The organism is uncultured Aquitalea sp., assembly GCF_945957525.1.
Lineage (GTDB): Bacteria > Pseudomonadota > Gammaproteobacteria > Burkholderiales > Chromobacteriaceae > Aquitalea.
In genome coordinates, this window is sequence record NZ_CAMFLA010000004.1 from 1 (window position 1) to 54,810 (window position 54,810).

Sequence of the window (54,810 nt, forward strand, 5' to 3'; positions counted from 1 at the left end):
GCCAAGGTGGGCGGGGCCAAGGGCAATACCACTCTGACAACCTTTGATGGCCGCTACATGATCAAGCGGGCCGTGTCTGACACGCTGACCTTTGATGAAGGCCTGCAGGCTGCAAAGGCCCTGATTGATGAATGCGTGCATGAGTGGACCGAAGGTGCCCGCAGCGAGATCCGCGCCCTGATCAATGATGCCTTCAATGTGGACAAGGAAGGCAAGATCAGCACCGGCCGCATCCTGTCCCTGCGCCGCCTGGATATTCAGGACGAGAAGTGGCAGCGCGCCATGGCGGCCCTATCTGACTCGGTTCGGGTGCAGTGCTCCAAGAGCTACATCCGCGTGTACGAGCGTATCGGCGACACCGACCAGTATCGGCCGATCTCTCTTGATATTGCGGGGGTGTGAGATGGCCGACCGTAACGACATTCTCGTGCAATGCACCCGGTGCCGAAACAAGCACCAACAATCAGAGCGCATTGCACTGCCATCTGAGCTTGGTCACTCCAGGGTTTGCCCGCGTTGTGGCTGCAAAAGCTACTACGACATGACGCCGCAAGTAGCCTGGTGCTGGGCATCTGGGCTGATTGAGATGGGCACCGAGGAGCAGGTGCCCGAGGGGGGGATCATCATCGCGCGCGGCCCCAAGGCCTTCCTGAAGGGCGAGTTGTTAGCTGCCGCCCGGCATGGCTGGGAGCGCGACCAGTTGCTGGTGCCAGGTGTACCCGAGGCGGCAAATCAGCGTGAGGCCGCTGAAGCGCTGGACAAGTTTCTGGCATGGCGTGGCAAGAGCAATGGCCGGCGCGGGAGCAATGGCGTGATTTATAGCCAGCCAGGCAAGCCGATGGATTGCTGACATGGGTCAGCCAATCGTTGGCAACTGGAAACTTCTAATCCGCAACCTCAGAACCAGAAACATTCCAAAGCATTCGATTTTTTACCTGCTCAAGGAGCAAAGCATGACCAAGCAAGAACTGATCGACAGCATCACTGAAGCCATGAAAATCCGCTACGACCGCGCAGTAAGCAAGGCAGACGTCTCTGCATTCCTAGACTCTTTGAGCGATGTAGCCACCGTGAGCCTAAAGGCCGGAGAGGACGTAATGCTACCAGGTCTCGGCAAATTGGTAGTGAAGGAAAAGGCAGCGCGTGCTGGCCGTAACCCGCAGACCGGCGAAACGATCCAGATCGCAGCTAAACGGGTGGCTGCATTCAGCCCTACCAAGGCGCTGAAAGACGCGCTGGAGTAACCAGTGCGAAACCGCCGAGAGGCGGTCTGCCAGGCGTGGTTGCCTGGTACTGATGAGCAGCCGAGGAAAACATGAAACTGACCAAAGAACAAAAGCAGGAACTGATCGACAAGCTGACTAGCCCGTGGGGCCGGGTAAGCCTCCTATGTGATGGCCATAAAGTGGATCTGGTCGTGAAGCGTTACAAGGGAATGAGATATCGCGTGACCACATATGTGGATGGTCGCTGGGAGGGTAAGTGGGTGTCGGGTAAGGAGGCATATCCCGAACAGAAATTCCTGAACAAGCAAGTACGCCCAGCGTGCCCAAAGAAAGATAAGGCGGCAATGGAGAAGGCAGTAGGCAAGCGCTACTTCAAAAAAATGTGTGCTGAAGAACCCTACTGGACCAAGACCATCACGCTCTATGACGTGACCTGGGCAAGTGGCCGCTCCGCTATCAACCACCTGTGCAAGGTCTGCGGCTCCATCCAGATCGCACCCGAAGAAGCCACCGCTTAGAACCCGGTGTCGAGCCTGCCTTACAGGCTCCGCAACGTGTTTTAACCCATGCAGTCGTGAGCGGCCGGCCCCGATCAACGTACCGGGGTGCGCCGTCCTCTGAAACCGGCTCGGCCGCTCAGCGAGTGCATGGACCAACGGAGACCAAGGAAATGACTGATCGCCGCAAGGCCATGATCGCCAAGATCAAGATTGCCCAGCAGCAGCTACAGATGGCTGATGACAGCTACCGCGCCATGCTGGCACGCCTGACCGATGGCAAAACCAGCAGCACCAAACTGACTCTGCAGCAACTGGATGACGTGCTGGCCGAAATGAAGCGCTTGGGCTTTGTGCAAAAGCCCGCGCAAAAACATGGCCGCCGGCCGCGCACGAAGGACACCCGCGAGACCATCATGGCCAAGATTGAGGCGCAGCTGACTACCGCTGACCGCCCTTGGGCGTACGCACATGCAATGGCCAAGCGTATGTACAAGATCGAAAAGCTGGAGTGGCTGGAGTACGAACAGTTGCACGGCCTGATGGTAGCCCTGGTCTATGACGCAAAACGGAATGGGAGGCCTGCATGAAACGTACTGAATACGAGATTGTGCGGGCAGCACACCTGCTGCCGGATAACGCTAAAGAGTTGGTCAACCTGCTCACTCTTCCGGTGACTCTGAAGTTGGTTGAGGCGTATGGGGGAACTCACTTTCCTATCCCCAAGACCGCAAGAGCAGAGGGGCAGTACTTTTCCGCGCTGGCGGAGGCGGTTGGAGTTGATGCTGCCGGCACGCTGGTACGCAGATTCGGAAATACTCGACTTTATGTACCGAAGTGCGCCAAGGCCTTGCGTGCCCTGCGTGATGCGAACATTCGCGCTGACTACGACAAGAGTTGTACCGAGTTGGGGCATAATGCCACTGTCAATAATGTTTTAGTGCCGAAGTATGGCCTGTGCGACAGGCGTATCGAGAAAATTTTGGAAAGGCCGGATGATCTGCTTCCGGTCGCAGATGAGCTGCAGGGCAGCCTCTTCTAAGAGGGTATTGCAATGAAAATAGGTAAGCTGATTGTAGTGAGCGTTGTCTTGGGTGTAGTCGCTATCGGTGGTTTCATTGGCTACAAAGAGTATGCATTCAAGAAGGAGCAGGCTGAAAGTGAACGCCTTGCCAAAATACACCAGGAATCCGAAAAAATGCGGAGAGTGATAGAGCTGCAGGGGGTACTCGCTTATCTCAATCAGCTTCACTCAGACTTTGCTAAAGCTGTGGTTTCGATGAAATTAGCAGGTAGTGTCTTGGAAATTCAAAACCTGACCAAATCGAATACATCGGAGCTGCCCAAGGTAACAGCCACTCTACGGGATGTACAAAAATTGGTCGAAATGACCCCTGAGAAGGGATGCGTGACACCGGCAAAGCAGCGCTTGCAAAGCGGCATTCCCTCAGTAATAGAAGCTTTTGATCTGATTGCGTTGTCTCAAGAAAGTGAGGCAGATGAAAAAATGAAGGCCGCAAAGCTAAAATTTGCTGAGTACAACGAGCTGCATGATGCATGCCTAAAAGCAACGACAGATGAACTGAGAAACATTAGATGACAGCCCCGCCCCGAGCGGGGCTTATCATTTATACCGAACCCTTTCCCAGTCTGGCCTCCCACCTCAAATCCCTACGATTTCCCCTGACGCAACACACCAGGAGACATCGTGTCCCGCCCCATCAATCTGATTGTGATCCACTGCTCGGCTACTCCGAATGGCCGTCAGCTCGGATCAGCCAACACGTCGGCCGCGCAAGTCATTGACGGCTGGCATGCCCAGCGCGGCTTTCATCGCCAGCCTGCCGCCATCGCCGCTTATAACCCCCAGCTCAAAGCCATCGGTTACCACTTTGTCCTAGACGTCGACGGCACCAAGAACACCGGTCGTGCGCTGGATGAAGTCGGAGCACATGTCGCCGGCTTCAATGCCAACTCCATCGGTATCTGCATGGCCGGCACCGATGCGTACTCCACGGCTCAGTGGGGTGCACTGACCTCTCTGGTCAAAGCACTGAAAGAGAAATATCCGGCAGCGCGCATCGTTGGCCATCGCGATCTGTCCCCGGATCTGAACGGTGACGGGACCATCGAACCCAGCGAGTGGGCCAAAACCTGCCCCGGTTTCACCGTCGCGGACTGGCTGGCTGCAGGTATGAAGCCGCAGCCCAAAAACATCCTGGCCAGCTAATGCACCGGCCACTCATTTACCTGTTGCTGCATGCCCAAGCAGCCCACCATCTTCCACCATTTCCCTGGCGGATGATTGAACACCAGGCATCACCGGTAGGCCATCGCGGACCTAGCGGTGTAGCCAAGGCCTGGCGCGCAGCAGCCAAGAGAAGGAACCGCCGTCGTGCAACTCGCTGACATCCTCACAAACCCGGTTACCCAGCGCCTGTCGCAGAGCAAGTTCTGCATCGCCGTCGCTCTGGTGGCCACCACCTTTGCCTTGGTCTGGGAGGTGGTTCATGGCCGCGCAACCGAATGGCTGTATGGCCTCTACCTTGCCGCATGGGTGACTCATGCCCAAGCCAGCAAGCGGGCTGCGATCTCTCGCGATGCGCTTACCACTCCGAAAGGCGGTGAACAGTGAGCCTGACTGATTTTGTTGTCCCCAGCTGGGCCAAGGCGCTGCTGCTATGCGCCGCCATTGGTGGCGTGCTCTACAAGGTGGACCAGCACGGATTTGCCGCCGGCGAAGCGGCCGCCTATGCCTCAGAAGCCAAGTCGCGAGCATCACTGGTCAAGGGCTATGAAGACCGCATCCAGGGGCTGCTCGCTGAAAAAATTGCCGAACGCGATGCCGCGTTACGCGATCAACAGGCGGTGCTGGATCAGGCTAACCGGGTTGGCACTGCATTGCTGGAAGAGCGCGCAAAGCTGACCGCAATGCAAAAGACCCTGCGAAAGGAGATTCCCCATGTCGCACAAACTGATGGTGCTCGCTGGACTGGTCTTGGTCCTGCAAGCCTGCGGCTCTACGCCGCCTACCTCGGCTACTCAGGTTATTCGGGTCTGCCCGCACCCCACCCCGGAGATGCTGCAAAAGCAGACCAAGCCGCCGGCACCGACAGCGGGATACCTCCAGCAGACCTCTTAGCCCACGCCGCCGACTATGGCGAATGGTGCCGGAAGCTTGAGAGCCAAGTAGATGCCTTCATCACCTTGTATGGAGGCAGTCATGAGTGATCTGGGGATTGTGCAGAACGACCAGGGCGATCTGCTGGACGTACTGGAGACCAAGGGAGCAGAGCTGACCCGTCTGCTAGCTCAGATCGAAGGTCTGGGCGGCGACAAGGCTTGTGCTGCCGAGGCGGCAAAACGCTTGGCCGAATGCCTGTTCTGGGCTGACCGTGCGACGCAGGTGTTCGATGGATCCATTTGATCGTGCACAAGCACTGGAGCTAGAAATGCGAGAGGCCCTGATTGCCGAACAGCGCGCTCTGGCTCCGTGGGGTAAGCCAGCTACGCACTGCGTAGATTGTGGCAACGAAATCCCGCTGGAGCGCCAGCAAGCAGCACCGGGTCTGCGCTGCACACATTGTCAGAGCGCCATCGAGCGCCGAGGGGGGAGCCGGTGACGGTCACTGTTGATTTTTGGCATCTGGTCGGTTTGCTGCTGGGCTTTCTGAGTGTGCTTTTCACCTTCGGCAAGCTATTGCTGGGCCAGATTGAGCAGCGTCTCGACCAGCGCTTCAAAGCCATTGATGAGGCAAACAATGCTACCAGCACCCACTGGGACACGCGCTTTGCCGAGTTGATGGAACAGAACCGACGCGAGGCAGATGGCTGGCAACGCATCGAAAAAGACTTCCTGCGTTTCCAGGCTGACCTGCCACTGCAATACGTGCGCCGGGAAGACTACGTCCGCAACCAGACCGTGATCGAGGCCAAGCTGGATAGCCTCGCCCTCAAAATCGAAAACGTCCAATTGAAAGGACTGCAGCAATGAATATCGATGCCGCAAAAATCCGCCGCGAAAGCCTGCGCTGGTACCTGGTACTGGCGGTGTACAACGCCCGTCCTACTGAAGTTGTCGAGGATGTGATCCAGCAAACCATGCGCGCCATCTACCCTGACGTATCGCCGCTGGAGGTGCGCAAGGAGTTGGACTATCTGGAAGACCGCGCCATGGTAAAGCTACGCAAAGAGCCTGCCGGTCGCTGGTGGGCGGATATCACCCGCTATGGCGTGGACCTGGCCGAGTACACCATCGACTGCCAACCCGGTATCGCACGCCCTGAAAAATACTGGAACTGATATGGCCGCACGCACCAGCGTTTCCATGCTGCCGGCCGAGGTGCGCGCCTGGCTGGACCAGTCCCTGGTTGACGGCAATTTCAGTGGCTACCAGGCACTGGAGGAGCTGCTGCGCGACAAGGGCTACAGCATCAGCAAGTCGGCTATTCACCGCTATGGCCAGAAGATCGAACGCCGCTTTGCTGCGATCCGCGCCAGTACCGAAGCGGCCAAGCTGCTGACACAGGGCGCATCGGATGACACTGACACCCGCTCTGAAGCCTTGCTTGCCATGGTGCAGACCGGGCTGTTTGAATCCATCGTCAATCTGCAGGAAGCCAGTGACGAGGATATCTCCAATGAAGACCGGATCGCCATTCTGTCCAAGGTGGCCAAGAACATCGCCACCTTGAGCCGAGCCAGTGTCAACCAGAAGAAATTCCGTCTGGAAGAGGAAGCACGCATCGAGCAGAATGCCCGCGCTGCGCTGCTGGCAGAACAGGAGCAGAAGCTGGAGGAACTGCGTGGCTCGGATGGCATGAGCGAACAGATGGAAAGCAGCATCCGTCGCATCCTGCTGGGTAAAGAGTGATGACAGAACCCGTACAGCAAGCCCCGTTAAAAGCCCTGGGCAGCCCGCGCAAAATTAACCTGGCCGAGGAGCTGGAGCTGGCCGGGGTGGTGGTGCCGCAGGAAGTAGCCGAAGCCATTCCAGCCGAGCAGCCAGTTTTTCTGCCCTACCAGCAGCGCTGGTTTGAGGACGAGTCTCAGATCATGATCGCTGAGAAGTCGCGCCGTACCGGTCTGACCTGGGCAGAAGCCGGCCGCAACGTGGTGAAGGCCGCCCGGCCGCGCCGTCGCCAGGGCTGCAATACCTTCTATGTCGGCTCCAAGAAAGAGATGGCGCTGGAGTACATCGCCGCCTGCGCGCTGTTCGCCAAGGCCTTCAACGAGCTGGCCAAGGCTGACGTGTACGAGCAGACATTCTGGGATGAGGGCAAGCAGGAGGAAATCCTCTCCTACATGATCCGCTTCCCCAAGTCGGGTTTCAAAATCCAGGCACTGTCCAGTCGGCCATCCAATCTGCGTGGTCTGCAGGGTGATGTGGTGATTGATGAGGCGGCCTTCCATGAATCCCTCGAGGAGCTGCTCAAGGCCGCCCTGGCATTGACCATGTGGGGCAACAAGGTCCGGCTGATCAGCACCCATAACGGGGTCGAGAATCTGTTCAATGAGCTGATCCTGGAAGCCCGTGCCGGCAAGCGAGACTACAGCATCCACCGCATCACGCTGGACGATGCGATTGCCGATGGCCTGTACAAGCGCATCTGCTACGTCACCAACCAGGAGTGGTCGGCTGAGGCTGAGGCGAAGTGGCGGGCTGATCTGTACAAGAATGCCCCGAACCCCGAGTCGGCGGACGAGGAGTACGGCTGCGTCCCCAAGAATAGTGGCGGTAACTGGCTCTCCAGTCTGCTGATTGAAAAGCGCATGTCTGCCGATACTCCGGTACTGCGCTATGAGTGCCCGGCTGGCTTTGAACTGGAACCGGACCATGTCCGTGCCAGCCACTGCCAGGACTGGATTGATTCGGTGCTGCAGCCGGAGCTGGATAAGCTGCCCAAGGGGGGGCGTAGCTTTGATGGTGAGGACTTTGCCCGCAGTGGTGACTTGTCGGTCCATGTCCCCTTGATTGAGATGCAGAACCTGGTCAAGCGCGTGCCATTCATCCTGGAAATGCGCAATGTGCCCTTCCGCCAGCAAGAGCAAATCACCTTCCACTTGCTGGATAACCTGCCGGGCTTTGCCGGTGGCGCATTTGATGCCCGAGGCAATGGCCAATATCTGGCCGAAGTAGCCATGCAGCGCTACGGGGCGGACCGCATCCACCAGGTGATGCTGTCGGAGAGCTGGTACCGCGAACACATGCCCCCGGTAAAAGCCGCCCTCGAGGACGGCGACCTGGACGGGCTACCAAAAGACAAGGATGTGCTGGCCGACATGCGCGCCGTGCAGATCATCAAGGGGGTGCCGCGTATCCCGGATACCCGCACTACCGGTGAAGACAAGGGCAAGCGCCACGGCGACGTGGCTGTTGGGGTGGCCTTGGCCGTGTATGCGGCCCGCGTGATTGATGCCGCTCCGCTGGCCACCCGAGGGTATCGCGGTCTGCCGCGCAGCGGCTTCAGCGGCTCCAGTCGCTTCGGGCGAGGTACTTGGTAATGAATAGGGAGTGCAAAACATGGCGCAAATTGTAGGGCCGGATGGTCAACCGATTAACACGGGTCTGCTTAAAACCACAATCGCCACTCCGTCGCTGACTGGTGTACGACAGATCGTGGCCAGCCATACCCAGGGGCTGGATCCGGTCATGCTGGGTCACATCCTGCGCAGGGCCGTCGACGGCGATGCTGGTGCATATCTCCGTCTTGCAGAAGATATGGAAGAAAAGTACCTCCACTACGGCTCGGAGCTGACTACGCGCAAGCGCGCCCTGGTCGGGCTTGAGCTGTTTGTGGAGCCAGCCGGCGATGATCCGGCCAGTACGGCAGCCGCAGAGCTGGTGCGCGAAGCACTGCCGGTCGTAAAGGAATCCTTGTTCGACGTGCTGGATGCTATCGGCAAGGGCTACTCGGTTCACGAGATTGACTGGGATCTTAGCGAGAAACAGTGGATGCCGAAGGGTCTGTCCTACCTGCAACCCTACTGGCTCCAGACGCGCCGGGACGCACCTGACACATTGTTCCTGCGCGCGGACTTTGACCCCTATGGCACACCACTTACTCCGTTCAAGTTTGTCGTGCATAAGGCCAAAGCCAAGTCAGGCGTCCTGATTCGTGGTGGCTTGGCGCGGATGGCCACGTGGGCCTTCCTGTTCAGCAACTATGCGGTCAAGGACTGGGTTGTATTTGCCGAGGCTTACGGCCAGCCGCTGCGGGTGGGTAAGTACGACGCCAACGCGACCCCACAGGATATTGATGTGCTGCTGGCAGCACTTCGTAGTCTGGGTACCGACGCTGCAGCTGTGATTCCGAAGAACATGGAGATCGACTTTGTCGACGCCGGCAACAAGACGGCCTCGGTTGATATCTATGCACGGCTCGCGGAGTACTTCGACAAGCAGACCAGCAAGGTGGTGCTGGGGCAGACGCTGTCGACCAATACGGGCGGTGCGGATGGCGGTGGTGCCTATGCCTTGGGCAAGGTCCACAACGAGGTGCGCGAGGACATCCTCGACTCGGATGTCGAGCAGCTTGAAAGCACATTGCAACGGGACTTCGTCCGGCCCATCGTGGATCTGAATCAAGGGCCGCAGACTATCTATCCCAAGATCCGGGTCAGGGTGAACAAGCCAGAAGATCTGACAGCACTTGCCGGCGTGGTGGACACCTTGGTCCGGGCTGGCCTGCCTCTGGGGCAAGAGTCCATGTATGCGCGCTTTGGGCTGACGCAACCCAAGGCCGATGAGCCGTTGCTGGTACCGATTGACACCCCGGCCACGCAACAGGCCATGAATCGCTACCGCGCCATGAATACAAACGGTAGCGTCCAGACGGATCCCATGGCCCCGCTCCTTGCACAACTGACTCAGCAAGCCAGCGACCCGATGCAGAACATCCTGCAAACGATACGACAGGCACTGCATGATGCTCCGGATCTGGAGAGCTTCCAGCAGTGGCTGGTGAACGGGTTTGGCGACTTGCCGACCACCCAGCTGCAGCGGGTAATGAATACCGCGTTTAGCCTGGCGGAGCTGTCAGGCCGCTATGAGGTCAGCAATGGCCGATAACGCCCCGCCACTGAGCGCCGTCTTCAAGGCGCCTTGGCAGACACAGCTGGATTTTTTCAGGCAGAAGCTCAACCTGCCGACCGAGGCCTGGACCGACATCATGAAGGCACAGCACGACCGCGCCTTTGTGGTTGCCGGTGCCATGGCTGGCGACTTGCTGGAGGATCTGCGCCAGGTGGTGGACAAGGCGGTCGCTGGCGGCAGTACGTTGGCCGATTTCAGGCGGGACTTTGACAGCATCGTCAGTCAGCACGGCTGGGACTATACCGGTGGCCGGAACTGGAGAACCAATGTCATCTACCAGACCAACCTGACCACCAGCTATGCCGCCGGCCGTTACCAGCAGTTGACTGATCCGGACATGCTGTCAGTTCGGCCATACTGGCGCTACCGCCATTCAGACTCAGTCCTGCGGCCGAGACCACAGCATCTTGCCTGGAACGGTCTTATCCTGCGTGCCGACGACCCGTGGTGGCAGACCCATTACCCACCGAACGGGTGGGGATGCCAATGCACCATACAGGCAGTATCCGAGCGAGAGTTACGCGAGAAATACGGCAAGAGCGGGCCAGATCAGGCTCCAGTGATTGAGACGAGGAAGATCGTGCTGGAGGATGGCAGCTCCAGTTATGTCCCGGTCGGCATCGACTACGGCTGGGACTATGCGCCGGGTCAAGCCAACCTTGGCCGTCTGTTGCTGGACAAGGCCGCAACGACATCAGCCCCTATCGGCGCGGCAGCCATCGACAGCGCTGTTCAGCACATCCTGGCACTGGACAACGTCGTCCAGGAGCGCTGGCAGCCCTTGGTTAAGCGCATCTATCCGGATCCGTCTGCTTACCAGCCGACCAAGATCCGGATCAATATCGGCGCGCTGTCGCCGGAGCTGGTCCGCACAATTGGCTGGGTTCGAGGCGAAGAGCTAGCCACGGCAGTCATCAGCGTGAATGACCATGAAATCAAGCACGGACTGAGGGATATTGGCGGTAAGGCAGACAAGCGCATCAGCCTGCAAGATGCACTGCAGGCCGTGACAGGAATGTGGAAACCGGACCGGGTGTACCAGCAGATCAATCAAGGGGCACCTGAGCCTGTTTATCTGGCGGTGTGGCCCTCAGTGGATGGCAATCGCTATGTGAAGGCCGCCATCAACATCAACTACCGTACCAAAGACAAGGATGCAGCCGGCAAGCGTTTTACATTGCAGACCAATACGCTGCTGACGCTAGGCTATGTAGATTTGCGGGATCTGGATAATCCGCAGCTCTACCAGCGGATTCTATGAAAGGAGAAGTAACCGTGCCGGCAGGACGCCACCCCCTGCGTGTGCACGCCCCGAAGGCCTACGGGGGTTGCAATACGTACAGCGATTTCACGTATTCCGGCACGGCTAATTCATTATGAGTGATAACTCGTTTCAGATCCAAGTCACCAACGATGCGATCGGCGATGCGTTGACCAGGCTGTTGGAGGAAAGCCGCAATCTGCGGCCGGCGCTGCTGGACTTTGCTGAATGGGCGAAGGCGGAGACAGATCAGCATTTTATTGACCAGGTAGACTGGCGTGGCCAGCCTTGGGCACCCAATGCCAAGGCGACCTTAACGCAGTATCTCCGTACGCACGGTGGTACCAGGAACTACAAGAAAGACGGCTCGCTGAGTAAGGCCGGCGAAAAACGATTGGGAGCCAAACGGATCCTGCAGGTGTCCGGCAACCTGCGCCGCGCCGCCTTCAGCTTTGATGCCACGGCTACTGGGCTTCGATTTGGGCCATGGGGCAATGGCTTGGATGCCTACGCCGCCATCCAGCAGCTCGGCGGCCAAACCGGTCGAGGACTTAAGGTCACCATTCCGGCCCGCCAGTATCTGCCAGTGGATAGCGAAGGTAACCTTGACCCTGTCGCCGAAGCCAGGCTGCTCGAGCTGCTGGTGGAGCACTTTTCAGCTGGGTAAAAAAAAGCCGCCTGGTTGAGTAGGCGGCATGAAGCGGAATTTGGAGGATCGCTATGGTCCCCTAGGGAAGCCAAGGGGGAACGAAGTTCCACTTTCATCATTGACGGCGCTATGCCTAGCTTCAAGGAAAATCACCAAAATACGTATTTGTACTGAGTCGGGTTATTGAAGCAATAAAAAGGCCGCCCCAGTCAGGAGCGGCCAAACATCGAACTTGCTAACACAACCTTGGATGCAGCCCAAAGATGATGTCACTTACCCATATCAGAAACAAGTTAGCCTTTCGACCTAGTCGCAGCCCCCAAGCAGGCTCGTAAACGCCCACAGTGACGCTATCATCAGCGGATAGGACAAGGACTGCAACGATACTTTTTAATCGCGCCAGCCCCCGTTAACTCACGTTAATTAGGTACTTCAAATACCATAGTGGCTTAGGGACTGTTTGAAACCATGCAAAATCCTGTCTAGACGTTGCGCCGGGGTGCAATGGAGCGGTGGTTCAGCGCTGACTGATGCCTTGAAGTTGGTCGCTGATGTTTTGTGCAGTGGCGGCCTGTTCTTCTGAGGCGTGGGCAATCTCGAAAGTGAAATCACGCATGTGATTTACCTCTTCCACAATGGCGGCGATGGCGTTTTGCGCCCGCTGGAAATCCTCTTCGGTGTCGCGCACCTTGTCGCGCCCGTCGCCCATCGAGGTAATGTTCACCTGAACTTCTTGCTGGATGTCGCGAATCATGCCGCCGATTTCCGCCGTGGCTTTGGCCGTGCGTTCGGCCAACTTGCGCACCTCGTCGGCGACGACGGCGAAGCCCCGGCCCATTTCACCGGCGCGTGCGGCTTCGATGGCGGCGTTCAGCGCCAGCAGGTTGGTCTGGTCGGCAATGTCCTTGATCACGTTGACGATCTGGCCGATGGTTTCCGAGCGTTTGCCCAGCGAGGTGAGATTGTCTGCGGTTTCTGTCACCAGAGAGCTGACGTCCTTCATGCCGGTTGCGTTGGTCTGAACGATGTCTCGCCCCTCAAAGGCGCGTTTCAGCATCAGCTCCGCGGACTCCGACGCCGAGGCAGTTCGCACCGCCACCATTTCGATGGTGGCGCTCATGGCCTGCATATTGACCGATATCTCGTCGATGCGCGCTTCCAGAAACTCTCGTCTTTTATCGTTGGCTTCTCTTAGCGATTGGGCTTCCAGTTCGGCGCTGACATCCTGAAAACTGGCCATGAAGCACAGCAATTTGCCGGGATCGCGCTCGCTCCAGACGGGGAAGACTTTGGTTTTGAAAGTGACCTGGCCCACAGGAATATAAGCTTCATGGTTTTCCATGCGGCGCGAGGCCAGATCCGAGAGGATGCGGCGAATGCGTTCCGGGTCGCGGTGGAACTGATGGATGGAGTGCTGGAAAGCCTTGTTGACGTCCACGCCCCCGCGAAACTTCTGATTCATCATGTCCCTGTGCCGGTTCAATGTTTCCCGGGCCGTGCGGTTCATGTAGAAAATGGTGTTCTCCGGCGTGGTATCCGCCAGCATGATCAGATTGTCGACGTTATCCAGTACGGATTTGAACTGATGCAACTGCTCTTCATCCTGAGCGGTACTGTCTTTGCTTTTCTTGAAACCGAACATGACGATACATCTCCTAAGTATATGTTTGTCAGGCAGAGACAGCGCCGATGCCTTTCTTGGAGCCACAAACGGAATCTCATGGGAGCCCTGAACCAAGACGCGCCAACGCAGGCCGTAGGCGGGGCACGACATGGCAACGCAAGATTTGAAAGAAGTGGGTCTTGATTTCTACTTGTTCTTGTTTGTTATAGATTGATGGCATCGTGCCGATTTTGGCAATCGAATCTTTTGCCGCAGGCACATCTTGAACGTCATTCGTAAAAAAAAAGTTGCAGGGATGCTTTCTGGGCGGGCTTAGCGCCGGAGGTTGCGAGATAGACTTCAGTCTAAGCTTGCCGCTTCTGCCTTTTCTCTTCAAACATCAGATGATCTGCATGGCTCCATGCAGCCTGGAGTGACCTTTTAGGCGAACGAATGGCCATACCTTGTGATGCGTTGATGCCCTCTGCAGCCAAATTGTTGCGCAACCTGACCGCTAAAGCTTTAGCTTCCTTGCTATCACACTCAACAAAAATAATGCCGAATTCATCACCACCTAATCTGGCAAGAATATCGCATGATCTTATTGAGGCCTGCATCACACGTGCCGCACGACTGATGAGCTGGTCACCCGCATCATGTCCAAGGCTGTCATTCACCACTTTCAGTTGATCCAGGTCGATAACCACGGCAGCCACAGGTGACCCATACCGACGTGCTCGTTCTTCTTCTTTTATCAAAAGCAAATCCCATGCACGGCGGTTGAACAATCCGGTCATGCCATCTGTGTGAGCTTCAATCTCCAGCTTTTCAATACGCCGTTGTTCTGAGTTGATCATCAACTCATTTGCCAGAATGGTGCTAAGCAAACTGGCCAAGAGTTCAATCATGTCTTGGTATTGCAATATTTCAGCGGGTTGCGGATCTGGGTCGATGGCACACAAAGTGCCAAAGAGTGATCCATCCCGCTGCATTAACGGTGTCCCGATATATGCCCTAATCGGAACCTGTTGGCCGATAGGAGCTTCTGCGTAAGATGGCACCAAACTCGAGTCAGGTGCAATTCTTGGGCCATAACCTTTAACCATCCTTGAGCAAAAAGAATCTGTCCACTTAAAAACGGTGCCCTGGGAAACATCATATTTATCAGTTTGCACTGACAATACAATCCAATCATTCCCCTCAACTCTTGTAACCATCCAAAGGCCAAACCCAAGAGTTTCATGTAAATAGTTTAAAATTGCATTGCTTGCACTTTCAAATGTGTGCTGGCTAGTCAATTCCATCGCTTGGTTTCTCCTTTCAATGACCCAGTATGAATATGGCGAGATCAGATTAAAAATAGATGGTTTACGCTAGGACTGCTTAGTCGTTCTGCAAAACACTAAGTAACTCTACCGAACACATTCCCCCGTTTTTGGATTTGTGTAGCTGCCCACAATGCAGCCCATGAACCCGATCCGCCTCGCCCTCTCCAGGGCATTCAACCATGCCACCTTGCCTGCCGGTATGCAGCGGGCCAGTTGCGCCATGTCGCTGCCTTTGGGCGTGGATGGCGAAGTGCCCGAGTGGTGTCCCGTCATTCCTGCCGGCACCTTCTCCGGCCGGGATGGCCGTGGCCCTTGGCACGCTGACATCAATGCGATTCTGACCGAGTTCGCCGCTAACCAGGCACAGGGCATCGAGCCTGTCGTGGACTACGACCACCTCAGCATGGTGTGTCTGGAAACCGGCCAGCGCGCCCCGGCCGCAGCCTGGGTCAAGCAGCTGCAAGACCGGGATGGTGAGACTTGGGCCCGGATGGAGTGGAATGCCGCCGCCAGCGCAGCCATTCAGGCCAAGGAGTGGCGTTATCTGTCACCCGTTTTCGATTTTGACGCCAGCGGCCGCGTGGTCCGCCTGGTATCCGTGGGGCTGACCAACAACCCGAATCTGTTTCTACGTGCCCTCAACTCACAGGAGAACCGCATGGACCCGATTGACCAATTGCTGCAGCAGCTCGGCGTCAGTATCACTGACGCTATGGATGCCGCCAGCAAGCTTGCTGCCGCGCTGTCCGCCATCCAGACCTTGCAGTCGGTCACTGCATCGACTCAGACCGCCATGAATAGCCTGCGTCAGGCTACCGGCGCAGCTGCTGATGCAGACCTCATCACGGTAGCCAACAGCATCATGTCCAGCTTCGTGCCCCGCGCCGAGTACGAGCGGGTGGCCAACAGCCTGGCGCAACTGCAGCAGGGTAGTCGCGAGAGCGAACTGGACAAGGCACTGGATGACGCCATCAAGGGCGGCAAGATCGCCCCCGCTTCGCGCAGTTACTTCCGCGCCATGGCCAGCCAGGACATGAAGGCCTTCCAGGACTTCATTAAAGGAGCGCCGGCGATCATTCAGCCCGGTGCGACGGAAACCAGCCGCGCGGCCAATACCCAGCAAGCAGACCAAGGCAAAGGCGACAACGCTCTGATCGCCAATGCCAAAGCCCGCGCAGCTGCCAAGTAACCGTTATTCAGTGGCCATCGGCCCGTAAAGGAACGACATGAAAACCCTGACGATCAATCAGACCCTGCCGCCGCAGATCCCGCTGATCGGCGAACCGGACGAATACGGCGAAACCGTGCAAGTCGGTCCGGATGCGCTGCCTGCCGGCACCATTCTCGGTGTGGCAACGCTGGACGATGAGCTGGCCGTGCCGTGGAAAGCGGGTGACAACCCGCTGGCGTACGTGCTGGGGGTCACTCGCAAAGACCTGCCTGCAGCCGATGCCGGCATTGCCTCCCGTGACGTAGGCACCGCCGCCGGTGACTGCGTGGTGGCGCTGGATACCCTGCCCGAACTGCAGGCTGCCCAGTCCAGCCAACCGGCTCACTTCCGCCACGTCAGTCGCCAACTGTCGGCCCGTGGTATCCGTATCGTCCTGCGCGCCGGCGACTAAGCGTCACCGTCCCGCTTTCTATCGCAAAGGAAATTCGACATGCCCCAATCCATTGCAGACCTGCTGCAGGATCCGGCGTTTAGCGTCGCCAGCCTGACTGACGCCATCCGACTGTTGCCCAACACCTATTCCAAGGTAGGTCAGAGCGGCATCTTCGTGCGCAAGGGCGTGAATGCCCGCACCGTCGCACTGGAATACGCCGGCGGCCGCATCCATCTGCTGGCCAACCAGGACGTCGGCAGCCCTGGTCAGCGCACCAAGCGCGACAAGCGCAACGTGAAGTACTTTGGTGTCCCGCACATTCCACACGATGACACCATTTTGGCAGCGGAGCTGATTGGCTCCCGCGCCTTTGGCAGCAGCGATACGCTGACGGTGTCGGATGTGGCCAACGTGATCAACAACCACCTGCAGGACATGAAGGTCCGCCATGACCTGACTCAGGAATGGATGATGCTGGGTGCCATCAAGGGCAAGATTCTGGATGGCGACGGCGAGCTGATGTACGACCTGTTCAAGGAGTTCAACCTCCAGAAGAAGGTGATTGAATTCAAGTTGTCGGATCCGGCCTTTAACGTGAAGAAGGCCTGCGCCGACGTGTGCCGCCATATTGAGAAGAACCTGTTGGGTGATATCTCGACCGGCATCAAGACCTGGGTCGATGCGGACTTCATGGATGCATTCACCACTCATCCGAATGTGGAAAAGGCGTTCCAGGGCTGGGCGGCCGCGCAGGAGAACATTGGTGGCGATGTCCGCAGTGGCTTCAAGTTCGGTGGCATCACCTTTGAAGAATACACCGGCGAAGTCCCGAAGGCGGACGGCAAGACCATGGTGCCGCTGATCAATGCCGGCACTGGCCATGCTATCCCGCTCGGTACGCGTCAGACCTTCCTGATGTATGACGCGCCGGCAGACTTCATGGAGGCGGTCGGCACGCTGGGGCAGCCGTACTACGCCAAGATCCGGAACACGGACTTTGATCGCGGTGTGGACATGCACACCCAGTCCAACCCGTTGCCGCTGTGCGCCCGTCCGGGCGTGCTGGTGGAACTCAAACTGACCTGATGACGCCGTAAGGCGAGAGAGAGACAGCGACCGGCGCAGTGTGGGGACACTGCGCCGGCCAGCTGACTGCAGACCGTAGCTGCAAGCCAACCCGAGGCTGCCACTTTCGTGCACGAAAGCCTGGCCAGTTTACCGGGTTTTAAAGACCTTGCAGAGAATGGAAAACGAAATTCGCTGTGGCCAATGCGGCCGCAAACTGGCGGAAGGCCAGTACCTGACCCTTCACATCAAATGCCCGCGCTGCCGGGCGATGAATCACTTCAAGGCCACGAGCCACACTCCAGAGCACCAGGGCGTGCCAGACAGGACACGACCTGATGCAAAACCTACCGATCATTCCGTGGCTCGGCGGTAAGCGCCGCCTTGCCAAAACCTTGCTGCCGCTGTTCCCGGAGCACACCTGCTATGTGGAGCCGTTTTGCGGGGCGGCAGCCCTCTATTTCATGAAGGCGCCTTCCAAGGTCGAGGTGCTCAACGACGTCTCCGGGGACGTCGTGAACCTCTATCGGGTGGTTCGCCACCATCTGGAGGAATTCACCAGGCAATTCAAATGGGCCTTGATCTCGCGTGAGATGTACAAGTGGCTGCAGATCACCCCGGAAGAAACCCTCACCGACATCCAGCGTGCCGCCCGTTTCTACTACCTGCAGAAAATGGCCTTTGGGGCCAAGGTGCAGGGACGTAACTTTGGCACTGCCGCCACCACGCCACCCCGGCTAAATCTATTGCGCCTCGAGGAGGAGCTGTCTGCGGCGCATCTGCGCTTGTCCCGAACCTACATTGAGCATCTGGACTGGAAAGCCTGCATGCAAAAATACGACAGGCCGGGCACCCTGTTCTACGCCGATCCGCCGTACTGGCAGACGACTGGTTACGGTGTTCCTTTCGGGTTTGAGGAGTATGTCGCGCTGGCGGAATTCATGCGTACCTGCCAGGGAAAGGTCATCCTCAGCATCAATGACCACCCGGACATCCGTGACGTGTTCTCCAGTTTCAGGACCGAGCAAGTAGCGATCCAGTACAGCGTCAATGCGAACAAAAGCAAGCCCAGCTCCGAGCTGATCATACGCAACTGAGATTGCAATGTGCTTTGTGGTGGGAGTTATTTTGAAATCGAAAATCGGGATGGTAACGTATGCATACGGTTTAAATTTAACCGGAAATTTTGCATATGAGGTTGCAGATGAATTTTTTTGATTACATCACCGCACTTGTACGGGATGGCGGAAAATCCTTCCTGATGCTGGCTGCAGTCTATTGTCTTGCCCGGCTTGCCATTGAAAGCGGATTGGAAAAGGGGGCGGCTCTCTCCCATGCCGTCATCGCTGCCATACTGCTGTTGTGGATAGTGGTCCCCAATGGCTGGACCGAACTTTCCTATCAACTCGGGGCGGTCCCCAGTTTTGAGGATCTGCGTGCAGGGAGAAGCCCAGAAGTCGTGGCTCAAGTCCTGACGTTTGAATTCTGGGGGAGCGTGCTCGGTATTGTGGCCGGTTTCCTTGTCTGGATCGGACTCATTGAACCGCGCAGGTGGGGATACTGATCTTGAGATAAAGCCTGCCGGCTGGCAGGCTTTTTTTATGACGTTTCCGGGTTGTCATGTGACAATGCCAGCCAAAGGAGACTTGTCGCATGACCACCATCCCTGCTCTGATTTCCCTGGATATCGAAACCCTACACCAGAAGGTACCCGAGGCAGCCGTGATCGCTATTGGCGCGGCCCTGTTCGTCGATGGTGTCGAGCAAACCGACCTGCGTCTGTCACTTCTGATTGATGTAGATGATACGTTGAAGTACGGCATCAGCGATGTTGACACCATGCTCTGGCACATCAAGCAGGGCCATGAGCACGTGGCCGGGCTGGGTTTGTTCCAAGACAGGTCCACGCACTTGCTGAGGGATGCGCTGAATCAGTTATCTGACTGGATTGCCAGTGCAAAAGCTGTTGCAACATCCGCCCAAATTATCACTCGGGACCCTGATTTCGATATTGCCATCCTGAATGACAAGTATCAGGCGCTTGGCCTCATTCCTCCATGGCGCTTCTATGAGCCCCGGAGTCATCGCACCCGCGAAGAAGATCTGCGCTGGATGCAGGAGTTGCTGGGTATTGAAGTTGCGCCAACATATACCAAGTACACCAAGGTAGCCCATGATGCACTGGCCGATGCTGTGAGTCAGGGAGAGTACTTATGCATGCTGTATCGATCCATCATGGAAGTCACGAGGAAGAAATAGTTAAAGTGGTGGATTGACATCGAATGCCAATGTCGTTGTTAATGCGGATCCTGGTGAAAAGCATGCATCAGACATCCTCGATATCAAGACACTATGCTGGAGCTATTTTGGATAACAAGCTGCACGGCCATTTGGGTTACTTTCGCAACAATACGGAGTTAATGACCATTCTTCGCTCGGCGTCTTCATTTGAAGAGGCATTCAGCCTTGTTGAGGCATGGTTCGATATGGGGGAGCTTCATCTGTCATCACCAGAGAGGCATGAATTGATGGTTGCAGTGCGCGTAATGTATAAAGGGATTCCACCTCAAAAGCATGATCAGTAGGGTTAAGCTGGTAACCAAACCGAGATAGCTCTGAAAATAGCTTTCAGGAGGCCAGAGTGGGCACTCACCCCATGATTGCTTTGTTTGAAGCACATGCCCAAATGCTGGATGCGTGTGGCCGGCAAACGAACGTCGAAGACGCCACGGTCATGCTGGCCGTTTGGCTTTCCCTGAATCAGGGCATTTTGTCTGAAGACGATATGGCGCAACTCGTTGAAGTCGGCGGCATCCTCTTCCGTGAAGGCCTTGAGCACCGCCTACAGCAGCGGCTCAAAGACATTGGCCGCTAGCGCCAGCTACCGAACCCTTTCCCCGCTTTTTGCTTTCCCCCATGCCCGCACAATGCGGGCATGTCTACTTCTACTCCCTACATCACCGCGCAAAGCCTGGAAGAGCGTTTCGGCCAAGGCTTTCTGCTCGCGGTGACGGACCCGACCAATACCGGCGAGATTGATCAGCCGAAGGTAAGCCGCGCGCTGGCGGATGCTGCCGACCTGATCGACTCCTATATCGGCAAGCGCTATGTGCTGCCAGTACCGACCGTGCCGCCGTCGCTCGGGCGCGTTGCCGCTGATCTGGTCCGCTACTTCCTGATGACAGATGCGCCTGGTGAGGAAGTCACTGCGCGCTACAAGGACGGGGTGCAATGGTTAAAAAACGTATCTACCGGTCTAGTTTCGCTCGGTCTGCCGGAAGCCAAGGCACCTGCTAGCGCGACCGGCAAGGTGATTGTGGACGGATCTCGCCGCCTGTTCACCCGCCGCACCATGAGGGGCTACTGATGCGCCCGGACCACCTCGCATTGGGCCGGCTGATCACCCAGCGGCTCAAGGCCGAGATACAGGATGTGCGCAATATTGCCCTGCGTAGCGATCTGCCGGACCTCTCCGGGCAAGGACTGGTATCACCGTCCCTGTATGTCATCTACGTCCGGGACGCCATCCCGCAAAACGGGGACGCGCCGGATGGCATGGAACACCTGGTGCAGCAGTGGATGGTGGTGCTGGCCGTACAAGGGACGCCTGACCAACTTCTTACTACGGCAGGCGACCTGCTGGCCAAGGTCAGAGAGGCGCTGCTTGGCTGGTCGCCGGATCCAGGCCTGTATGACCCGATCAAGGGAGCAACGCCGCCGGCTGCCATTTACCCCAATGGTTGGGGTTTCTTCCCCCTGATGTTTAACGCCGACTTTTACGCATAGGAGGCCACATGGAAACCCGAGTGAAGTTGCTCCGGGAGCATACCCACGCCGGGGAGACGCATCCGGCTGACGCCGAGTTGCATGTTAACGAGCACGTGGCCGACTGGATGCAGCAGCACCAGATTGCCGAACCCGCTCCCCGCAGTACCAAACCCAGCATTAACAACCCGCAGGAGACCGAAGCATGAGTTTCGCAGCCTTTTTGCCGGATACCCAAAAGCACTCGTTTTCGGTTTCCGGCCAGTTTTTGATGTCCGCCTATGGCGAGGACAAGTACACGCCCTTCGCCATGGTGGAAACCGCCGACCTGACCATTGAGCAGGAAACCCAGGAGCTGGCCGACTCGTATTCGGGTTCGGGCAATTACGACAAGCTCTACAACGTCAAGGCCGTGACGCTGGACTTTGCCGTCAAGACCTTCCAGCCGGACATCATCGCCGAGATGACCCAAGGCGCAGCGACCACGCGCGACGAGAAGACGGTCACTGATGAAGAGCAGACCGCTGCGCTTGGTCAGTTGGTGCCGCTCAAAAACATCGGTGCGGGTGACTACCAGGTCATGCCTTCCGCCGGTGGCCAGCCGTATGTGGCTGGCAAGGATTACTTCCCGACCGCACTCGGCATCATCCCGCTCAAGGGCGGCAGCATCGTAGAAGGATCGAAGATCAAGATCAGCTACAAGTCGCGCGCTGCCAGCGTCGTGGACTGGCTGGTGGGCTCCGGTAAAGAGCGCAGCCTGCTCTTTCACGGAATTAACAAGGCCAACCGCCGGGACGTGGTAGTGGAGGTGTTCCGGGGCAAGTTCGGTTTCCCGGACAAATACGCCCTGCTGGGCAAGGACTTTCGCAGCAGCTCGCTGAAGTTCGAAGTGCTGGCGGATCCGCGCCAGACCGGTGACGGCATTTCCCAGTGGGTCCGCGAGACGCTGCTCACCACCTGATCTTCACCCTGATGGGCGTGGCGCTGCCACGCCCTGGAGCAGTCCATGCGTATCGAAAAAACCATCCCCATCGGCGAGCACAGCATCACCATCCGCGAACTGACCGTCGGCGATATCCGCGCCATTTTGCTCGAGGCGGCCAACCAGCAGGGGCAACTCATTGATCCCGCAGCCAGCGATGCCGTTGAGGTCATCCTGGCGTCAATGCTGCTGCCTGATGCCAACCTGCAGGAACTGTTGGCCATGGCCCCCATGGGGCCGGCTGTCCTGGACAGCTTGACCGACTCGGAGCTGCAAGCGTTACGCGACAAGTGCAAGGAGCTGAACCCGCTTTTTTTCGGGATGCGGGATCGGCTGCAGGCTGCGAAGGATCGGGCGGAGATAGCCGCCCTGACCCAGTTGAGCAACTGACCCAACTCGAAATCAATCTCGGTCGTCTGATCGAGGCCAAGCACCCGAACGCTGCCGCCTATCCGCTGCGTTTTTTTCAATCCGTGATTGATGATCTGAACCGCCGAGCCAACGCATGAAAACCCTGGAATACCTGATCAAAGCCAATGCCTCCGACTTCGTCACTGCCGTGACCAAGGCGGAGACGGTCTATAGCCAGGCATTGAAAGGGATGGGAGAAAAGGCCCGGCAGGTCAGTCTGTTCAAGCTGGCCAAGGAAGACGTCAGCAGCACCGGCACCGCGCTCTTGAAGCTGAAAGCGACTGCTGAGAAAGTGCGCAAGGCTCTCGGTGAAGATGGCGGCAACCTGCAGCAGCGCCAGCAGCTGCTACAGACCGAAGCTGCCATTTCCAAGACCGAGGCTGCCATGCGTGGCCAAGTCTCGGCGGTCGTTTCCATGCGCCAGTCGCTGGCGGCTGCCGGAGTCGATACCCGCAATCTGGCTGCTGAGCAGGAGAAGATGGCGGCGGCAATTGCCAAAGCGTCTGGCGCTGTCATCCAGACCCGCAGGCTGGGTGCCGCGCGAGATGTGCTGGGCGTCCGTTCCAATCTGGAGATCAATCGTGAGATCAGCCTGGTGCAGGCGGCATATGACCGGCTGGCCAAAGCTGGATCACTGTCGCATTCCGAGCTGGATCGCGCGGCGGCAGCCACTCGGGCCAAGATCGCTGACTTGCGGCAGGAACTGCGCGGTGGTGCGGTGGAGGCGCAACTGCTGATGGCTCCGCCGGCAGCCGTGAATCAGGTACGCCGGACCGGCAATGCCCGCGAAGTGCTGGGCGTCCGCTCGCAAGTTGATATCCAGCGCGAGATGCAGCAAGTCAATGCCGCCTTCTCGCGCCTTGCTGGCAACCCCAACGTCAGCATGGCCGAACTGGCTCGCGCATCGGCCGCAGCCAAGACGCGCATCGCGGAGTTGCGGGCAGAACTGCAAGGTGCCTTGCCTGGTAGCAGCTTCCTCAACACCGCCGCCGGCAAGTTTGCCGCAATGGCCGGAGCCGTGCTGTCGCTGAACGCGGCCCTGTCCCTGACCAAGTCGATCCTGTCGACGGCTGGCCAGTTTGAGACGCTACGCACCCAGCTGACAGCTGTCGAGAAGTCGGCCACCAAGGGTGGTGAAGCCTTCAAGTACATCCAGCGTCAGGCGATGAATACGCCGTTTCAGGTGACCAACCTGACCCAGACCTATATCCGCCTCAAAAACTTTGGTCTGGACCCGACCAAGGGTTCCATGCAGGCCATCATTGATCAGGCTGCCAAGCTGGGTGGCTCGCAGGAGATGCTGGAGCGCATCACGCTCGCTCTGGGCCAGGCCTGGACCAAGCAGAAGCTGCAGGGCGAAGAGATCATGCAGCTCAATGAAGCCGGCGTACCGGTCTGGGATCTGCTCTCGCGCGCCATGGGTAAGACGTCGGCTGAGCTGATGAAGATGTCCGAGAATGGCCAACTGGGTCGTGACGCCATCGAAGGCTTGATGGTAGCCATGGAGAAAGATGCCGCCGGCGTCGCCGCCCAGCAGATGGCGACGTGGAATGGCATCGTCTCCAACGCCATCGACCTCTGGCAGGCCTTCCTGGACGACATCGGCCAGGCCGGGCTGCTGCAATTCGCCAAGGAGCAGATCACAGCGCTGACCCAGGCACTCGGGCGTATGAAGGAGACCGGGGAACTGGGCCAGATCGCCCGTGATATCGCTGATGCGCTGACCGCACTGGGCAAGGCGGCGCTGGCCACGGGGCGATTCCTGGTTGAACATCGCGACGCCATTGCCGGCATCGCCCTCATCTATGGCGGACTCGCAGGCAAGCGACTGTTTGTTGGGCTGGCCGAGGATCTGCTGAAGTTCGCTGCCGCCGCCCGTAAAGCCGCTGCCGCGCTGGCGGCGATGAAAGAGGCCGAGACGATTGGCGATGTGCTCAGCCTGGCCAAGGGCGGAGTCGCGCGCAAGGCGGTCAAGCCGGCCGCTAGTGTCTCGCAGGTTGCCGTTGGTGCTGAGGGCATGGTGGACGTTTACCGATTGGCCAAGACAGCGCCAGGCACTGCGGGTGAAGTTGTAGCAACCGGCAGCGCAGTGGCGCAAGCCGGACTATTGAGCAAAGCCAGCAAGCTGGCTGGCGACACCATCGCAAAGAGTGCGCAGGTAGCAAGCAAAGGCTGGAGTGGGCTGACCGCTGAAATGACGTATGGCGGCAGCCGTGTGATGCCGCTGCTGGGGACTGTTGCGACCAAGGTGACTTTGATTGGCTCGGTTATGGCGCTCGCCTACCAAGTCGCGACTAAGGTCATCCCCGATACCATCGCCCTGCATGAGCTGGAGTCGGCAGCGCTGGCGCGCAAAGAGGAGCACCTGAAGGAGATTATTCGCCTGCAGCGTGAGGCGGCTCGCGATAAAGATGGCAAGCCTTCTTACAGCACCGGCTCGGCGACTCGCATCCTGTCCAAAGAAGAGCTGATGGCCATGACCGAGGATCAGCTCAAGGCATACAACGAGAACGTCCAGCGCGCCTATGACCTGCAGCACAGGATGGCGGTGGCCAGAGCGCAGGAAGTCACCCATGCTGGCGGCAACTCTGATGCCGACCAGCAATACCAGGATCGCCTGAAGGAAGCGAGTCTCTACAAAAAAGCATTGAATGATGTCGCTGCCGTCAAGGCTGAACGCCTGAAGATGGAAACGGACGGCGCTGCTGTGTTGAAGGCAGCCAGGCAGGGCGCACTGGAGAATCTTGCCGCCGACCTCGCGCGTGAGCAAAAGCTGTATGAGCGCGCTAACGAGCAACTACAGGCTGCAGTTGCCGCGCGCCAAAAGCACCAGGACAGTTGGGCGGCGAATAAGGCAGTGGACCCAGCTGCCAAGGCTGCGGAGCCACAAGGCGTCACTGACTACTACGATGGGCTGCGCAAAGCCCAGGACCTAGCGAGAAAGGCGTTGGATAGTCAGCGGCTGGCCAGCAAAACCGGTCTTGATGGCGACATGCGGGCAGCCACTCGCGATGCGACAGCGGCTGAGACTGCCTTCAGTAAGCTGATGGACACCATCAATGCCCTGCGCAGCAGCGGCAAGATCACCCAAGGCGAATTCAACCTGTTCAACGATCAGGCCAGCCGGGCACAGGACACACTGGATGCCGGGCAGGAGAAGAATGCCAAAGTCTCTCTGGCCGAGAGCCTCGCCCTGCTTCAGTCGATCAAGGATGCTGCCGACCGGGTGAAAAAGCTGGATATCAACTTCTCGTTTAACGAGAAGGAGGCCATTCGGGAGCTGGACAGCATCATGACCAAGATTCAACAGGAGGCTGCACTACGCAAGGTCAATATTGGTGTTGATGTAGCGACTGACGCCAAGAACCGCACAGAGGCGCGGCAAGGGCTGGGGTTGCCTGAGCGACCGCTCTCCGAGCTGAATCCCGGCCCAACGACAGAGGGTAGCAGCAAGCCGTCGCCGACAGTCGCGCCGCAGGTCGACACGCCGAAGTCCCAATCGAATCTCAGCCAGTATCTGGATGAGACCCAGCAGCAACTGAATCGGCGACCGCTCAAGATCCCGGTCAACTACGTGGGCGGCAACGATATGGCCGCCAACCTGCAGGCTGCGCGCATGCAGGCCGGTCTCCCCATCCAGTCCAATGCCGAAGGTGGTGCCATTCAAGGCCCCGGCACCGGCACATCCGACAGCATCCTCAGTTGGTTAAGCAATGGTGAATTCGTGGTGAAGGCAGCAGCAACCCAGTACTACGGGCCGGAATTGCTGCATGCGATCAACCAGCGCCGCTTGCCTCGCTTTGCCCAGGGCGGCATGGCAGGCAGCCTGCCGGCAGTCAGCCGCGCGGTATCAGCCATGCCCTCCCTGCAGGCGGATACCAGTAGTGCCGCCGGCCCGTCTGGCCATACGTTCAATCTCTGGCTGCCAGGCGAATCCGCACCCATTGCCATGCAGGCCCCGGATACGTCGGTTAAACAGCTGCATGATGCCGCGTTAAAACACAACCTTAAATTCGGCAAATAAACCATGAATGCAAATCGCAATGCACAGTTTTTTGCACTGGATGGGCTCAAGGTGCCGATCCTGGCTACGGTCAAGGTTCAGCAGACCTACGAAACGCTGGGCGGCCGAGACTTGTCGCGTTCCAGGAATGGCCGCGCCCGGCTGCAGGTGCATTGGCAAAAGCTCAAGACCGTGCTTAGCGGCAGCGGCTGGCGGGTTGCGCCGTTTTCAGGCGTGGACCAGACGGTGCTGCACACGCTGGATTGCGTGTCGGCCCGCGCGCTGCAGTCAGCCCAGCCGGTGTTTCAGTTGCCGGCCCAACGGCAGGACATCCCGCCGCGCGGCTTTGCCGTAGTGGGCGGCGAGCTGGTTCGCACAGCATCTGCATTGAATGGTTCCACGCTGGCGTTGACTCCCCACCCACAGGCCGACAGCTATGTCTGCTGGTACTGGCCGCAGCTGACCGGCTACCTGACGCTGACAGAGCAAGGAGATCCGCGCGGCGGAGACTACAACTGGACGCTAACGCTGGAAGAGGCTTGAGATGATCAACGGCTCTGCCCTCAATAGTAGCGCTATCAATGCCCTGGCCAGCGCCGGGGGTGTAGCGCCGCAACCCGACACCGGCGCACTTGCCGTACCGGTTGTATTGAGCGTGACCGGCTTGCCGAGCGGGCAACTGTCGGTACAGGTGGCGCTGACTGTGCTGCCAAAGTCACTCGCTGCCAGCGGTTGGGATGTACGTCTTGTCGTCGGTGAGACGGACTTATCGGACAGATTGCAGGGCACGATTGAAATCGAAGCCGAAGAAGGTGCGGCGCGGATCGCCAGCGTCACGCTCAGCCTAGTCGCCGGCGACACGCTGGCCAGCTACAGCGGTCAGGTCATGTTAGTGGAAGCCCGCCCCGCGCCGGGGGCAGCTTGGGTGCGGCGCTTCAGCGGCAAGGTCATGCTGCCGGTGCCGGATCTGGAGTCTGGGACGATGGTGCTGCATGCCGCTGATCGCCGGCATGACTTGCTGGCCAGCACCAGTCGCGCTGATCTGGCGGCAATGCTCGGCGGGTACTGGTCGGATCTGGTGGAAAGCGAAGCGGCCAATAGCTTGCAGTATGCCGAAGCACGGCTGGCTACGGTGGCCGGCAGTTGGGATCTGGATGCCTTCGGCAATCCTCGCATGACGCTCTGGAATCGTAGTGGTACCGATGTCACGGTCACCGACGACGACATCATCGACGGCACGCTGCAGCCCCGGCCGGTGAGCCTGACTGACGTGGTCAATCTGGTGACAAATGACACGGTCAGTCTGGGCGGCGTGTCGGCTACAGCCATTTGCGGGCTGGTACACAATGCCGCAAACGATACCGGCAAAAGTGCGACTGACAATATCACCGCCAATAACCGGCCGCTGATTGGCGGTACGGTTGAGCCTGGTGCAGTGGTGACAGTCACGCTGGCTGGTCAGAGCATGACCACCGCAGCCGGCGCAGATGGCAAGTTTCAGGTGCAGCCCCGACTCCCACTGGCACTGGGTGTGCATACGCCACACATCCATGTTGAGGGCAGCTGGACGTGGGAGGCCTGGGGCACGTCTTTTGTCGTGGCCAGCAAGGCTGAGGCTGACCTTGGCGCAGCCACTGCCCCGGTGGTCGAGAAGGTGGCCAGCACGGATGTCAGCTTCGAATATCGCTACTACCGGCTGCACCAGAAAAAATCCATCTACCAGTGGTCCATGGGGATCACCTATCCCGAACTGGTCTTGGGGCGAAACCATCACGCTTTCATCCTTCCGGAACGCCAGCTGTTCGAAAGCGCCGCCAGCCAATCCGGTTGGACGCTAAACAAGGCCACCTACACTTCGCCGAAACAAGGCACGCAGGTGGTGGGCTACGTCGACACCAATGGCATCGTGCATGAGGGCAGCTCCAGTAGCGGTACCGATGTCGCCGAGGTGCTGATCTACAAAAACGAGTACACCGGGGATCCGGCTGCAGACCCACGCTGTGAGTCCGCCACGCTGGAATTGACCAGACGCGTTGCTCAGCCTGTAACCGAACGCTGGCGGATCAGCGTTTCCGCGCCGGACTCTATTGCGCGACTCGGCACCCGCAAAGCGCAGGGCCAAACGGCGGCGGCCGATGCGACCAGCCATTTCAACGCCGATGCCTGGGAAAAAGACATCAAGGCTGAACCCGTAATTACAGACTCGACGGACTTGGTATCACTGCCCGGCATGTCACGTGCGGATGCTGAAAACGCCATCCTCTACCTTGCGGCCAAGGCGAGGCGCCAGATACTGGCCAGCCATCGCGCCAGCCGCGTGGCCATGACGCTGTGGGCTGACCTGACCATGGATCTGACCCGACGCTATGAGGTGTCCACGCATGACCTGCATGCAGTCGGTAAGGTTGCCCGTTTTGTTGAGCGATACAGCATCCAGACCGGTCAGTCCCGCATGGAGGTAGAGCTGGCCATCTCGTCGCTCGTGGCTGCGGGTACCGCTCCGGATGATCCCTTGCTCAGCCCGGTCATCACCGGCGCAGCCAACTACAGCGGTAGTCAGAATGCGGCAGTCCCGTCGGCATGGGAGGGTCGTGGCAGCTTGATTGACGGAACGGCATGGACGACGGGAGCAATGGGCGACAGGGACTCGCAATACCCGCGCTCGGTCTCCCTGTCGACACCGCCCGTCGATGCCTACCTGACAGACCCTGTCGACCGGCTAATGAGCTACGCCTTGTCGGTCGCCATTCCCGTTGATCCGTTCGAATTGAGGTAACGATGGCAATCACTTTTGCACTGTATTACGACGCCGGACGTACAAACCTGGTCGATACCTTGCGACTTAGCGGCATCAATGACGACCTTGCTGCCCCGGTGCAGATGCCACTATTTGTCGGACCAGCTGCCGGCAAGCGGGCGATGTCGGCTGATGGCCAGGCTATCCAGTTGATGCTGGGTGGGACATCTGACATCTCGGCCGGTGCTTGGAAACTGTCGCTGACGCAGAGCGGCTTGGCGACAGCTATCCCAGGCACGGCATTGCAGCTTCCGTCACAACTGGATGGGGTGCTTGGTTTCTGGCTGGAGGTGGACTGCCGGGGCATCGCGCTGGGAGAGCACACCGGTATCACGTTTCAATCCACCCTGATCAAGGAGGTCAGCCTGTGAGCGGACTCACTCGTGAAGAAGCGGCAACGATAGGCAAAACCTTGCAGCAGCCGCAGGACAGACAGAAGCGGCTCCCGCCCTTGCCAGCCAAAGGCGGCATTCCCGGCCAGACGGGCAAGGCAGTCGCGCCAGCAAGCAGCAAAGCCTCTGCAGGGAGTGGCATCGACTCGCCGCTGACGGAACAGTCGCGCGAGTATTACCCAACGACAACTGCGGTGACCACGGATGGCTTGCTGCAGGTTGCCTATCAGCCGATCAAGTCGGTGACATTCAAAGACGCGTCCAAGCGCGAAGTGGTGCTCAACTATGCGAACCCTGCAGGCTGATCTGGTTGGGCCGCTGCCCTTCGCTTACGGACGGACGGGGCATTGTCAGCATGGCCTGTGTCGCAATGGGGTGTTAACGCTGCCGAATGGCGCAACGGTGCCTTATGCGCAGCCGACGCGCGGCGATTGCTATCGCATCGACGTGCCGGGCTTTGTGCCACCTGCTGATGCGGGCCTGCCAGCAGAGCAGGCTGCCGGGCACTGGTGGTTGAGCTATGCCCTGTTCGCTGGCGGCAATCTCTACGGCCAGCCGCTCTATGCCGGCTGGAATCCCGATGCGACGGTGTTCATGTCCTTTGGTACGGGGCGGAATCTGGCCATCTGCTTCAATCGGGTGGTGGGCAAGGTGCAGTGGCGGCACTGGCCATCCGGCGAGGTCGTCAACGGGCCGGCGCTGGGATTTGACGGTATCGGCTACTGGCGGCGAGTGTCGTTAAACGGGCATCGCGCTGTATTTATTGGCGGCGAGACGCAATTCCAGGTCGAGGTCGTTGGGCAGCTGCTCTGGCGGACGCCAGTCCAGTTTGTGGAGCTGTCGGTGTCGTGGCCAGCGGGCGGCTCGCCGCAGTTCATCCTGGCCCCGCTGGCCGCTGATGATGGCCACCCAGCGCAGTTTGATGCTTTCAGCTATGACCGTGCGGTGTGGGTTGATCTCGGTGATACCGGCAAGGGCTTGCGCATGGAATCGGCCACCGCGCCGGCCGTGCCTTGGGGCTCGACATACGGCATGACGGCCAGCGGGCTGGCCACTTGGCCCGGCGGTGAGAACGTCACGCTGTATTACCCGCACGATCACACATTCAGCAAGGTCATCGGCTTTGCCTACCGCGCCGGCCAGCCGGTGGCGGTATCGGTGACGGCGCGCAGCCGGCTGACGCAGAGCTACAGCATCAGTGTGCTGGAGAGCTTGCCCGATGGCGCAATCCGGCGCGTACGCATCGCCAATGCCGCCCACCGCACGGTGACGGCCGCGCTCAAGATCGACGGCGTGGCCATCATGGAGCGGAGCTGGGGCAAGGATGTCTGGAATAGCTGGGTAGAAAGCTCGGACGGCTTCAATGCCGACCATGACGCTCACGGCGCGCCGGTGACGGGTGGTGGTGCGCTCAATGCCGGCGATACGGCGTTTCCCTGGGTTGGCGGCTACCAGCTGACGCAGGATCTGTTCGTTGCACTGTGGCAAGAAACACCCTCGCTATGCCGTTGGCGGCTGATCGATATCGACGGCGGCCAGCATGGGGAGGGGGATCTGCCTGGCAACTGGTTTGGCTCGCTGGTGGATCATCTGGAGCCGCCGCTGGTGGCCTCTCGTCATCCGGTCGATGGCCGGGTGGCCGTCGACGTCGGCGAAGGGCTGCGCCCGCCGCCGGGGCTGTGCTGGGTTTAGGAGAAACAATGTTCGGACTTTACAACAACCTTGAGGCCAGTCTTGATGGCCTGCCAGGCTCTGCCTTTGATACGCCGGATGCATTCTTGAATACGGTGTGGCCGGGCATTGCGTCTGACCTGTCCACGGCAGGTCATATCAAGCTGGTGGTCTGCATCGAGGCGCAAGACAAGAGTCAGCGCGAGCTGGTGATGATGCGGACCTCAGAGGCGCAGCTGCTGCGGGCGGTCGAGGCAACCTATCTTGCCGGCGGCTGGGTGCAGCAGGCTTATGACTGGTCGTCGACGCCCTGCCGCGTCTACCTGACGGTGACGGCAGACATGCTGAGGCCGGCGCTGGGCTGGGCATTCTTCCGCTCTACCGGCATGTATGAAGGCCAAGTCCTGATTGATCGGCCCGACATGCAGATCGACCTGACGCCCTACCAGTCGCCGGACCCGTTTTATTTGATGCTGAGCCCGGATGCGACTTATCCGGGCGATCAGATCCATCTGACCCTGTCGCGGTTCTCGGATCCGGTGCAGATCGGAGGCACTGCCGGCCGCTGGAAGATGGCGGACGGTTCTGCCGTGGTGTGGCCGCAGCTTGGCAATGGTCAGGTGCGGCTGTTGCACATCGATGCCTGGCTTGATCGCGTCAACTGCTGTGCTTATATCAAGCACATGATCGCCGTTCCCGCATAGTGGACATGCGTCTGTACTGGTTTCACATATATGATGGCGCGTAAAGGTGCAAACGATGAGGCCGTTGTGGACTTTAAAGATATAGTAACAATGGTGGCAGCAAGCATTGCCGCCCTTTGCAGTGCTATCAACCTATGGAAGACGCAGTTCAGTGGCAAAGACTCTGTAAGGGTAGAGTTCGGCCCGCTCACTCCTGATTGGGTTATGGAGGAAACAATGGTGGCTGTCATCAGCCGATCCAGCCATCGAGTTGAGGTTATTGACTATGGTTTCATTGAGCCAGATTTTCAGTTTACCTCTATCCCTGGTCTGTCCAGTGCTTGTGACCTGCAAGGGGTGTCTACGGCATTTATAGGTAGTATGAAAATGGAAAGGTATGGGGATACGTTAGAGGCTGGATATGTGCGCAAGCATAAGCCCATTGGTTGCTACGCCAGAATATCCACGCGGACGAGGCCATTTGTGCACTTTTCGGATGAGGTCCGGCGATGGAGGCGGCTCCTGTTCGCAGTCCGTCTTTGGTTCTCCCCTAATTACCATTCGTGGTGATTGACGAACAGCTTCCCCCCTGTCGTATCAATAACAACACCGGACAATGCTCGCCATTGTCCGGTGTTTTGTTTTGAGAGACTGCCTTGCTTCCCTACATCCGAAAAGAGCCGCTGCAGATTGTTCAGGGATGCACTTTCACGCATGCCTGGGACTGGTTTGCAGGTGGCAAACCGGTCGACCTGACCGGTGCCGAGTTTGAGCTGGTGGCCAAGCTCAGCACCGATGATCCCAACGTGCTGCTGCATCTCACGACCAGCAACGGTGGCATCGTCGCTGGCGGCAACACAATCCAGCTTTTTATTGATGACTCTGGGACACGGCAGCTTGCCTGGCGCGATGCCGTCTTTGATCTGCGTATCCGCTGGCCAGGCTCGGAGCCGCGTCGCATTGATCCCTTCATGTCGGGTCGCATTACCGTCCGACCGGGAGTGTTGGCATGAATGAAGTCATTGAGCTGTTGCCGGATCCTGCTCGCGAAGTACTGGAAACCACCGCCATCGAAAAAGAGATCGTCGTCGAGGCTGCCCGACAGGGACCACCGGGTCCGCCCGGCCCGTCGCTGGAAGACACCTTTGATATCGATCTGGTGCTCCTGTACCAGATCGCCAAACTTTAACAGGAGACCTCCATGTCCCTTACTGCTCGAATCACTGCGTTGTCTCAGGCCATGGCTGGCGACGTCAAATCCATCAACGCCGTTATCGGTTTGTTGAGTGCACTGAATACCGCCAACAAAACCAGCATCGTCGCCTCTATTAATGAAGTGTTAGCCTTGGCGCAGAACGCCTCTTCCAGTGCCTGCGCATCGATCAGCGACACAACGACCGAGACCGGTAAGACCTGGTCATCCAGCAAGATCACCGACAAGCTGGTAGCGCTCAAGGCCGAGATTCTTGGTGGGGCCAGTTCTGCTTACGACACATTGCTGGAGATTGAACAGAAGCTGGGCAGTGATGACACCGCGCTCGCAGGCCTACTGCAAGCGGTGGGTAATCGTATTGCCTTCGACCAAGCACAATCGCTGACCACCGCGCAGAAACTGCAGGCATGCAATAACCTTGGCGTCGGTGATCCGGAAACCGACTTTTTGGCTGCCTACAACACGGCAAAAAGTTAATTTCCTATGAGCTTGGTTGCGCGCATCAATGCCCTTATTGCCGCCGTTGGGGCGGACATGAAGGCTGTGCTACTGAAGTCGGGCGGCATGCTGACCGGTCCTGTCAATGCCAATAAGGGGGCGGACCTTGCCAGCGCTGCAACAGTCGCTATCGGCGCGGCGACCGGCGAGTATGTCACCATCACCGGCAGTACGCCGATTACCGCCTTTGATGTCATCCAGGCTGGCGCGAATCGGACTGTACGCTTCGCCGGCAGCCTGGTTCTGACACATAACGCCACCAAGCTGATCTTGCCTGGAGGGGCATCCATAGCGACGCTTGCTGGCGACGTGGCAACCTTCCGCAGTGAGGGCGGCGGCAACTGGCGCTGTGTCGGTTACCAGCGGGCAGATGGCAGCGCGCTGCAATCTGGGGCGCGGATGATCCTGTATGGCCCGGTAGCAGCGACTAGCGGTGCCTCCATCGACTTTACTGGAATCCCTGCCTGGGCCAAAAAACTCACCCTGACCCTGCATGGCGTCATGCTCAACTCCACGACGCCACCGATTGTGCAGCTGGGCTCCGGCGCTGTCGCAACGTCCGGTTACGGCGGGGCGTCAGCCATTGCCTACGATAGCAACCCGCCCGCCATCGCCAATCACTCCAGCGGCTTCAAGCTGACGCCGGTTCATCTGAGCTATTTCGTGTATGGGGGGCAAGTAACCTTCACCCTGTCGGGGAATAACGTCTGGTGCGCAGAGGGAATCCAGGGTCAGGGCGACTCTGTACGCATGGAGTGGACTGCGGGCTCAGTTGCCTTGTCGGGTCCGCTAGACCGCTTGCGGCTTACTTCGGTGTCCGGTGTCGATCAGTTTTCGGCTGGGCAGGTTTCCGTTTTGATTGAGGGCTGACATGAACAGGATTGAGGTGGATGTTACGACGGGCGAGGAGCGCGTCATCGCGATGACTGCGCAGGAGATTGATGCCGCGCTCGCGGCATCCCTGTCAGCCAGCCGAGAAGCTGAGCGAGATAGTATCGCGCACAGGCTCAGCCTCATTGATACCCTGTCCATCCGGCCGCTACGGGCGCAGTTGGTTGGGGAAGCCAGCGATCAGGATGCAGAGAAGCTTAGGGCGCTTGAGGAGGAGGCATCTGATCTGCGAAGCCAGTTAGCCAAACTGGTGCAATCGTAAAACTGCCCGAGGGCCAGATAGTGATTTGCTCGACGATTTGCACTGATGTTCCTGCATGTCAGTGCAAAATTACGTGCAAAGTGCTGCAAAGGTTCGTGCGCGGTTACAGTAACATTGGCATCGTTCATTGAGTTCCGATCCAGAGTATAGGAAGCCAAGAAGAAAATTGAACTCTTATCGCCAATGTGTAGGAGTGTTGTGTAGAACTCAGGGGCAAAAAAGCCTTATAGAACCTGAATTTACTGTAAAAACAACACTTTAGGGGTGTTTGGCGGAGAGGGGGGGATTCGAACCCCCGTTAGGGTATTACCCTAAACACGCTTTCCAGGCGTGCGACTTAAACCACTCATCCACCTCTCCAGATGGTTTGCCGAAGCGGCGTTCGCCGCATCAACAGAGAAGCGCATGATACCGACGATCAGCAGGTTTGACAAGCCCGCTGCCCCCAAGGCATGGTAATCGGCTGTTGCTGACTACTGCCGGACTACTGCCATGCCGCCCATCATTACCCCCCGCCTCCGCCTGAGGGAATTCACCATTGACGATGCTCAATTGGTGCTTGATCTGCTCAACGATCCGGATTTCATCCGCTTTGTGGCCGACAAGGGCGTGCGTACCCTCGACGATGCCGTGCGCTATCTCACCGAAGGGCCGCTGACCAGCTACGCCGACAACGGCTTTGGCCTGTGGTGCGTGGAACGGCTGGACAACGACGAAGGCATTGGGATGTGCGGGCTGATTCGCCGCCCCGACATGCCCTGGGAGGATGTGGGCTACAACTTCCTGCCAGCAGGACGCGGCCAAGGGTTTGCGCGCGAAGCGGCTGCCGCCTGCGTGCAATTTGGCTTGTCCGGATTGGGCCTGCAGCGGGTAGTCGCTTTCATCGATCCCGGCAATATCGCCTCCGCTCGCGTGCTGGAAGCCGCAGGCCTGCGTTTCTGCGGGCCGTTCGACTTTCCCGGCGCAAGCGGCCCCACCCACTTGTACTCCACCCATCCCGAGAACTAAGCGTTCCCATTTGCCCGTTGTTGCCGATCAGCAGGGACTGGCGCGCTCCGCACAGGGCTATGAGCCCAGGCGGCGAAACAGGCGCAGCAACGGCTTCCGCACGCTATTTCTGGCGCGGAAGCCGTTTTCCCCAGGGCCTGTTTGACCTCTCGGGCCTCAGGCCACAAGCACAGGTTGCGCTTGTAACGCGCGCACCAAACAGCTGGCCACTTCTCCGGCCGAAGCCGGGTTCTGGCCGGTAATGAGGCGGCCGTCCATCGCCACGTGCGACACCCACGGTTCAGCGGCCTTGCGGTAAAGCGCACCGCGTCCCAACAGCTCGGTTTCCGTCAGGAAAGGCACCACCTGATCTTGCCCGCACAAGGCTTCCTCCTCATTGGAAAAGCCGGTGATCTCGCGTCCATATATAAGATGATCCCCGCTGGCGAGACGGATATTGAGCAGGCCTGCCACGCCGTGGCCCACCGCCGCCACATAGCCGTCGTGCTCAAAAATATAACGGGCAATCGCCTGCAAACCGGGGCTGGTGGGCAGATCCCACAGCGCGCCGCGACCGCCGGCATAGTAGACCGCCAGATAGTCGGCCGCCCTCACCTCCTCCGGCGCCAATGACAGGCTAAGCCGGCGCATGAAGCCCTTGTCCTGATACCAGGCCCATTCCATTTCTCCGGCCAGCTGCAGGCTGAGCGGATCCAGCGGGGTATAGCCGCCGCGCGGGCTGATATAATCCACCTGATAGCCCGCCTGCTCCACCCTGCTGACGAAGTGCACCACCTCGCCCAGCCAGATGCCTGCCGCCCGGTTCTGTTCGGGGTATCTCTCTACGCCGGTCATCGCCACCAATAGCTTTTTTCTCATGGTTTTCCCTTTTCTGTCCGATATCGCCATTGAATGTCATGCTTTTTTCTTAGCCATCAGTCGCTTGCAATAATCTTTTACTTGAAACTGTATTTAGAGCTTGATATTGCCGACGCATTGGCAACAATGACTGTAGGAGCCGCTACAGGGCGCGACAATGCCGGATTCTGCGTCTTGTATGCCTGATTCTCCGACAGCGACCGTTCGCCGCTTCAAACGCGACTCGCCTATGACAGACTGTCTGCAAAAAAACGGAAAGACACATCATGTTGCCTGTTGAAGATCGTGCGCAGACACTCGCCAGCCTGCTGATGAAGCAGGCTGTGAGAGAAGGGGTTACCTCCACCGCGCTGGACGGCGTCAGCCTGATCCGCGCGGAAAACACCATGCCCGCCGCCCCCGTACTGCAGGAGCCGATGGTGGTCATCGTTGGCCAGGGTTGCAAAACGGGACAACACGGCCAGCAAGTGCTGGTGCTGGACCCACAACATTTCCTGATGGCGGCCACGCCGCTGCCTTTTCGCTGTGAAACGCCCTCCAGCGGCCAACCCATGCTGGCGCTGGCCATCAGGGTGGACCCGGTCATGGTGGGCGATCTGGTGATGCGGCTGGATTGCCGCCAGCCGGGCCGTGGGGAAGCCTCGGCCGGAATGTACCGGTGCCCGGTGGACAACCCGATACTGGATGCGTCCATCCGTCTGGTGGAGTGCCTGGCTTCGCCAAGGGATTGCGCCGTGCTGGGGCCGGAGCGCGTCAGGGAGGTGTTGTACCGGGTGATTTCCTCGGACGACGGCCAGTCGCTGCAAACTCTGTTTGCCCGCCACGGGCGGCTGCGGCAGATACGCAAGGCCATCGAGCATATCCAGCAGCACTACCGTCAGGCCCTGTTTGTGCCGCAATTGGCCAACGCCGCCGGCATGAGCCCTTCCGCCTTCCACAGTCACTTCAAGGAGCTGACCGGCTGCACGCCCTTGCAGTACCTGAAAAACACGCGGTTGCACAAGGCGCGCCTGCTATTGGCGCACGAAGGCCTCAGCGTGAGCCAGGCCGCCTATGCCGTGGGTTACGCCAGCCCGTCCCAGTTCAGTCGGGAGTTCAAGCGCATGTTCGGCCTGCCGCCGCTGGAAGAAGCTCGCCGCCTGCGCGACAGCGTCAGTGCGCAATCCTAAGCAAGGTTGGCCGAAGGCCGCGCTTCGGCCAACCTGCCACACGGCCTTGTGTCGCTCTGCAACAGAGGGGCCCGCGCGCACCGCCAGTTCAGGAAGTGACAAGACGCAAAGCTGAAGCCGGCAGATGACCGCCGATGCCGATGAAGCGTCATGCTGGGCAAAACCAAGGCCACCTCATCGGGCGGCCTTATCTTTAAAATGCCAGCGCGTTCAGAACCGCAGCGACAGGCAGCTGACGCCGCCATCCAGTTTCTCGAACTCGCTCATCGGCACCTCCAGCACTGTCATGCCGCGGCGCTCGATTTCCGCGCGGATCACCGGAAAGCCGGCCGGCATGATTACCTTGTCGTTGACCCGGATGGCGTTGGCGGCATAAGCCTGTTCCGGCGGTACGGCGATGATGTCGAAAGCGGCGAATTCAGGCCTGGAAAGAAACTCGCCGGTAGCCAGCAGCACATTGTCTTCCAGATAGCTGCAACCGGTTTTCAAGTGCAGGAACTCGGTCAGCGGCACCGCGCTGCCGCTCAGGCCGTAGCGTTGCAGAATGGCGATCAGCTGCTCGGCACCGGCGGCATTGGTGCGGCCGGACAGGCCGATGTAGTAGTGACGACCCACCATCATCACGTCGCCGCCCTCTAGTGTGCCCGGCGCTTCGATGCGCTCCACGCACTCATAGAAACGACTTGCCACCGGCTCCATCAGGGCAGCCTCGCCGCGACGGGAATCCGCCCCAGGGCGCGTTACCACCACACAGTGGGGCGTGCACAAGGCGGCGTCCTCCACGAATACCGAATCCGGATAAGCATCCAGTGGTGGCAGGATGGTAAGCGCCACCCCGCACTGGCGCAGCGCAGCGATGTACTGCTCATGCTGGCTCATGGCCAGCGCCAGATCGGGCAAGCCGAGATTGGCGCTGGTGATGCCCTCGATCAGGGACTGACAAGGCGTACGGACAATGACGTGCTGGAACATGCGGCCTCCTTGAGCGGGAATGAAATGCCAGCCTCCCCTATCGCAAGCCGACAATCAAGCCGGTGCGGTGGAAAACCCACTGCGCGGCACGCCGTGGCAACAGCAGAGCGCAAGTCGCGGCTATCCATCCCGGACGCCAACAACAAGCCAACAACAGCCTGGCCCTGCGTCAATGCGCTGGCTTGCCGGCATGATGCGCCGACGCCCACACCGTGGCGACAAGAATCACCGCGCCGCCTGCCAGCATTCGCGCGTCCGGCGCTTCGGCAAACAGCATCCAGGCCAGGCCAATGCCGTAGACCGGCTCCAGCGCGGACACCACCGCCGCCAGACGGGCAGGCACGCTGCGCAGGCTGGCGATGAACAGGCCATGCGCCAGCGCAGTAAAGACCACGCCCAGCAAAAGCAGCCGCCACCAGTCCGCCGCCGGTGCCGCCCACAACAGCGGCCAGCCCACCGGTGCCAGCAGCAAGGCAGCCACCCCGTTTTGCCAGAACGCCACCCGCACCGGGCCGTAAACGGCAAGCTTGCGGTTGGCCAGCGCCAGCAAGGCGAACAGCAACCCGGACAGCACTGCCCACAACAGCCCCTGCGTGGCCGCGCTGCCAAAACGGTACTCCGGCACCACCAGCAACAAACCCACCGTCACCAGCGCGATCATCAGCTTGTCCTGCCGACTGGAACGCTCGCCGGTAGCCATGGGCTCCAGCAAGGCGACAAATACCGGAAAAGACGCAAAGCCCAGCAAGCCCACCGCCACGCTGGACAGCGCGATAGCGTGGAAAAAAGTCCACCAGTGCGCCGCCAGCAAAGCGCCGGACAAAAGAAACCGTCCGACATCGACGCGCGACACCGCCAGCGACACGCCCCGCCAGCGTGCAAACAGCAGCAAGGCCAGCGCGGCAAACACGGTGCGCCCCGCCACGATAACCCAGGCCCCGCCGCCAACAGTCTTGCCGAACAAGCCCGCCACGCCGAACAACAGCACAGCAAGGTGCAGGAACACCATGTTTTGTCTGGAATCGCTCATACCGCTACCACAAGGCAAGCAAGAAAAACAGGAAAGGAAACGGGCCGCGCTCGGCGGCCCGACATCGGCCTTCACAGGCCCCGGCCCCCATCAGGGGAAGATGGTCATGAACAGATAAGTGGCGAACAGCACCAGATGCACCACCCCTTGCAGAATGGTGGTGCGTCCCAGGCCCAGCGACAGAATGGCCACCATCATGGACAGGCTCAACAGCACCGTGGACTTGGCGTCGATGCCCAGCGCCAGCGGCCAGCCATTGAGGATGGACACAATGGCCACCGCCGGAATGGACAGGCCAATACTGGCCAGCGCCGAACCCAGCGCCAGATTGAGACTGGTTTGCAGACGATCGGCGCGGGCGGCACGCCAGGCGGCCAGCCCCTCCGGCATCAGCACGATGGATGCGATGATGACGCCCACCAGCGCCGCCGGCGCGCCGACCGCAGCCACGCCGGCTTCGATCATCGGCGAGATGGACTTGGCCAGCAGCACCACCGAAACCAGCCCCACCACCAGGCAGAGCAAGCTGGCCAGCGCCACCTTGTTGCTGGGCGGCGCGGCGTGGGCGTCCTCGTCGGCGGCGGCGTTTTCCGGCAGGAAATAATCGCGGTGGCGCACGGTTTGCACAAACACGAAAGCGCCATACAGCACCAGCGACGACACCGCAACAAAACCCAGCTGGCGGGCGTTGTAGTACGGGCCGACGATGGTGGTGGTGAAATTGGGCAAGATCAGCGTCAGGCCGATAATGGCCACCAGCGTGGACAGCGCGGCGTTGACGCCGCGCAGGGTAAAGCGCTGCTCGCCGTGCTTGCGACCGCCGGCCAGCAGGCACAGGCCGACAATGCCGTTGAGGATGATCATCACCGTGGCGAAGATGGTATCTCGCGCCAGTGCCGAAGTGGCCTCGCCCCCCGACACCATCAAGGTGACGATCAGCGCCACTTCGATGGCGGTTATTGCGCCGGCCAGCACCAGCGTGCCGAAGGGTTCGCCCACGCGGTGGGCCACCACTTCCGCGTGATGCACGGCAGCCACCACGCCGGCCAGCAGGCCGGCCGCCAGCAGCGCCGGATAGAAACCACCCAGACTCAGGCCGGCCGCGCTGCCCGCCAGCAGCAGCCAGCCCAACAGGGGCGTGGCGATGGTCCATGCAGGTAAAGTTTCAGAATGCTGACTCATCGTATTCCTTTTCAATAATTGGCTGATTTTTTTATTATCAGGATGGACATCCTGTGGAAAATTCAACTCAGACAAGGGTTTTCCATTACTAGCCATTTTGTGCAAAATGCCAAAGTTCAGTATTTCATGACAAGAAAAAAACTTGCCGGGTTCCCGTACCGGGGCTTGTCATGCGTGCAGCCCTCCCCATCGCGGCTGTGATGGTTATAGCTTATTCAAGTGAATTGCTTGTTGCGATTCAGCGCAACATTCTGTCAGCATACGCACCGGGCATAAACACACAAAGATAATGGGGCTTCACACATGCAAGTGAGCGGCAAGTATGTCGAGTCAGTCGCCACGCTGTGCATATTTTTTGCCTTTGCGACCGTGCTTACGCTGCTACTGCATCGCAAGAACGCCAGCCCCAGCACCCGCTGCGCGGCCCTGGCGCAAATGGCCACCGTGGCCGGAGCCTTGGTGATTTACTGCCGGGACATTTTCCCGGCCCAGCTGGTTTTCGCTCTGTCAAACTCCCTATTCGAGGCTTGTATCTTTAGCTGTCTGCTGGGGGTGATCTACTATCACCGACTGGAGAAAACACTGCGGCCGCTGATGCAAGCTGTCGCCGCCGGCCTGGTCCTGTGCGGCGGCCTGATGGCGTCGATTCCGCTACTGACAGCGCAATACCGCTACCGCATGCTGATGACCATGCCGTTTTTTTGCCTGGCGTACGGTCTGATTGCTTGGGTGATTGCACGCCGGCGAACGCCTTATCGTCCCATTTCACAAAGCATTTCTTTCTATCTGGCCATAACCGGCCTGCTTTGTTCGCTGCTGCGCCTGATCGATGCCGGCACCATCACCGACATGTTCCCGCCGCCTTCGCATGTGAATTTCCAGTCCATGCTGATGAACATTCTGGCGCTGACCATGTTCGGCACTGCGTTGACGCTGGTTTTCTGGCAGATCGAAGCGCAGAACCAACGCCTGCGGCAACTAGCGGAACATGACGGTCTGACCGGGCTGCAGAATCGTCGCAGCTTCATGGAGCAATGCCGGCAAAGACTGCAACAATCGCGCCCGGTTGCGCTGCTGATTTTCGACATAGACCACTTCAAGCAGATCAACGACCGCTTCGGCCATATGTATGGCGACAAAGTGCTGCGGGAGTTGGGCGAGCACCTGCGGACATTCGCCCGGCGCGACGATTTGCTGGCCCGCTACGGCGGCGAGGAATTTTGCCTGTTTTCGCACGATGCCACTCTGGACCAGCTTGCCAGTTTAGCCGAGCGGCTGCGCGCCAGCGTGGCTGGTCTCCGATTTGGCGAGGGGCCGGACTGCGTCATGCGTATCACCATCAGCATTGGCGGCGTGGCCCACCCAGGGCCGGATACCGCCCTGACGCTGGAAAGCCTGTTGCAAACGGCGGATGCCCGGCTATACATGGCCAAGCGCAGCGGCCGCAACCAGGCCATCGTGGGCGACGCGCTGATCGAAGCCGTCGCAGAAACCAATCAACGCCTGCCCGTTTCGGCCAACCATCCATCAAGCTGAAAGCGGCTGACAAAACCTTAGCAGGCTCCTGAGCGCAGCCAGTACACGGCGTACGGCAAGCACAGGGATTTTGCTGGCCAGCCCAGGGCCAGCTAGCCCGCCTGTCCCAGAATGTAGCGCGCACTGGCTTCATCCGTGACCAGCCCGGTGAGCCAGCCGCCCCGCAAAACGGCTAGAATGGCCGCCGCCTTGCGTTCGCCGCCGGCGAAAGCAATCACCGGCCGGCGGGGCGGGCGCTCCAGCGGCAGACTGGTAATGCGCTGCTGGATGGGACTGTCCACCAATTCGCCCGCTTCATTGATGGGCCGGCCGATCAACTCGGCCACTGCGTTGGCGGATTTCAACCGCGCAATCTCGGCGCTATCCAGAAAGCCGTCCGCCTGCAAGGCGCAGCCTTCGTCAATGGTGCCCACGCCGATAAAAGTCACATCGGCCTTTTGCCCCATTTCCGCCACCACCCGGTACAAGCGGTGATTGCACCACATGCTGCGATCTTCCGCGCTGTCGGCGTACAGGGGGGCGGGCAAGAGGAAGTAGCGGCTCTGGGTTTTTTCCGAAGCCGGCAGCGCCACATCGTAGCGATTGGAAGAACCATCATGGGCAATGGTGCCTATCAGGGACACCAGCCGGTGCTGCGGGCACACCAATTCGGCCATTTCCTCGATGATGGCCTTGAGCGTCCGCCCCGACCCCAGCTCTACCACCATCGGTTTTTCCACGTCCAGATAGCGCTCAAACACTGCTGCGCCAGCCACCGCCAGCTTGCGATGAAGCTCGGCGGCGCTGTCGCCGTCGGCCGGCACCACCTCGCACATGGCCAGCCCGAACCGCTGGCGCAGCGCTTCGGCCAACTCCAGACATTCCGCCACCGGGTGATGCACCGTCACCTTGACCAATCCGCGCTCCACCGCGCTGGCCACCAGTCGCTGCGCCACCTGGCGCGACACATTCAGCTGGTCCGCCACTTCGTTTTGCGTTTTCCCCGCCACGTAATACAACCAGGCGGCGCGCGCCGCCTGGTCAAACTTTTCCTGCTGCTTGGGCATGTTTCCCCCTCTTCTTTTGACTGTCGCTGCCCGAAATCCGCTTGCCGTTTATCACTGGCTTCGCCGCCGGCGTCAAGTACGGCGCGCTTTTGCGCCCTTGCCGGCAGGTTTGACTATGTGCGGCAAGTGCGTAAATGAATCATGGTGCTTTGCAACATCCCCGCTTTCCGCTCAGAGCTGCTTGACACGGTTTTCCATTTTACCGAATATTTGCCCACAACAAGAGCAAATGCCCAAATGCATCTGCCGCTACAACGGAGACATGCAGTGAAACTCACCCATAAAACGGCCATCCTCACCGGATCGGCCAACGGAATCGGCCTGGCCGTCGCCCGCCGCTACCTGCAAGAAGGCGCTTGCTGCCTGCTGGCCGACTTGCGCCTGAGCGAAGGCATGCAAGAGCTGGTCCGGCAATTTCCCGGCCAGACTGCGCTGATAGCCGCCGATGTCACGCTCGAAGCGGACATCGACCGCATCATCGCCGCCGCCGTCTCTCGCTTCGGCCAACTGGACATCCTCTACAACAACGCCGCCATCTTCGACCTCGCCCCGCTGCTGGACGCCAGCCGCGACAGCTACGACCGCCTGTTCAACGTCAATGTGAAGGGCATGTTCTTCCTGATGCAGGCTGCCGCCCGCCAGATGGTGAAGCAGGGCCGGGGCGGCAAGATCGTCAACCTGTCCTCGCAGGCCGGGCGTCGGGGCGAAGCGCTGGTATCCCATTACTGCGCCACCAAGGCGGCCGTGATCAGCTATACCCAATCGGCCGCGCTAGCGCTGGCCGAGCACGGCATCAACGTCAACGCCATCGCCCCCGGCGTGGTGGATACCCCGATGTGGTCGGAGGTGGACGCGCTGTTCGCCCGCTACGAAGGCCTGCAGCCCGGTGAGAAAAAACGCCGAGTGGGCGAAGCCGTTCCGCTGGGCCGCATGGGCCGCCCGGACGACCTGGTGGGCGCCGCCGTGTTTCTGGCCTCCGCCGACGCCGACTACATCACCGCCCAGACGCTGAATGTGGACGGCGGCAACTGGATGAGCTGACCCCCTCCCCCGAATCCCCATCCGCAGGCCGGCGGACATCACCGGCCATTGCTGCACCTTGCTGTACTACAACACCAATGAGGAGACAGACGAACATGCAACTGCAAGCACCCGCATTTTCCTTCGGCAAACTGGCGCTGGCCTGCGGCTTCGCCCTGACGGCGCTGTCCGCCGGCGCGGCCACCACGCTGACCATCGCCGCGCTGAACAACCCGGACATGGTTGAACTGAAAAAGCTGTCGCCGGCTTTCGAAAAACAGAATCCGGACATCAAGCTCAACTGGGTGGTGCTGGAAGAAAACGTGCTGCGCCAACGCGTCACCACCGACATCGCCACCAATAGCGGCAAGTTCGACGTGATGATGATCGGCACGTACGAAGCGCCGATCTGGGCGAAAAAAGGTTGGCTGTACCCCATGGACAAGCTGTCCGCCGACTATGACGTCAACGACGTGGTGAAAACCGCGCGCGACGGCCTGTCCTACGGCGGCAAGCTGTACGCTCTGCCCTTCTATGTGGAAAGTTCGATGACTTTCTACCGCAAGGACCTGTTCGCCAAACTGGGTCTGAACATGCCGGAAAAGCCCACCTACACCCAGATCGCCGAGTACGCCAAGGCGCTGAAGGAAAAAGGCGGCGTATACGGCATCTGTCTGCGCGGCAAGGCCGGCTGGGGCGAGAACATGGCCTACCTGAGCACGCTGGTGAACGCCAACGGCGGCCGCTGGTTTGACGAAAAGTGGCATGCCACCATCGACAGCCCGGAATGGAAAAAGTCGGTCAACTTCTATGTGGACCTGCTGAAGAATTACGGCCCGCCGGGAGCCAGCACCAACGGTTTCAATGAAAACCTGACCCTGTTCGCCAGCGGCAAGTGCGGCATGTGGATCGACGCCACCGTGGCGGCCGGCATGTTGTTCAATCCGAAGGAATCGCAAGTGGCCGACAAGGTGGGCTTCGCCATGGCGCCAAGCGGGGTCACTGCCAAGGGCAGCAGCTGGCTGTGGTCCTGGTCGCTGGCCATCCCCAAGTCGTCCAAACAGGAACAAGCCGCCAAACAGTTTGTGCAGTGGGCCACCTCCAAGGAATACATCAAGCTGGTAGCGTCCGACCTGGGCTGGACTTCCGTTCCGCCGGGCACCCGCATCTCCACCTACAACCAGCCTGAATACCTGAAGGCCGCGCCTTTCGCCAAATTCGTGCTGAACGCCATTCAATCGGCCAACCCGAACGACGCCACGCTGAAGAAAGCGCCTTACAGCGGCATCCAGTTTGTCGGCATTCCCGAGTTCCAGTCCTTCGGCACCGTGGTGGGTCAGTCCATCTCCGGCGCACTGGCCGGCACCACCTCCGTGGATGCCGCGCTGAAGGCCGGCCAGGCTGCCGCCAACCGCGCGGTCGTCCAGGGCGGCTATCAGAAGTAAGCCAGTCTTACGACAACAACAAGACGGACGGCGCGCCCGCCGCGCGCCGTACCGTTGTGCTTCCATTCACACTCTAGATTCCGGAGAGGCCCATGCCATCATCCGCCCATACAGCCTTGCGCGCCGACGCTCCACCGGCCCAGGCCGCGCGCGGCCCCGGTCGCTGGACCCAACGCTGGCTGATGTCGCCCGCCGTGCTCAGCCTGCTGCTGTGGTCTGTTGTTCCCCTGCTGATGACCATCTGGTTTTCGCTGATCCGCTACAACCTGCTAAGCCCGGACCAAACCGGCTTTGTCGGGCTAGACAACTACCGCTTCATGTGGAGCGATCCGTCCTTCTTCCCGTCCATTTTCAACACCCTGGTGCTGACCGTGTCGGTACTGCTGATTTCCGTTGTCGGCGGCGTACTGCTGGCCGTGCTGTTCGACCAGGAATTTCCCGGTCGCGGCGTGGCCCGCCTGCTGGTGATCGCACCCTTCTTCGTCATGCCCACCGTCAGCGCGCTGATCTGGAAAAACATGCTGTTGCACCCGGTATACGGCCTGTTTGCCGCGGCGCTTCACGCCGTGGGCCTGCAACCGGTGGACTGGCTGGGCGAATACCCGATGTTTTCCATCATCCTGATCGTCAGCTGGCAATGGCTGCCATTTGCTTTCCTGATCCTGCTGACCGCCATCCAGTCGCTGGACCCGGAGCAGAAAGAAGCCGCGCAGATCGACGGCGCCGGCCCGTTCTCGATGTTTTTCTACATCGTGCTGCCCCACCTCAAGCGCGCCATCGGCGTGGTGGTGATGATTGAAACCATCTTCTTGTTGTCGATTTTCGCCGAGATCTACACCACCACCTCGGGCGGTCCGGGCACGGCCACCACCACGCTGTCCTTCCTGATCTATTCGCTGGGCCTGCAGCAATTCGATGTGGGCATGGCGTCCACCGGCGGCATTCTGGCCGTGCTGCTGGCCAATATCGTGTCGGTGTTTCTGGTGCGCATGCTGGCCAACAACCTCAAGGGGGAGAACGAACGATGAACCGCTCCGCATCCCGCAACTTGCGCTACGGCCTGACCACGGCGCTGGCCTGGACGGTGGCCATCCTGGTGTTCTTTCCCATCTTCTGGATGATGATCACCGCCTTCAAAACCGAAGAGCAGGCCTATCAGCTGAGCGTGTTCTTCACGCCCACGCTGCAAAGCTTCCGCGACGTGTTCGCCCGCAGCGACTACCTGGCCTTTGCCGGCAACTCCATCGCCATTTCGGTGGGCGTCACCGTACTGAGCCTGCTGGTGGCCATTCCAGCCGCCTATAGCATGGCCTTTTTCCCGGGCCCCAAAACGCAGAAGCTGCTGCTGTGGATGATGTCCACCAAGATGATGCCTTCGGTGGGCGTGCTGCTGCCGGTGTATCTGCTGTGGAAGAACATCGGCCTGTTGGACACCCTCAGCGGCCTGATCATCATCTATACGCTGATCAATCTGCCTATCGCGGTATGGATGACCTACACCTACTTCTGCGAAGTACCGAAGGAAATCCTCGAAGCCTCGCGCATCGACGGCGCCAGCACCTGGCAGGAGATCGTCCACCTGCTGATGCCGATGTCGCTGCCGGGCCTGGCTTCCACCGCCCTCTTGTTGTTGATCCTGTCCTGGAACGAAGCTTTCTGGAGCATCAACCTCTCCAGCGCGCACGCCGCGCCCCTGACGGTGTTCATCGCCTCGTACTCCAGCCCCGAGGGCCTGTTCTGGGCCAAGCTGTCCGCCGCCTCGCTGCTGGCCGTCGCCCCCATCATGGTGCTGGGCTGGCTGACGCAGAAACAGCTGGTGCGCGGCCTGACTTTCGGAGCGGTGAAGTGAGCCGGACATTCACCCATCTCATCAGCGATTGCGACGGCGTACTGCTGGACACCGAATCCGTCGCCTTTGACGTGCTGCAACGCGAGCTGGCCGACCACTTGCCGGGCCAGGATGTGGCCGCCATCATCCGCCCCCGGTTGGGCCTGACCCTGCCCGACCTCTTGGCCGACATCGCCCGCCATCATGCGCTGTCGCTGGCAGCGCTGGACATTCCGGCCATGCGCGACCGGGTGGAAAACGAAGTGGCCGAGCGACTGCAGGCCGTACCAGGCGTCAAAGAGGCGCTGGAAGCCATCCCCCTGCCCAAATCCGTGGCCAGCAACAGCGCCGGCCATCGGGTGCGCGCCGCACTGCGGCACGCCGGGCTGGCAACTCAATTCGGCGATCGCGTGTTTTGCGCCGACGAAGTGGGCGCCGCCAAACCCGACCCGGCCTTGTATCTGGCAGCCTGCCGCGCCGCCGGCGCAGCGCCGGAACAGTGCCTGGTAGTGGAGGACAGCGTCACCGGTGTCAGCGCCGCTGTGGCCGCCGGCATGACAGTGCTGGGCTTTACCGGCGCCGGCCACGTGGAAGACGGCCAAGCGGACAAGCTGCTGGCCTGCGGCGCGGCGCTCACTTTCAACGACATGGCGCAACTGCCGGCCTTGATAAGCCGACTGCGCCGCCACGAACAATGACAAGAGCGGCCAGCAGGCCGCTGTGAGGAGAACCCCATCATGGCAAGCGTTACCCTGAAGAACATCAGCAAGCGCTACGGCGACAGCCCGGAAGTGATGCGCGACATCAATCTGGACATCGCCGACGGCGAATTCGTCGTCTTCGTCGGCCCCAGCGGCTGCGGCAAATCCACCCTGCTGCGCATGATCGCCGGGCTGGAAGACATCAGCGGCGGCGATCTGGCCATCGGCGACGAACGCGTCAACGACGTGCCGCCGTCCAAGCGCGGCATCGCCATGGTGTTCCAGTCCTACGCGCTCTACCCGCACATGAGCCTGTACGACAATATGGCCTTCGGACTGAAGCTGGCCGGCAAATCGAAAGAAGAAATCCACAAGGCCGTGACCAAGGCCGCCGCCATCCTGCACATCGACCATCTGCTGGACCGCAAACCCAAAGCCTTGTCCGGCGGCCAGCGCCAGCGTGTGGCCATTGGCCGCGCCATCACCCGCGAGCCCAAGGTATTTTTGTTTGACGAACCCCTGTCTAATCTGGACGCGGCCTTGCGCGTGAAAATGCGGCTGGAGTTTTCCCGCCTGCATCAGGATCTGAAAACCACCATGATCTACGTCACTCACGACCAGGTGGAAGCCATGACCCTGGCCGACAAGATCGTGGTGCTGTCCGCTGGCCGCATCGAACAGGTGGGCAGCCCGAAAACCCTGTACCACCACCCGGCCAACCGTTTTGTCGCTGGCTTCATCGGCTCGCCCAAGATGAACTTCATCGATGGCGTGGTGGCAAGCGCTGACAACCAGAACGTGGTGGTGGACATCAAGGGCGGCGGCCGCCAGACCGCCTGCGTCAATGGCGAATCGCTGCGTCCGGGCGATGCGGTCACGCTGGGCGTACGCCCGGAATACCTGCAACTGGACAGTGAAGACCCGAGCATCGGCGGTACGGTCACCACCGTGGAAGGCTTGGGCGACTTCTCTTATCTGTACGCCGAATCGCCGGCCTCGGAAGAGCCGCTGGTCAGCCGCATTCCCGACACCATGGAAGTGGCCAACAGCAGTCGTGTGGGCTTCAGCATCAAACCCCATCACTGCCACCTGTTCAACAAGGAGGGCCTGGCCATGCCGCGAACCACGCCGGCGCAAAGCCGCAACGGCAGCCCCGCGCTGACCTCCTGAACCCCTTGCCGCCGGCCCCCGCCAGCGGCTGAACCCCTTTCGTCGCCCCCGCCCTGTTGGCCGAAGCCAGGGCGCGGGCCGGCTGCGCCATCAAAACAACGCCTACAGGAATCCACCATGAGCGACTCTCGCCAACCTTATGCCGACTGCTGGCTGCACATCGGTGCCGGCTCCTTTCACCGCGCCCATCAGGCCTGGTATCTGGACCAGCTGGAGAAGCACGGCCAGACGCCGTGGGAGCTGGCGCTGGCCAACATCCGCGCCGACATGGCCCCGCTGCTGGACAAGCTGGCGGCCCAGCACGGCGAGTACACGCTGGAAACCATCTCTCCGGCCGGCGAGCACCGCTACGAAGTGATTCGCGCCATCCGCACCATCCTGCCGTGGGAAGCCGACCTGGCCTCGCTGATCGCCAAGGGTGCGCAGGCCGGTACGCGCGTCATCTCCTTCACCGTGACCGAAGGCGGCTACTATCTTGACCAGCACCTGCAGCTGGACACGGCCAACGCCGACCTGGCGGCGGACCTGAACGGCGGCCTCAACACCATCTACGGAGCCATTGCCGCCATCCTGCGCGCGCGCAGCGCGGCTGGCGATGCCCCGGTGACCCTGCTCAACTGCGACAACCTGCGCCACAACGGCGAGCGCTTTCGCAGCGGCCTGCAACAATTCCTCAGCCTGCGCGGTGAAACCACGCTGCTGGCCTGGGTGGAAAAACACACCAGCTCGCCCAACACCATGGTGGATCGCATCACTCCACGCCCTACCCCGGAAGTGGTGGCCCGGGTAGAGGCCGCTACCGGCCGCCACGACCCCTGCGCCATCATGGCCGAACCTTTCATCCAGTGGGTGGTAGAGGACAATTTCATCGGCGGTCGTCCAGCGCTGGAGGCGGTAGGCGTGGAAATGGTGGCCTCGGTACTGCCTTATGAAGAAGCGAAGATCCGCATCCTCAACGCCAGCCACAGTTGTATCGCTTGGGCCGGCACGCTGATCGGCCTCGGCTACATCCATGAAAGCACTGCGGTGGACTCCATCCGCGAACTGGCATGGCGCTACGTCACCCATGACGTCATCCCCTGCCTCAGCCCCAGCCCGCTGGATCTCGCCGCCTATCGCGACACCGTGCTCGACCGTTTCAGCAACCCCTATATTCTGGACAGCAACCAGCGCGTGGCCGCGGACGGCTTCTCCAAAGTGCCGGGTTTCATCGCGCCCACGCTGCAACAATCCGTCGCCGCCGGCCGCCAACCGGTGGATACCGCCGTGCTGCCCGCGCTTTTCCTGCGTTTTCTGCAGCGCTGGCAGGCGCAGAGCCTTCCCTACGACTATCAGGACGGTATCATGGACGCGTCGGCCTGCCGCCGCATGCTGGCCGCCGACGATGTGGCAGGCGCTTACGCCGCCGACCCCATGCTGTGGGGCGAACTGGCCGGCACCGACACCCTGCGCGCCCTGCTCGACGCCGCGCTGACCCGGGTGGACGACTGGTACAAGTTGGCCGAAGTCCCGCAGCACTGAATCACTCGGAGAGAGGGATGTATCTAGGAATCGATCTGGGCACTTCCGAAGTCAAGGTAGTGCTGCTGGACGGCCAAGGCGAAATCCGGGCCGTGGCCGGAGAAGCACTGGAAGTGTCCCGCCCCAGGGCGGGGTGGTCCGAGCAACACCCGGACGACTGGTGGCGCGCCACTTGCCTTGCCGTGGCCAGGCTGAAAGACAAAGCGCCGCAAGCCTTCGCCACTGTGCGCGCCATCGGTCTGTCCGGCCAGATGCACGGCGCGGTGTTGCTGGACGATCAGGACGCCGTGTTGCGACCGGCCATTTTGTGGAACGACCTGCGCAGCGTGGCCGAATGCGACGAACTCACCGTCAACGCGCCGCAGCTGCACGAAGTGGCCGGCAATCTGGCCATGCCCGGCTTCACTGCGCCCAAGCTGCTGTGGGTGGCCCGCCATGAGCCGGAAACCTTTGCCGCCACACGCTGCGTGCTGCTGCCCAAGGATTACCTGCGCTTCAAACTCAATGGCCGCAAGGTGTGCGATACCTCGGACGCCTCCGGCACCCTGTGGCTGGATGTGGCGCGCCGCGACTGGTCGGACGTACTTCTGTCCGCCACCGGCCTTAGCCGCAGCCAGATGCCGGCGCTGGTGGAAGGCATTGCCTCCTCCGGCACGCTGCTGCCGGCAGTGGCCGCCGACTGGGGCTTGTCGGCCGAAGTCATCGTTGCAGGCGGCGCGGGCGACGGCGCCGCCAGCGCCATCGGTATCGGCGCGGTTGAACCAGGCGACGGCTTCCTGTCGCTGGGCACCTCCGGCGTGCTGTTTGTGGTGGATGACCGCTTTCGCCCCAATCCGGCCTCGGCGCTGCACACCTTTTGCCATGCTTTGCCGGGCCGCTGGAATCAGATGAGCGTGATGTTGGCCGCCGCCAGCTGTCTGCGCTGGTTCTGCCGCCTGGTCAGCGTGGACGAAGCCACGCTGCTGCAAGAAATCGAAGCGCTGGACGCCGATGCGCAATTGAGCGCGCCCCTGTTCCTGCCTTACCTGTCCGGCGAGCGCACCCCGCACAACGACCCCTTCGCCCCCGGCGTATTCTGGGGATTGACCCAGGCACACGGTCGCGCCGCGCTCGGCTACGCCGTGCTGGAAGGCGTGGCCTTCGGCATGGTGGACGGGCTGGACGCGCTGCGCGCGGCCGGCAGCGATGTGTCCGAATTGTCGCTGGTGGGCGGCGGCGCGCGCAGCCCGTTCTGGGCGCAGCTGCTGGCGGATGCCTTGTCCGTCGCCATCGTCACCCATGTGGGCGGCGAAGCCGGCGGCGCGCTGGGCGCGGCCCGGCTGGGCTGGCTGGCTGATGGCGGCGATATCGCCGCCGTCTGCACCCGCCCGCCGGTCAAAGCCATCCATCAACCCTGCGCCGACCGTCACGCCGCCCTGCAAGACAGGTTGCGCCTGTTCCGCGACATTTACCGCCAGCGCCCAGAGGCGCTGCGCCCATCCTGAGTCCCATCATGAACCAGCTTGAAAAACTCAAGGCCCATACCGTGGTGGTGGCCGACACCGGCGACTTCCAGCTGCTGGAGCAATACACCCCGCGCGACGCCACCACCAACCCATCGCTGATCCTCAAAGCCTCACAAAGCCCTGCCTATCGCGGACTGGTGATAGACACGCTGCGCGAACTACGCCATCTGCCGGCGGCCGAACAGATCGACGCGCTGCTGATCGCCTTCGGCCTGAAGATTCTGGACAAGGTGCCCGGCCGCGTTTCCACCGAAGTGGACGCCCGCCTCTCCTTTGACACCGCCGCCACCGTAGCCAAAGCCCGCCAGCTGATGGCCGCCTACGCCGCCGCCGGCGTATCGCGCGGGCGCGTACTGATCAAGATAGCCGCCACTTGGGAAGGCATTCAGGCCGCCGCCATTCTTGAAGCCGAGGGCATAAACTGCAACCTCACCTTGCTGTTCTCGCCGGTGCAGGCCGCCGCTTGCGCCCAGGCTGGCGTAACGCTGATTTCCCCCTTCGTTGGCCGTATCTACGACTGGTACAAGAAGCAGGCCGGCACGGGGTGGAACGAAGCCGCCCAGGCCGGCGCCAACGACCCTGGCGTGCGCTCGGTGCGCCGCATTTACCAGCTGTTTCGCCAACACGGCTTCGTCACCGAAGTCATGGGCGCCAGCTTCCGCAATACTGGGCAGATCCTCGCGCTGGCCGGCTGCGACCTGCTCACTATCAGCCCGGACCTGCTGCAACAACTGCGCGATAGCGACGGCGACGCTCCGCGCCGGCTTTTCGCCGACCTGCCGGATGCAGCCGATGCGCTGCCCGCCAGCCTGCTGGATGACGCGAGACATGAAAGCCGTTTCCGCTTCCTGCTCAACGACGACGCCATGGCCAGCGAGAAGTTGGCCGAAGGCATCCGTCTGTTTGCCGCCGATACGGTCAAGCTGGAAAACTGGCTGGCGGCGCTGCATGAAGGGAGCGTCTGATGTTTCTCGTCTGCGGTGAAGCCCTGTTTGATTTCTTTGTCGAGCCCGACGCAGCCGCCTGGCCGCGCTTGAGCTATCAAGCCGTGCCCGGCGGCTCTCCCTTCAACGTGGCCATCGGCCTGGCCCGGCTGGGTCAGCGCTCGGCACTGCTGGGCGGCATTTCGGAAGACTATCTGGGCAGACAATTGCTGGAGGTGCTGCGCCGGGAAAATGTCGACGACAACCTGCTCAAGCGCCGAGCACTGCCCACTACGCTGGCGCTGGTGGGGCTGGACGCCACCGGCCATCCGCAATACAGCTTTTATGGCGACAAAGCGCCGGAAGCCAGCCTCACCGAGGGCGAGCTGCCTGCACTGGACGACAGCGTTCTGGGCATCCATGCGGGGTCTTATTCACTGGTGCGCTCCCCCACCGCCGAAGCCCTTCAGGCACTGGTAATACGCGAATGCCAACAGCGGCTGATCACGCTGGACCCCAACATCCGCCTCAATGTCGAGCCGGATCTGGCGCGTTGGCGCGAGGTGCTGGCGGTGCACGCCGCGCACGCCCACCTGATCAAAGTCAGCGATGAAGATTTGACTCTGCTGTACCCGGAAGACACGCCGGCAGCAGCCGCCCGTCGCTGGCTCAGCCCCAACTGCCCGCTGGTGATCATGACCCGCGGCGGCCAGGGCGCCAGTGTGTTTTCCGCCGCGCATGGCGAATGGCATGTTGCGGCGCAGACCATTGCCGTGGTGGACACCGTCGGCGCGGGCGACACCTTCCAGGCTGCCCTGCTGTGCTGGCTTGCGGAGCACGACCACGCTCGCCCGGACGCCATCGGCCAACTGGACAAGGCGCAGATCGACGCCATGGTTCGCTTCGCCATCCGCGCCGCCGCCATCACCTGCACCCGGCGCGGCCCCGACCTGCCCCGGCGCGCCGATCTGGCCTGACCCCCCACACGCCCACTGCCGGC

Annotated in this window: 65 protein-coding genes, 1 tRNA gene and 1 other RNA gene; 59 read left to right on the top strand and 8 right to left on the bottom strand. The window is 60.2% G+C overall.

Annotation, left to right across the window (positions count from 1 at the left end; genetic code table 11):
• The 20 genes from Q0P52_RS04790 to Q0P52_RS04880 form a co-directional block, all read left to right on the top strand.
• Positions 1-402, top strand: a 402-nt coding sequence (locus Q0P52_RS04790) for a DUF3164 family protein (protein WP_293813668.1), incomplete at its 5' end; no start/stop codon positions are given.
• Position 403: 1 nt separating this feature from the next.
• Complete coding sequence (locus Q0P52_RS04795; protein ID WP_293813669.1) at positions 404-850, top strand: hypothetical protein; 447 nt, start codon at positions 404-406, stop codon at positions 848-850.
• Between the two features lies 1 nt (position 851).
• Entirely contained in the window at positions 852-1,244 is a 393-nt protein-coding gene (locus tag Q0P52_RS04800) for an HU family DNA-binding protein (protein ID WP_293813662.1), read from the top strand.
• A gap of 3 nt (positions 1,245-1,247) precedes the next feature.
• An RNA gene (locus Q0P52_RS04805) (hammerhead ribozyme type II) lies at positions 1,248-1,310 on the top strand.
• A gap of 5 nt (positions 1,311-1,315) precedes the next feature.
• Positions 1,316-1,744 (top strand): hypothetical protein, encoded by a 429-nt coding sequence (locus Q0P52_RS04810; RefSeq protein ID WP_293813670.1) that lies wholly within the window; start codon positions 1,316-1,318, stop codon positions 1,742-1,744.
• Between the two features lie 152 nt (positions 1,745-1,896).
• Positions 1,897-2,313 (top strand): regulatory protein GemA, encoded by a 417-nt coding sequence (locus Q0P52_RS04815; RefSeq protein WP_293813671.1) that lies wholly within the window; start codon positions 1,897-1,899, stop codon positions 2,311-2,313.
• Positions 2,310-2,765 carry a Mor transcription activator family protein gene (locus tag Q0P52_RS04820; RefSeq protein ID WP_293765834.1) on the top strand — a complete coding sequence of 152 codons (456 nt, stop codon included), beginning with the start codon at positions 2,310-2,312 and terminating at the stop codon, positions 2,763-2,765. The genes Q0P52_RS04815 and Q0P52_RS04820 overlap by 4 nt, the downstream gene beginning before the upstream one ends.
• Positions 2,766-2,777: 12 nt before the next feature.
• On the top strand, positions 2,778-3,323 hold the full coding sequence (locus Q0P52_RS04825; protein ID WP_293765833.1) for a hypothetical protein: 546 nt from the start codon (positions 2,778-2,780) through the stop codon (positions 3,321-3,323).
• A 108-nt stretch (positions 3,324-3,431) separates the two neighbouring features.
• On the top strand, positions 3,432-3,953 hold the full coding sequence (locus Q0P52_RS04830; protein WP_293765832.1) for an N-acetylmuramoyl-L-alanine amidase: 522 nt from the start codon (positions 3,432-3,434) through the stop codon (positions 3,951-3,953).
• Between the two features lie 165 nt (positions 3,954-4,118).
• The gene (locus Q0P52_RS04835; RefSeq protein ID WP_293765831.1) at positions 4,119-4,358 is read left to right on the top strand and encodes a hypothetical protein; all 240 of its coding nucleotides are present in this window, start codon (positions 4,119-4,121) and stop codon (positions 4,356-4,358) included.
• Positions 4,355-4,954 carry a hypothetical protein gene (locus Q0P52_RS04840; protein WP_293765830.1) on the top strand — a complete coding sequence of 200 codons (600 nt, stop codon included), beginning with the start codon at positions 4,355-4,357 and terminating at the stop codon, positions 4,952-4,954. The genes Q0P52_RS04835 and Q0P52_RS04840 overlap by 4 nt, the downstream gene beginning before the upstream one ends.
• Positions 4,947-5,150 carry a hypothetical protein gene (locus tag Q0P52_RS04845; protein ID WP_293765829.1) on the top strand — a complete coding sequence of 68 codons (204 nt, stop codon included), beginning with the start codon at positions 4,947-4,949 and terminating at the stop codon, positions 5,148-5,150. Before Q0P52_RS04840 ends, Q0P52_RS04845 begins: the two co-directional genes overlap by 8 nt.
• A gap of 25 nt (positions 5,151-5,175) precedes the next feature.
• On the top strand, positions 5,176-5,346 hold the full coding sequence (locus Q0P52_RS19335) for a TraR/DksA C4-type zinc finger protein (protein WP_366061826.1): 171 nt from the start codon (positions 5,176-5,178) through the stop codon (positions 5,344-5,346).
• Positions 5,343-5,717, top strand: a complete 375-nt coding sequence (locus Q0P52_RS04850; protein WP_293765828.1) for a hypothetical protein — start codon at positions 5,343-5,345, stop codon at positions 5,715-5,717. Before Q0P52_RS19335 ends, Q0P52_RS04850 begins: the two co-directional genes overlap by 4 nt.
• Positions 5,714-6,025: a hypothetical protein gene (locus Q0P52_RS04855; RefSeq protein WP_293765827.1), complete on the top strand. Its 312-nt coding sequence runs from the start codon at positions 5,714-5,716 to the stop codon at positions 6,023-6,025. The genes Q0P52_RS04850 and Q0P52_RS04855 overlap by 4 nt, the downstream gene beginning before the upstream one ends.
• A gap of 1 nt (position 6,026) precedes the next feature.
• On the top strand, positions 6,027-6,596 hold the full coding sequence (locus Q0P52_RS04860; protein WP_293765826.1) for a DUF3486 family protein: 570 nt from the start codon (positions 6,027-6,029) through the stop codon (positions 6,594-6,596).
• Complete coding sequence (locus Q0P52_RS04865; protein ID WP_293765825.1) at positions 6,596-8,227, top strand: hypothetical protein; 1,632 nt, start codon at positions 6,596-6,598, stop codon at positions 8,225-8,227. Before Q0P52_RS04860 ends, Q0P52_RS04865 begins: the two co-directional genes overlap by 1 nt.
• A gap of 19 nt (positions 8,228-8,246) precedes the next feature.
• Positions 8,247-9,794, top strand: coding sequence for a DUF935 domain-containing protein (locus tag Q0P52_RS04870; protein WP_293765824.1), 1,548 nt, complete (start codon positions 8,247-8,249; stop codon positions 9,792-9,794).
• Positions 9,784-11,079, top strand: a complete 1,296-nt coding sequence (locus Q0P52_RS04875) for a phage minor head protein (RefSeq protein WP_293765823.1) — start codon at positions 9,784-9,786, stop codon at positions 11,077-11,079. The genes Q0P52_RS04870 and Q0P52_RS04875 overlap by 11 nt, the downstream gene beginning before the upstream one ends.
• A 115-nt stretch (positions 11,080-11,194) precedes the next feature.
• The gene (locus Q0P52_RS04880; RefSeq protein ID WP_293765822.1) at positions 11,195-11,746 is read left to right on the top strand and encodes a phage virion morphogenesis protein; all 552 of its coding nucleotides are present in this window, start codon (positions 11,195-11,197) and stop codon (positions 11,744-11,746) included.
• A gap of 499 nt (positions 11,747-12,245) precedes the next feature.
• Here Q0P52_RS04880 and Q0P52_RS04885 read toward each other — a convergent pair whose 3' ends face one another.
• Complete coding sequence (locus Q0P52_RS04885) at positions 12,246-13,370, bottom strand: methyl-accepting chemotaxis protein (RefSeq protein ID WP_293765821.1); 1,125 nt, start codon at positions 13,368-13,370, stop codon at positions 12,246-12,248.
• 326 nt (positions 13,371-13,696) lie between these two features.
• Entirely contained in the window at positions 13,697-14,635 is a 939-nt protein-coding gene (locus tag Q0P52_RS04890; protein WP_293765820.1) for a sensor domain-containing diguanylate cyclase, read from the bottom strand.
• A gap of 163 nt (positions 14,636-14,798) precedes the next feature.
• Between Q0P52_RS04890 and Q0P52_RS04895 the strand changes: the two genes are divergently transcribed.
• The 26 genes from Q0P52_RS04895 (at position 14,799) to Q0P52_RS05020 (ending at position 34,896) form a co-directional block, all read left to right on the top strand.
• On the top strand, positions 14,799-15,848 hold the full coding sequence (locus Q0P52_RS04895) for a phage protease (RefSeq protein WP_293765819.1): 1,050 nt from the start codon (positions 14,799-14,801) through the stop codon (positions 15,846-15,848).
• Positions 15,849-15,885: 37 nt separating this feature from the next.
• Entirely contained in the window at positions 15,886-16,281 is a 396-nt protein-coding gene (locus Q0P52_RS04900) for a hypothetical protein (protein ID WP_293765818.1), read from the top strand.
• A 39-nt stretch (positions 16,282-16,320) separates the two neighbouring features.
• Positions 16,321-17,349: a major capsid protein gene (locus Q0P52_RS04905; RefSeq protein ID WP_293765817.1), complete on the top strand. Its 1,029-nt coding sequence runs from the start codon at positions 16,321-16,323 to the stop codon at positions 17,347-17,349.
• Between the two features lie 157 nt (positions 17,350-17,506).
• On the top strand, positions 17,507-17,704 hold the full coding sequence (locus tag Q0P52_RS04910) for a Com family DNA-binding transcriptional regulator (protein WP_293765816.1): 198 nt from the start codon (positions 17,507-17,509) through the stop codon (positions 17,702-17,704).
• Positions 17,667-18,425 carry a DNA adenine methylase gene (locus tag Q0P52_RS04915; protein ID WP_293765815.1) on the top strand — a complete coding sequence of 253 codons (759 nt, stop codon included), beginning with the start codon at positions 17,667-17,669 and terminating at the stop codon, positions 18,423-18,425. Before Q0P52_RS04910 ends, Q0P52_RS04915 begins: the two co-directional genes overlap by 38 nt.
• Before the next feature lie 95 nt (positions 18,426-18,520).
• Positions 18,521-18,892 (top strand): hypothetical protein, encoded by a 372-nt coding sequence (locus Q0P52_RS04920; RefSeq protein ID WP_293813672.1) that lies wholly within the window; start codon positions 18,521-18,523, stop codon positions 18,890-18,892.
• Between the two features lie 89 nt (positions 18,893-18,981).
• Positions 18,982-19,587, top strand: coding sequence for a 3'-5' exonuclease (locus Q0P52_RS04925; RefSeq protein WP_293765813.1), 606 nt, complete (start codon positions 18,982-18,984; stop codon positions 19,585-19,587).
• A 62-nt stretch (positions 19,588-19,649) separates the two neighbouring features.
• Positions 19,650-19,913 (top strand): hypothetical protein, encoded by a 264-nt coding sequence (locus tag Q0P52_RS04930; RefSeq protein ID WP_293765812.1) that lies wholly within the window; start codon positions 19,650-19,652, stop codon positions 19,911-19,913.
• 56 nt (positions 19,914-19,969) lie between these two features.
• Positions 19,970-20,203, top strand: a complete 234-nt coding sequence (locus Q0P52_RS04935; RefSeq protein WP_293813673.1) for a hypothetical protein — start codon at positions 19,970-19,972, stop codon at positions 20,201-20,203.
• Positions 20,204-20,263: 60 nt separating this feature from the next.
• Entirely contained in the window at positions 20,264-20,695 is a 432-nt protein-coding gene (locus tag Q0P52_RS04940) for a DUF1320 domain-containing protein (protein WP_293765810.1), read from the top strand.
• Positions 20,695-21,114: a hypothetical protein gene (locus tag Q0P52_RS04945; protein ID WP_293765809.1), complete on the top strand. Its 420-nt coding sequence runs from the start codon at positions 20,695-20,697 to the stop codon at positions 21,112-21,114. The genes Q0P52_RS04940 and Q0P52_RS04945 overlap by 1 nt, the downstream gene beginning before the upstream one ends.
• An 8-nt stretch (positions 21,115-21,122) precedes the next feature.
• On the top strand, positions 21,123-21,302 hold the full coding sequence (locus Q0P52_RS04950) for a hypothetical protein (RefSeq protein ID WP_293765808.1): 180 nt from the start codon (positions 21,123-21,125) through the stop codon (positions 21,300-21,302).
• Complete coding sequence (locus Q0P52_RS04955) at positions 21,299-22,054, top strand: hypothetical protein (RefSeq protein ID WP_293765807.1); 756 nt, start codon at positions 21,299-21,301, stop codon at positions 22,052-22,054. Before Q0P52_RS04950 ends, Q0P52_RS04955 begins: the two co-directional genes overlap by 4 nt.
• Before the next feature lie 45 nt (positions 22,055-22,099).
• Positions 22,100-22,465, top strand: a complete 366-nt coding sequence (locus Q0P52_RS04960; protein ID WP_293765806.1) for a hypothetical protein — start codon at positions 22,100-22,102, stop codon at positions 22,463-22,465.
• A 115-nt stretch (positions 22,466-22,580) separates the two neighbouring features.
• Positions 22,581-26,510 carry a tape measure protein gene (locus tag Q0P52_RS04965; RefSeq protein WP_293765805.1) on the top strand — a complete coding sequence of 1,310 codons (3,930 nt, stop codon included), beginning with the start codon at positions 22,581-22,583 and terminating at the stop codon, positions 26,508-26,510.
• A gap of 3 nt (positions 26,511-26,513) precedes the next feature.
• Complete coding sequence (locus Q0P52_RS04970; protein ID WP_293765804.1) at positions 26,514-27,032, top strand: hypothetical protein; 519 nt, start codon at positions 26,514-26,516, stop codon at positions 27,030-27,032.
• Position 27,033: 1 nt separating this feature from the next.
• A complete protein-coding gene (locus Q0P52_RS04975; RefSeq protein ID WP_293765803.1) occupies positions 27,034-29,265 on the top strand; it encodes an Ig-like domain-containing protein in 2,232 nt (743 codons plus the stop codon).
• Between the two features lie 2 nt (positions 29,266-29,267).
• Entirely contained in the window at positions 29,268-29,657 is a 390-nt protein-coding gene (locus Q0P52_RS04980; protein ID WP_293765802.1) for a hypothetical protein, read from the top strand.
• Positions 29,654-29,983, top strand: coding sequence for a hypothetical protein (locus Q0P52_RS04985; protein WP_293765801.1), 330 nt, complete (start codon positions 29,654-29,656; stop codon positions 29,981-29,983). The genes Q0P52_RS04980 and Q0P52_RS04985 overlap by 4 nt, the downstream gene beginning before the upstream one ends.
• The gene (locus Q0P52_RS04990) at positions 29,964-31,370 is read left to right on the top strand and encodes a hypothetical protein (RefSeq protein ID WP_293765800.1); all 1,407 of its coding nucleotides are present in this window, start codon (positions 29,964-29,966) and stop codon (positions 31,368-31,370) included. The genes Q0P52_RS04985 and Q0P52_RS04990 overlap by 20 nt, the downstream gene beginning before the upstream one ends.
• 8 nt (positions 31,371-31,378) lie before the next feature.
• Positions 31,379-32,053, top strand: coding sequence for a hypothetical protein (locus Q0P52_RS04995; RefSeq protein ID WP_293765799.1), 675 nt, complete (start codon positions 31,379-31,381; stop codon positions 32,051-32,053).
• A gap of 635 nt (positions 32,054-32,688) precedes the next feature.
• Positions 32,689-33,045, top strand: coding sequence for a hypothetical protein (locus Q0P52_RS05000; RefSeq protein WP_293765798.1), 357 nt, complete (start codon positions 32,689-32,691; stop codon positions 33,043-33,045).
• Positions 33,042-33,221 (top strand): hypothetical protein, encoded by a 180-nt coding sequence (locus Q0P52_RS05005; protein ID WP_293765797.1) that lies wholly within the window; start codon positions 33,042-33,044, stop codon positions 33,219-33,221. The genes Q0P52_RS05000 and Q0P52_RS05005 overlap by 4 nt, the downstream gene beginning before the upstream one ends.
• Before the next feature lie 12 nt (positions 33,222-33,233).
• Positions 33,234-33,722, top strand: a complete 489-nt coding sequence (locus tag Q0P52_RS05010) for a hypothetical protein (RefSeq protein ID WP_293765796.1) — start codon at positions 33,234-33,236, stop codon at positions 33,720-33,722.
• 6 nt (positions 33,723-33,728) lie between these two features.
• Positions 33,729-34,613 carry a hypothetical protein gene (locus Q0P52_RS05015; protein ID WP_293765795.1) on the top strand — a complete coding sequence of 295 codons (885 nt, stop codon included), beginning with the start codon at positions 33,729-33,731 and terminating at the stop codon, positions 34,611-34,613.
• Position 34,614: 1 nt separating this feature from the next.
• The gene (locus Q0P52_RS05020; RefSeq protein WP_293765794.1) at positions 34,615-34,896 is read left to right on the top strand and encodes a hypothetical protein; all 282 of its coding nucleotides are present in this window, start codon (positions 34,615-34,617) and stop codon (positions 34,894-34,896) included.
• A gap of 269 nt (positions 34,897-35,165) precedes the next feature.
• On the opposite strand, the gene Q0P52_RS05025 is transcribed toward Q0P52_RS05020, so the two are convergent.
• Positions 35,166-35,256 (bottom strand) — tRNA-Ser (locus Q0P52_RS05025).
• A gap of 132 nt (positions 35,257-35,388) precedes the next feature.
• Between Q0P52_RS05025 and Q0P52_RS05030 the strand changes: the two genes are divergently transcribed.
• Positions 35,389-35,904 (top strand): GNAT family N-acetyltransferase, encoded by a 516-nt coding sequence (locus tag Q0P52_RS05030; RefSeq protein WP_293765793.1) that lies wholly within the window; start codon positions 35,389-35,391, stop codon positions 35,902-35,904.
• 156 nt (positions 35,905-36,060) lie between these two features.
• Here Q0P52_RS05030 and Q0P52_RS05035 read toward each other — a convergent pair whose 3' ends face one another.
• Positions 36,061-36,762, bottom strand: a complete 702-nt coding sequence (locus tag Q0P52_RS05035) for a type 1 glutamine amidotransferase domain-containing protein (RefSeq protein WP_293765792.1) — start codon at positions 36,760-36,762, stop codon at positions 36,061-36,063.
• Positions 36,763-37,028: 266 nt separating this feature from the next.
• On the opposite strand from Q0P52_RS05035, the gene Q0P52_RS05040 reads away from it, so the two are divergent.
• Positions 37,029-37,931 carry an AraC family transcriptional regulator gene (locus Q0P52_RS05040; RefSeq protein WP_293765791.1) on the top strand — a complete coding sequence of 301 codons (903 nt, stop codon included), beginning with the start codon at positions 37,029-37,031 and terminating at the stop codon, positions 37,929-37,931.
• 210 nt (positions 37,932-38,141) lie between these two features.
• On the opposite strand, the gene Q0P52_RS05045 is transcribed toward Q0P52_RS05040, so the two are convergent.
• The 3 genes from Q0P52_RS05045 to Q0P52_RS05055 all read right to left on the bottom strand — a co-directional run bounded on the left by Q0P52_RS05045 (position 38,142) and on the right by Q0P52_RS05055 (position 41,115).
• Complete coding sequence (locus tag Q0P52_RS05045; protein ID WP_293765790.1) at positions 38,142-38,903, bottom strand: arginine deiminase family protein; 762 nt, start codon at positions 38,901-38,903, stop codon at positions 38,142-38,144.
• 169 nt (positions 38,904-39,072) lie between these two features.
• On the bottom strand, positions 39,073-39,933 hold the full coding sequence (locus Q0P52_RS05050; protein ID WP_293765789.1) for a DMT family transporter: 861 nt from the start codon (positions 39,931-39,933) through the stop codon (positions 39,073-39,075).
• Between the two features lie 90 nt (positions 39,934-40,023).
• On the bottom strand, positions 40,024-41,115 hold the full coding sequence (locus Q0P52_RS05055) for an ionic transporter y4hA (protein WP_293765788.1): 1,092 nt from the start codon (positions 41,113-41,115) through the stop codon (positions 40,024-40,026).
• A gap of 369 nt (positions 41,116-41,484) precedes the next feature.
• Here Q0P52_RS05055 and Q0P52_RS05060 point away from each other — a divergent pair, with 369 nt between their 5' ends.
• Positions 41,485-42,651, top strand: coding sequence for a GGDEF domain-containing protein (locus Q0P52_RS05060; RefSeq protein WP_293765787.1), 1,167 nt, complete (start codon positions 41,485-41,487; stop codon positions 42,649-42,651).
• Positions 42,652-42,743: 92 nt separating this feature from the next.
• On the opposite strand, the gene Q0P52_RS05065 is transcribed toward Q0P52_RS05060, so the two are convergent.
• Positions 42,744-43,697, bottom strand: a complete 954-nt coding sequence (locus tag Q0P52_RS05065) for a sugar-binding transcriptional regulator (protein ID WP_293765786.1) — start codon at positions 43,695-43,697, stop codon at positions 42,744-42,746.
• Between the two features lie 267 nt (positions 43,698-43,964).
• On the opposite strand from Q0P52_RS05065, the gene Q0P52_RS05070 reads away from it, so the two are divergent.
• From Q0P52_RS05070 to Q0P52_RS05115, 10 genes are all read left to right on the top strand, one after another.
• Positions 43,965-44,738 carry an L-iditol 2-dehydrogenase gene (locus Q0P52_RS05070; protein ID WP_293765785.1) on the top strand — a complete coding sequence of 258 codons (774 nt, stop codon included), beginning with the start codon at positions 43,965-43,967 and terminating at the stop codon, positions 44,736-44,738.
• A gap of 95 nt (positions 44,739-44,833) precedes the next feature.
• The gene (locus Q0P52_RS05075) at positions 44,834-46,162 is read left to right on the top strand and encodes a sugar ABC transporter substrate-binding protein (protein ID WP_293765784.1); all 1,329 of its coding nucleotides are present in this window, start codon (positions 44,834-44,836) and stop codon (positions 46,160-46,162) included.
• Positions 46,163-46,254: 92 nt separating this feature from the next.
• Entirely contained in the window at positions 46,255-47,190 is a 936-nt protein-coding gene (locus tag Q0P52_RS05080; RefSeq protein WP_293765783.1) for a sugar ABC transporter permease, read from the top strand.
• Positions 47,187-48,011 carry a carbohydrate ABC transporter permease gene (locus Q0P52_RS05085; RefSeq protein WP_293765782.1) on the top strand — a complete coding sequence of 275 codons (825 nt, stop codon included), beginning with the start codon at positions 47,187-47,189 and terminating at the stop codon, positions 48,009-48,011. The genes Q0P52_RS05080 and Q0P52_RS05085 overlap by 4 nt, the downstream gene beginning before the upstream one ends.
• Positions 48,008-48,688, top strand: coding sequence for an HAD-IA family hydrolase (locus tag Q0P52_RS05090; RefSeq protein WP_293765781.1), 681 nt, complete (start codon positions 48,008-48,010; stop codon positions 48,686-48,688). The genes Q0P52_RS05085 and Q0P52_RS05090 overlap by 4 nt, the downstream gene beginning before the upstream one ends.
• Positions 48,689-48,727: 39 nt before the next feature.
• The gene (gene ugpC, locus Q0P52_RS05095; protein WP_293765780.1) at positions 48,728-49,861 is read left to right on the top strand and encodes a sn-glycerol-3-phosphate ABC transporter ATP-binding protein UgpC; all 1,134 of its coding nucleotides are present in this window, start codon (positions 48,728-48,730) and stop codon (positions 49,859-49,861) included.
• Positions 49,862-49,978: 117 nt separating this feature from the next.
• On the top strand, positions 49,979-51,382 hold the full coding sequence (gene dalD / locus Q0P52_RS05100; RefSeq protein WP_293765779.1) for a D-arabinitol 4-dehydrogenase: 1,404 nt from the start codon (positions 49,979-49,981) through the stop codon (positions 51,380-51,382).
• A 17-nt stretch (positions 51,383-51,399) separates the two neighbouring features.
• Positions 51,400-52,866 (top strand): xylulokinase, encoded by a 1,467-nt coding sequence (gene xylB / locus Q0P52_RS05105; protein WP_293765778.1) that lies wholly within the window; start codon positions 51,400-51,402, stop codon positions 52,864-52,866.
• 8 nt (positions 52,867-52,874) lie between these two features.
• Positions 52,875-53,852 (top strand): transaldolase, encoded by a 978-nt coding sequence (gene tal, locus Q0P52_RS05110; RefSeq protein ID WP_293765777.1) that lies wholly within the window; start codon positions 52,875-52,877, stop codon positions 53,850-53,852.
• Positions 53,852-54,787, top strand: a complete 936-nt coding sequence (locus tag Q0P52_RS05115; protein WP_293765776.1) for a carbohydrate kinase — start codon at positions 53,852-53,854, stop codon at positions 54,785-54,787. Before tal ends, Q0P52_RS05115 begins: the two co-directional genes overlap by 1 nt.
• Positions 54,788-54,810 lie beyond the last annotated feature (23 nt).

Excerpts from the sequence above, each read along its gene's own strand:
- Q0P52_RS04910 (WP_293765816.1), top strand. The coding sequence starts at position 17,507 with ATGGAAAACGAAATTCGCTGTGGCCAATGCGGCCGCAAACTGGCGGAA.
- Q0P52_RS04990 (WP_293765800.1), top strand. The coding sequence starts at position 29,964 with ATGCGAACCCTGCAGGCTGATCTGGTTGGGCCGCTGCCCTTCGCTTAC.
- Q0P52_RS04915 (WP_293765815.1), top strand. The coding sequence starts at position 17,667 with ATGCAAAACCTACCGATCATTCCGTGGCTCGGCGGTAAGCGCCGCCTT.
- Q0P52_RS04950 (WP_293765808.1), top strand. The coding sequence starts at position 21,123 with ATGGAAACCCGAGTGAAGTTGCTCCGGGAGCATACCCACGCCGGGGAG.
- Q0P52_RS04845 (WP_293765829.1), top strand. The coding sequence starts at position 4,947 with ATGAGTGATCTGGGGATTGTGCAGAACGACCAGGGCGATCTGCTGGAC.
- Q0P52_RS04875 (WP_293765823.1), top strand. The coding sequence starts at position 9,784 with ATGGCCGATAACGCCCCGCCACTGAGCGCCGTCTTCAAGGCGCCTTGG.
- Q0P52_RS04870 (WP_293765824.1), top strand. The coding sequence starts at position 8,247 with ATGGCGCAAATTGTAGGGCCGGATGGTCAACCGATTAACACGGGTCTG.
- Q0P52_RS04815 (WP_293813671.1), top strand. The coding sequence starts at position 1,897 with ATGACTGATCGCCGCAAGGCCATGATCGCCAAGATCAAGATTGCCCAG.
- Q0P52_RS05020 (WP_293765794.1), top strand. The coding sequence starts at position 34,615 with ATGAACAGGATTGAGGTGGATGTTACGACGGGCGAGGAGCGCGTCATC.
- Q0P52_RS04895 (WP_293765819.1), top strand. The coding sequence starts at position 14,799 with ATGAACCCGATCCGCCTCGCCCTCTCCAGGGCATTCAACCATGCCACC.
- Q0P52_RS05035 (WP_293765792.1), bottom strand. The coding sequence starts at position 36,762 with ATGAGAAAAAAGCTATTGGTGGCGATGACCGGCGTAGAGAGATACCCC.
- xylB (WP_293765778.1), top strand. The coding sequence starts at position 51,400 with ATGTATCTAGGAATCGATCTGGGCACTTCCGAAGTCAAGGTAGTGCTG.
- Q0P52_RS04920 (WP_293813672.1), top strand. The coding sequence starts at position 18,521 with ATGAGGTTGCAGATGAATTTTTTTGATTACATCACCGCACTTGTACGG.
- Q0P52_RS05030 (WP_293765793.1), top strand. The coding sequence starts at position 35,389 with ATGCCGCCCATCATTACCCCCCGCCTCCGCCTGAGGGAATTCACCATT.
- Q0P52_RS04880 (WP_293765822.1), top strand. The coding sequence starts at position 11,195 with ATGAGTGATAACTCGTTTCAGATCCAAGTCACCAACGATGCGATCGGC.
- Q0P52_RS04970 (WP_293765804.1), top strand. The coding sequence starts at position 26,514 with ATGAATGCAAATCGCAATGCACAGTTTTTTGCACTGGATGGGCTCAAG.
- tal (WP_293765777.1), top strand. The coding sequence starts at position 52,875 with ATGAACCAGCTTGAAAAACTCAAGGCCCATACCGTGGTGGTGGCCGAC.
- Q0P52_RS04905 (WP_293765817.1), top strand. The coding sequence starts at position 16,321 with ATGCCCCAATCCATTGCAGACCTGCTGCAGGATCCGGCGTTTAGCGTC.
- dalD (WP_293765779.1), top strand. The coding sequence starts at position 49,979 with ATGAGCGACTCTCGCCAACCTTATGCCGACTGCTGGCTGCACATCGGT.
- Q0P52_RS05115 (WP_293765776.1), top strand. The coding sequence starts at position 53,852 with ATGTTTCTCGTCTGCGGTGAAGCCCTGTTTGATTTCTTTGTCGAGCCC.
- Q0P52_RS04955 (WP_293765807.1), top strand. The coding sequence starts at position 21,299 with ATGAGTTTCGCAGCCTTTTTGCCGGATACCCAAAAGCACTCGTTTTCG.
- Q0P52_RS04930 (WP_293765812.1), top strand. The coding sequence starts at position 19,650 with ATGCATCAGACATCCTCGATATCAAGACACTATGCTGGAGCTATTTTG.
- Q0P52_RS04855 (WP_293765827.1), top strand. The coding sequence starts at position 5,714 with ATGAATATCGATGCCGCAAAAATCCGCCGCGAAAGCCTGCGCTGGTAC.
- Q0P52_RS04810 (WP_293813670.1), top strand. The coding sequence starts at position 1,316 with ATGAAACTGACCAAAGAACAAAAGCAGGAACTGATCGACAAGCTGACT.
- Q0P52_RS05085 (WP_293765782.1), top strand. The coding sequence starts at position 47,187 with ATGAACCGCTCCGCATCCCGCAACTTGCGCTACGGCCTGACCACGGCG.
- Q0P52_RS05050 (WP_293765789.1), bottom strand. The coding sequence starts at position 39,933 with ATGAGCGATTCCAGACAAAACATGGTGTTCCTGCACCTTGCTGTGCTG.
- Q0P52_RS04980 (WP_293765802.1), top strand. The coding sequence starts at position 29,268 with ATGGCAATCACTTTTGCACTGTATTACGACGCCGGACGTACAAACCTG.
- Q0P52_RS04800 (WP_293813662.1), top strand. The coding sequence starts at position 852 with ATGGGTCAGCCAATCGTTGGCAACTGGAAACTTCTAATCCGCAACCTC.
- Q0P52_RS05080 (WP_293765783.1), top strand. The coding sequence starts at position 46,255 with ATGCCATCATCCGCCCATACAGCCTTGCGCGCCGACGCTCCACCGGCC.
- Q0P52_RS05045 (WP_293765790.1), bottom strand. The coding sequence starts at position 38,903 with ATGTTCCAGCACGTCATTGTCCGTACGCCTTGTCAGTCCCTGATCGAG.
- Q0P52_RS04975 (WP_293765803.1), top strand. The coding sequence starts at position 27,034 with ATGATCAACGGCTCTGCCCTCAATAGTAGCGCTATCAATGCCCTGGCC.
- Q0P52_RS04940 (WP_293765810.1), top strand. The coding sequence starts at position 20,264 with ATGTCTACTTCTACTCCCTACATCACCGCGCAAAGCCTGGAAGAGCGT.
- Q0P52_RS05055 (WP_293765788.1), bottom strand. The coding sequence starts at position 41,115 with ATGAGTCAGCATTCTGAAACTTTACCTGCATGGACCATCGCCACGCCC.
- Q0P52_RS04890 (WP_293765820.1), bottom strand. The coding sequence starts at position 14,635 with ATGGAATTGACTAGCCAGCACACATTTGAAAGTGCAAGCAATGCAATT.
- Q0P52_RS04865 (WP_293765825.1), top strand. The coding sequence starts at position 6,596 with ATGACAGAACCCGTACAGCAAGCCCCGTTAAAAGCCCTGGGCAGCCCG.
- Q0P52_RS04995 (WP_293765799.1), top strand. The coding sequence starts at position 31,379 with ATGTTCGGACTTTACAACAACCTTGAGGCCAGTCTTGATGGCCTGCCA.
- Q0P52_RS04795 (WP_293813669.1), top strand. The coding sequence starts at position 404 with ATGGCCGACCGTAACGACATTCTCGTGCAATGCACCCGGTGCCGAAAC.
- Q0P52_RS05015 (WP_293765795.1), top strand. The coding sequence starts at position 33,729 with ATGAGCTTGGTTGCGCGCATCAATGCCCTTATTGCCGCCGTTGGGGCG.
- Q0P52_RS04825 (WP_293765833.1), top strand. The coding sequence starts at position 2,778 with ATGAAAATAGGTAAGCTGATTGTAGTGAGCGTTGTCTTGGGTGTAGTC.
- Q0P52_RS05075 (WP_293765784.1), top strand. The coding sequence starts at position 44,834 with ATGCAACTGCAAGCACCCGCATTTTCCTTCGGCAAACTGGCGCTGGCC.
- Q0P52_RS04965 (WP_293765805.1), top strand. The coding sequence starts at position 22,581 with ATGAAAACCCTGGAATACCTGATCAAAGCCAATGCCTCCGACTTCGTC.
- Q0P52_RS04820 (WP_293765834.1), top strand. The coding sequence starts at position 2,310 with ATGAAACGTACTGAATACGAGATTGTGCGGGCAGCACACCTGCTGCCG.
- Q0P52_RS04960 (WP_293765806.1), top strand. The coding sequence starts at position 22,100 with ATGCGTATCGAAAAAACCATCCCCATCGGCGAGCACAGCATCACCATC.
- Q0P52_RS05010 (WP_293765796.1), top strand. The coding sequence starts at position 33,234 with ATGTCCCTTACTGCTCGAATCACTGCGTTGTCTCAGGCCATGGCTGGC.
- Q0P52_RS05040 (WP_293765791.1), top strand. The coding sequence starts at position 37,029 with ATGTTGCCTGTTGAAGATCGTGCGCAGACACTCGCCAGCCTGCTGATG.
- Q0P52_RS04945 (WP_293765809.1), top strand. The coding sequence starts at position 20,695 with ATGCGCCCGGACCACCTCGCATTGGGCCGGCTGATCACCCAGCGGCTC.
- Q0P52_RS04885 (WP_293765821.1), bottom strand. The coding sequence starts at position 13,370 with ATGTTCGGTTTCAAGAAAAGCAAAGACAGTACCGCTCAGGATGAAGAG.
- Q0P52_RS05065 (WP_293765786.1), bottom strand. The coding sequence starts at position 43,697 with ATGCCCAAGCAGCAGGAAAAGTTTGACCAGGCGGCGCGCGCCGCCTGG.
- Q0P52_RS04925 (WP_293765813.1), top strand. The coding sequence starts at position 18,982 with ATGACCACCATCCCTGCTCTGATTTCCCTGGATATCGAAACCCTACAC.
- Q0P52_RS19335 (WP_366061826.1), top strand. The coding sequence starts at position 5,176 with ATGCGAGAGGCCCTGATTGCCGAACAGCGCGCTCTGGCTCCGTGGGGT.
- Q0P52_RS04860 (WP_293765826.1), top strand. The coding sequence starts at position 6,027 with ATGGCCGCACGCACCAGCGTTTCCATGCTGCCGGCCGAGGTGCGCGCC.
- Q0P52_RS05005 (WP_293765797.1), top strand. The coding sequence starts at position 33,042 with ATGAATGAAGTCATTGAGCTGTTGCCGGATCCTGCTCGCGAAGTACTG.
- ugpC (WP_293765780.1), top strand. The coding sequence starts at position 48,728 with ATGGCAAGCGTTACCCTGAAGAACATCAGCAAGCGCTACGGCGACAGC.
- Q0P52_RS04900 (WP_293765818.1), top strand. The coding sequence starts at position 15,886 with ATGAAAACCCTGACGATCAATCAGACCCTGCCGCCGCAGATCCCGCTG.